This is a genomic window from Bacteroidales bacterium, assembly GCA_013141385.1.
Taxonomy (GTDB): domain Bacteria; phylum Bacteroidota; class Bacteroidia; order Bacteroidales; family Tenuifilaceae; genus UBA8529.
This window is the reverse complement of sequence record JABFRB010000018.1, coordinates 1-57,671: the sequence shown is the minus strand read 5'-3', so window position 1 is coordinate 57,671 and position 57,671 is coordinate 1. Positions and strand designations below refer to the sequence as shown.

Annotated in this window: 48 protein-coding genes, 2 tRNA genes and 1 other RNA gene (1 of these 51 running past the window's edge); 27 read left to right on the top strand and 24 right to left on the bottom strand. The window is 35.3% G+C overall.

Going from position 1 to position 57,671, the window contains the following annotated elements:
- The 5 genes from HOO91_10450 to HOO91_10430 form a co-directional block, all read right to left on the bottom strand.
- Positions 1 to 435, bottom strand: the 5' portion of a protein-coding gene (locus HOO91_10450) for a DUF4252 domain-containing protein (GenBank protein ID NOU17961.1). 78 nt of this gene lie to the left of the window's left edge; 435 of the gene's 513 nt are visible here — the first part of the coding sequence; its start codon is at positions 433 to 435; its stop codon lies off the left edge, out of view.
- 25 nt (positions 436 to 460) lie between these two features.
- The gene (locus tag HOO91_10445; protein ID NOU17960.1) at positions 461 to 1,069 is read right to left on the bottom strand and encodes a hypothetical protein; all 609 of its coding nucleotides are present in this window, start codon (positions 1,067 to 1,069) and stop codon (positions 461 to 463) included.
- 8 nt (positions 1,070 to 1,077) lie between these two features.
- The gene (locus HOO91_10440; protein NOU17959.1) at positions 1,078 to 1,584 is read right to left on the bottom strand and encodes an RNA polymerase sigma factor; all 507 of its coding nucleotides are present in this window, start codon (positions 1,582 to 1,584) and stop codon (positions 1,078 to 1,080) included.
- 38 nt (positions 1,585 to 1,622) lie between these two features.
- Positions 1,623 to 2,129 carry a DUF4252 domain-containing protein gene (locus HOO91_10435; protein NOU17958.1) on the bottom strand — a complete coding sequence of 169 codons (507 nt, stop codon included), beginning with the start codon at positions 2,127 to 2,129 and terminating at the stop codon, positions 1,623 to 1,625.
- Positions 2,130 to 2,225: 96 nt separating this feature from the next.
- Positions 2,226 to 2,744 carry a DUF4252 domain-containing protein gene (locus HOO91_10430; protein NOU17957.1) on the bottom strand — a complete coding sequence of 173 codons (519 nt, stop codon included), beginning with the start codon at positions 2,742 to 2,744 and terminating at the stop codon, positions 2,226 to 2,228.
- A gap of 356 nt (positions 2,745 to 3,100) precedes the next feature.
- Here HOO91_10430 and HOO91_10425 point away from each other — a divergent pair.
- Together HOO91_10425 and HOO91_10420 are read left to right on the top strand one after the other, a co-directional pair.
- Positions 3,101 to 3,173, top strand: a tRNA-Lys gene (locus HOO91_10425).
- A 22-nt stretch (positions 3,174 to 3,195) separates the two neighbouring features.
- Positions 3,196 to 3,268, top strand: a tRNA-Lys gene (locus HOO91_10420).
- 49 nt (positions 3,269 to 3,317) lie between these two features.
- Here the strand turns inward: HOO91_10420 and HOO91_10415 are convergent.
- The 8 genes from HOO91_10415 to HOO91_10380 form a co-directional block, all read right to left on the bottom strand.
- A complete protein-coding gene (locus HOO91_10415) occupies positions 3,318 to 3,719 on the bottom strand; it encodes a DUF1987 domain-containing protein (protein NOU17956.1) in 402 nt (133 codons plus the stop codon).
- A gap of 61 nt (positions 3,720 to 3,780) precedes the next feature.
- Positions 3,781 to 4,158 carry a DUF1987 domain-containing protein gene (locus HOO91_10410; GenBank protein ID NOU17955.1) on the bottom strand — a complete coding sequence of 126 codons (378 nt, stop codon included), beginning with the start codon at positions 4,156 to 4,158 and terminating at the stop codon, positions 3,781 to 3,783.
- Positions 4,159 to 4,213: 55 nt separating this feature from the next.
- Positions 4,214 to 4,600 (bottom strand): DUF1987 domain-containing protein, encoded by a 387-nt coding sequence (locus HOO91_10405; GenBank protein ID NOU17954.1) that lies wholly within the window; start codon positions 4,598 to 4,600, stop codon positions 4,214 to 4,216.
- A 289-nt stretch (positions 4,601 to 4,889) separates the two neighbouring features.
- Positions 4,890 to 6,236, bottom strand: a complete 1,347-nt coding sequence (locus HOO91_10400) for a dimethyl sulfoxide reductase anchor subunit (GenBank protein NOU17953.1) — start codon at positions 6,234 to 6,236, stop codon at positions 4,890 to 4,892.
- Between the two features lie 12 nt (positions 6,237 to 6,248).
- Entirely contained in the window at positions 6,249 to 8,297 is a 2,049-nt protein-coding gene (locus HOO91_10395) for a molybdopterin-dependent oxidoreductase (GenBank protein ID NOU17952.1), read from the bottom strand.
- A 21-nt stretch (positions 8,298 to 8,318) separates the two neighbouring features.
- Entirely contained in the window at positions 8,319 to 9,743 is a 1,425-nt protein-coding gene (locus HOO91_10390; GenBank protein ID NOU17951.1) for a hypothetical protein, read from the bottom strand.
- A gap of 655 nt (positions 9,744 to 10,398) precedes the next feature.
- Positions 10,399 to 10,796, bottom strand: an RNA gene (rnpB, locus tag HOO91_10385) — RNase P RNA component class A.
- Positions 10,797 to 10,820: 24 nt separating this feature from the next.
- Positions 10,821 to 11,900 (bottom strand): DUF2027 domain-containing protein, encoded by a 1,080-nt coding sequence (locus tag HOO91_10380; GenBank protein NOU17950.1) that lies wholly within the window; start codon positions 11,898 to 11,900, stop codon positions 10,821 to 10,823.
- Between the two features lie 111 nt (positions 11,901 to 12,011).
- Here HOO91_10380 and HOO91_10375 point away from each other — a divergent pair, with 111 nt between their 5' ends.
- Together HOO91_10375 and HOO91_10370 are read left to right on the top strand one after the other, a co-directional pair.
- The gene (locus HOO91_10375; GenBank protein ID NOU17949.1) at positions 12,012 to 13,214 is read left to right on the top strand and encodes an S-adenosylmethionine:tRNA ribosyltransferase-isomerase; all 1,203 of its coding nucleotides are present in this window, start codon (positions 12,012 to 12,014) and stop codon (positions 13,212 to 13,214) included.
- Positions 13,215 to 13,392: 178 nt separating this feature from the next.
- Complete coding sequence (locus HOO91_10370) at positions 13,393 to 15,168, top strand: YgiQ family radical SAM protein (protein NOU17948.1); 1,776 nt, start codon at positions 13,393 to 13,395, stop codon at positions 15,166 to 15,168.
- 12 nt (positions 15,169 to 15,180) lie between these two features.
- Here HOO91_10370 and HOO91_10365 read toward each other — a convergent pair whose 3' ends face one another.
- Positions 15,181 to 16,356 (bottom strand): PLP-dependent transferase, encoded by a 1,176-nt coding sequence (locus HOO91_10365; protein ID NOU17947.1) that lies wholly within the window; start codon positions 16,354 to 16,356, stop codon positions 15,181 to 15,183.
- A 220-nt stretch (positions 16,357 to 16,576) separates the two neighbouring features.
- Between HOO91_10365 and HOO91_10360 the strand changes: the two genes are divergently transcribed.
- Positions 16,577 to 17,965, top strand: a complete 1,389-nt coding sequence (locus HOO91_10360) for a 2Fe-2S iron-sulfur cluster binding domain-containing protein (protein NOU17946.1) — start codon at positions 16,577 to 16,579, stop codon at positions 17,963 to 17,965.
- A 60-nt stretch (positions 17,966 to 18,025) separates the two neighbouring features.
- Positions 18,026 to 20,284: a molybdopterin-dependent oxidoreductase gene (locus tag HOO91_10355; protein ID NOU17945.1), complete on the top strand. Its 2,259-nt coding sequence runs from the start codon at positions 18,026 to 18,028 to the stop codon at positions 20,282 to 20,284.
- Between the two features lie 53 nt (positions 20,285 to 20,337).
- Here the strand turns inward: HOO91_10355 and HOO91_10350 are convergent, their stop codons facing one another.
- The 3 genes from HOO91_10350 to HOO91_10340 form a co-directional block, all read right to left on the bottom strand.
- Entirely contained in the window at positions 20,338 to 23,046 is a 2,709-nt protein-coding gene (locus HOO91_10350) for a tetratricopeptide repeat protein (GenBank protein ID NOU17944.1), read from the bottom strand.
- Position 23,047: 1 nt separating this feature from the next.
- Positions 23,048 to 24,226 carry an ATP-binding protein gene (locus HOO91_10345; protein ID NOU17943.1) on the bottom strand — a complete coding sequence of 393 codons (1,179 nt, stop codon included), beginning with the start codon at positions 24,224 to 24,226 and terminating at the stop codon, positions 23,048 to 23,050.
- A gap of 127 nt (positions 24,227 to 24,353) precedes the next feature.
- Positions 24,354 to 24,944 carry an NTP transferase domain-containing protein gene (locus HOO91_10340; GenBank protein NOU17942.1) on the bottom strand — a complete coding sequence of 197 codons (591 nt, stop codon included), beginning with the start codon at positions 24,942 to 24,944 and terminating at the stop codon, positions 24,354 to 24,356.
- A gap of 96 nt (positions 24,945 to 25,040) precedes the next feature.
- On the opposite strand from HOO91_10340, the gene ygfK reads away from it, so the two are divergent.
- On the top strand, positions 25,041 to 28,322 hold the full coding sequence (ygfK, locus tag HOO91_10335; protein ID NOU17941.1) for a putative selenate reductase subunit YgfK: 3,282 nt from the start codon (positions 25,041 to 25,043) through the stop codon (positions 28,320 to 28,322).
- Positions 28,323 to 28,398: 76 nt separating this feature from the next.
- Here ygfK and HOO91_10330 read toward each other — a convergent pair whose 3' ends face one another.
- Entirely contained in the window at positions 28,399 to 28,860 is a 462-nt protein-coding gene (locus HOO91_10330; protein ID NOU17940.1) for an Lrp/AsnC family transcriptional regulator, read from the bottom strand.
- A gap of 164 nt (positions 28,861 to 29,024) precedes the next feature.
- On the opposite strand from HOO91_10330, the gene HOO91_10325 reads away from it, so the two are divergent.
- From HOO91_10325 to HOO91_10285, 9 genes are all read left to right on the top strand, one after another.
- Positions 29,025 to 30,506, top strand: coding sequence for a pyridoxal-phosphate dependent enzyme (locus HOO91_10325; protein ID NOU17939.1), 1,482 nt, complete (start codon positions 29,025 to 29,027; stop codon positions 30,504 to 30,506).
- A 157-nt stretch (positions 30,507 to 30,663) separates the two neighbouring features.
- Positions 30,664 to 31,902 (top strand): threonine synthase, encoded by a 1,239-nt coding sequence (gene thrC, locus HOO91_10320; protein ID NOU17938.1) that lies wholly within the window; start codon positions 30,664 to 30,666, stop codon positions 31,900 to 31,902.
- Complete coding sequence (gene xdh / locus HOO91_10315; protein NOU17937.1) at positions 31,899 to 34,448, top strand: selenium-dependent xanthine dehydrogenase; 2,550 nt, start codon at positions 31,899 to 31,901, stop codon at positions 34,446 to 34,448. Before thrC ends, xdh begins: the two co-directional genes overlap by 4 nt.
- Before the next feature lie 86 nt (positions 34,449 to 34,534).
- Positions 34,535 to 35,809 (top strand): amidohydrolase family protein, encoded by a 1,275-nt coding sequence (locus HOO91_10310; GenBank protein ID NOU17936.1) that lies wholly within the window; start codon positions 34,535 to 34,537, stop codon positions 35,807 to 35,809.
- 1,237 nt (positions 35,810 to 37,046) lie between these two features.
- A complete protein-coding gene (locus HOO91_10305) occupies positions 37,047 to 38,936 on the top strand; it encodes a tetratricopeptide repeat protein (GenBank protein NOU17935.1) in 1,890 nt (629 codons plus the stop codon).
- 17 nt (positions 38,937 to 38,953) lie between these two features.
- A complete protein-coding gene (locus HOO91_10300; GenBank protein ID NOU17934.1) occupies positions 38,954 to 39,151 on the top strand; it encodes a hypothetical protein in 198 nt (65 codons plus the stop codon).
- Positions 39,152 to 39,626: 475 nt separating this feature from the next.
- Entirely contained in the window at positions 39,627 to 40,253 is a 627-nt protein-coding gene (locus HOO91_10295; protein NOU17933.1) for a hypothetical protein, read from the top strand.
- A 195-nt stretch (positions 40,254 to 40,448) separates the two neighbouring features.
- Complete coding sequence (gene hydA, locus HOO91_10290) at positions 40,449 to 41,882, top strand: dihydropyrimidinase (GenBank protein NOU17932.1); 1,434 nt, start codon at positions 40,449 to 40,451, stop codon at positions 41,880 to 41,882.
- Positions 41,883 to 41,987: 105 nt separating this feature from the next.
- Positions 41,988 to 42,134, top strand: coding sequence for a hypothetical protein (locus tag HOO91_10285; GenBank protein NOU17931.1), 147 nt, complete (start codon positions 41,988 to 41,990; stop codon positions 42,132 to 42,134).
- Between the two features lie 132 nt (positions 42,135 to 42,266).
- Here the strand turns inward: HOO91_10285 and HOO91_10280 are convergent, their stop codons facing one another.
- The 3 genes from HOO91_10280 to HOO91_10270 form a co-directional block, all read right to left on the bottom strand.
- Positions 42,267 to 42,569 (bottom strand): GIY-YIG nuclease family protein, encoded by a 303-nt coding sequence (locus tag HOO91_10280; GenBank protein NOU17930.1) that lies wholly within the window; start codon positions 42,567 to 42,569, stop codon positions 42,267 to 42,269.
- A 456-nt stretch (positions 42,570 to 43,025) separates the two neighbouring features.
- Entirely contained in the window at positions 43,026 to 44,213 is a 1,188-nt protein-coding gene (gene ygeW, locus HOO91_10275) for a knotted carbamoyltransferase YgeW (GenBank protein ID NOU17929.1), read from the bottom strand.
- A gap of 29 nt (positions 44,214 to 44,242) precedes the next feature.
- Positions 44,243 to 45,436, bottom strand: coding sequence for a YgeY family selenium metabolism-linked hydrolase (locus tag HOO91_10270; protein NOU17928.1), 1,194 nt, complete (start codon positions 45,434 to 45,436; stop codon positions 44,243 to 44,245).
- Positions 45,437 to 45,701: 265 nt separating this feature from the next.
- On the opposite strand from HOO91_10270, the gene HOO91_10265 reads away from it, so the two are divergent.
- The 5 genes from HOO91_10265 (at position 45,702) to HOO91_10245 (ending at position 49,264) form a co-directional block, all read left to right on the top strand.
- On the top strand, positions 45,702 to 46,661 hold the full coding sequence (locus HOO91_10265) for an XdhC/CoxI family protein (GenBank protein ID NOU17927.1): 960 nt from the start codon (positions 45,702 to 45,704) through the stop codon (positions 46,659 to 46,661).
- A gap of 107 nt (positions 46,662 to 46,768) precedes the next feature.
- Positions 46,769 to 47,185: an aminoacyl-tRNA hydrolase gene (gene arfB / locus HOO91_10260; protein ID NOU17926.1), complete on the top strand. Its 417-nt coding sequence runs from the start codon at positions 46,769 to 46,771 to the stop codon at positions 47,183 to 47,185.
- 60 nt (positions 47,186 to 47,245) lie between these two features.
- Positions 47,246 to 47,545, top strand: a complete 300-nt coding sequence (locus HOO91_10255; protein ID NOU17925.1) for a GTP cyclohydrolase — start codon at positions 47,246 to 47,248, stop codon at positions 47,543 to 47,545.
- Positions 47,546 to 47,669: 124 nt separating this feature from the next.
- The gene (locus HOO91_10250) at positions 47,670 to 48,716 is read left to right on the top strand and encodes an NADH:flavin oxidoreductase (GenBank protein ID NOU17924.1); all 1,047 of its coding nucleotides are present in this window, start codon (positions 47,670 to 47,672) and stop codon (positions 48,714 to 48,716) included.
- 119 nt (positions 48,717 to 48,835) lie between these two features.
- The gene (locus HOO91_10245) at positions 48,836 to 49,264 is read left to right on the top strand and encodes a hypothetical protein (GenBank protein ID NOU17923.1); all 429 of its coding nucleotides are present in this window, start codon (positions 48,836 to 48,838) and stop codon (positions 49,262 to 49,264) included.
- 44 nt (positions 49,265 to 49,308) lie between these two features.
- On the opposite strand, the gene HOO91_10240 is transcribed toward HOO91_10245, so the two are convergent.
- Positions 49,309 to 49,719 carry an Rrf2 family transcriptional regulator gene (locus HOO91_10240; protein NOU17922.1) on the bottom strand — a complete coding sequence of 137 codons (411 nt, stop codon included), beginning with the start codon at positions 49,717 to 49,719 and terminating at the stop codon, positions 49,309 to 49,311.
- A 5-nt stretch (positions 49,720 to 49,724) separates the two neighbouring features.
- Positions 49,725 to 50,423 carry a Crp/Fnr family transcriptional regulator gene (locus HOO91_10235; protein ID NOU17921.1) on the bottom strand — a complete coding sequence of 233 codons (699 nt, stop codon included), beginning with the start codon at positions 50,421 to 50,423 and terminating at the stop codon, positions 49,725 to 49,727.
- A gap of 220 nt (positions 50,424 to 50,643) precedes the next feature.
- Here HOO91_10235 and HOO91_10230 point away from each other — a divergent pair, with 220 nt between their 5' ends.
- Genes HOO91_10230 through HOO91_10210 form a run of 5 tightly spaced genes read left to right on the top strand, consistent with a single transcriptional unit; the run spans position 50,644 to position 55,277 of the window.
- Positions 50,644 to 51,756 carry a hypothetical protein gene (locus HOO91_10230; GenBank protein NOU17920.1) on the top strand — a complete coding sequence of 371 codons (1,113 nt, stop codon included), beginning with the start codon at positions 50,644 to 50,646 and terminating at the stop codon, positions 51,754 to 51,756.
- A gap of 12 nt (positions 51,757 to 51,768) precedes the next feature.
- Entirely contained in the window at positions 51,769 to 52,707 is a 939-nt protein-coding gene (locus HOO91_10225; protein ID NOU17919.1) for a PstS family phosphate ABC transporter substrate-binding protein, read from the top strand.
- A gap of 1 nt (position 52,708) precedes the next feature.
- Positions 52,709 to 53,605 carry a phosphate ABC transporter permease subunit PstC gene (pstC, locus tag HOO91_10220; GenBank protein NOU17918.1) on the top strand — a complete coding sequence of 299 codons (897 nt, stop codon included), beginning with the start codon at positions 52,709 to 52,711 and terminating at the stop codon, positions 53,603 to 53,605.
- Positions 53,602 to 54,441: a phosphate ABC transporter permease PstA gene (gene pstA, locus HOO91_10215; protein ID NOU17917.1), complete on the top strand. Its 840-nt coding sequence runs from the start codon at positions 53,602 to 53,604 to the stop codon at positions 54,439 to 54,441. Before pstC ends, pstA begins: the two co-directional genes overlap by 4 nt.
- Positions 54,442 to 54,443: 2 nt before the next feature.
- Entirely contained in the window at positions 54,444 to 55,277 is an 834-nt protein-coding gene (locus tag HOO91_10210; protein NOU17916.1) for a phosphate ABC transporter ATP-binding protein, read from the top strand.
- Between the two features lie 42 nt (positions 55,278 to 55,319).
- Here the strand turns inward: HOO91_10210 and HOO91_10205 are convergent, their stop codons facing one another.
- Positions 55,320 to 56,573 (bottom strand): hypothetical protein, encoded by a 1,254-nt coding sequence (locus HOO91_10205; GenBank protein NOU17915.1) that lies wholly within the window; start codon positions 56,571 to 56,573, stop codon positions 55,320 to 55,322.
- Between the two features lie 548 nt (positions 56,574 to 57,121).
- On the opposite strand from HOO91_10205, the gene HOO91_10200 reads away from it, so the two are divergent.
- Positions 57,122 to 57,361 carry a DUF3820 family protein gene (locus HOO91_10200; protein ID NOU17914.1) on the top strand — a complete coding sequence of 80 codons (240 nt, stop codon included), beginning with the start codon at positions 57,122 to 57,124 and terminating at the stop codon, positions 57,359 to 57,361.
- Positions 57,362 to 57,671 lie beyond the last annotated feature (310 nt).

Sequence of the window (57,671 nt, the reverse complement as noted above, 5' to 3'; positions counted from 1 at the left end):
ATTTTCGCCTTGAATACAAATTAAAACATTATCGGATTTTCCGCCAACAACCAGAAGCAACTCAACAATTACCCCATTTATATCCTTTACTAAAAACTTTATATCCTGATCTTTATCCTTTACAACCATTAACTCTTTATAATCTTTTGCTGGAAGTTCTTTCATTATTTCATTATAAAAATTTATCCCAACATTATTAGAACTACTATCGCTTACAAGAATTTTAATACTAGTGAGTTTACTTACCAAGTCATTAAACTCTTTGTTTTCAGGGTTAACATCAGAAAACATGCTAAACATGTATTTTGAAATTAAAATTGATGTATACCCCTCTTTGCCAGAATACTTATCGAAAAGTTTATCAACCGCAGAGTTCTGACCGTTGGCTACGATAAGTGACATTGCAAAGAACATTAAAACGCAAATCCTTTTCATAATCTATAATTTTATGTTATTGTACTTAATTTTTATCAACGATAACTATATCCGAAATAATCGAAAAACGTTCTAATTCATGAGCCGAAGCACCTAATTTATCAAATTGCTGTAAACGTTTAACATTTTTATCAATAGTTGAAAAAGCCTGCATTGCATCGCATGGAATTGTCAATTTCTCAATTGGTTTAATTTCATTATAAGCGTATGAAAGTTTGGTTGAAACTAAACCTAAATATTTTTGCACTGCATTGTATGCATCATGAGGATTAGAATAAGAATCAGTTAAAATTTCAACACGCTTTGTAGGATAGAATAACCAAATACTGAGTGAGATTAAAATAAGAACGGAGGCTGCAATTGATGATAAAATCCGAATTGTTTTCCTTTGCTTATTCACTTTCTTCTCTGTTACTAATATTTTATTCCAAATTTCATTTTCAGGGAAGATAGATAACTCATTATCATTTACAAATGAAAGCAAAGCCTTATCAGAAATATTTGAATAAGGAATTTGATTTTGAGCAAAATACTTTTTAAGCAATAGCTCCTCTTCTATCGTTGTACAACCATCATAGTATTTTAATAAAATACTCTTAATTTCCTCGGGCAATATTTGATTTTTGTTATTCATATCAGTGATTATCTGGAAGTTTCTATCAACTCACGAATTTTTTTTCTTGCTCTTGAAAGCATAACCCTTAAATTTTCTTCGGATATGCCTAATTCATTGGAAATGGTATCATATTCTTTTTCTTCAAAATCTCTCATTAAAAAAATCTTTTGTTGCATTTCGGGAAGTTTTTTAAGAACCCTCCTTACCAAATCAATTTTAACATCTACTTCTTCTACATCATCTTCATTATTGTTGCTTTCGGTAACTAAAGATAATTTTACAAGACAACCCGAATCTAAAACCGTACTTTTTATTTTCTTTAGACGATCAATGCAAAGATTTCTAACTATTGTTGTTGCAAAAGCCTCAATATTACTAATGCTATTCAAATTTTTTCTAATCGTCCATAACTTTACATACAAATCTTGAACCGTATCGTGAGCATCCTCCTTATTGCCGAGTATCTTATAGCTGTATCTGTAAAATTTACCGCTATAAACCATAACCTTTTGGCTAAATTCTTGCTCGTTCATTGTCTTTCTTTCAAGGCAATCAATATATAAAGAAATGCCTAAATATTATCAGGTTTTGGTTTATTAAGTTTGTTTATTGATTCAACAATATTTTTAGGATTTATTTTCCCTGTCATTGATATTGCTACTAGAGTATCTTCATCATATATTATTATTACAACCTCTCGAATATACTCGTTATCAAACAATGCTTTAATGGTGATTTTTGATTTTGAATCAACAACACTAATTAGATTTTGGTAAGTAGATAAATCTAAATTATTACATATTCTATTATATATCAACTTATTATCTTTATCACCATTATTACTAGCAGCAAATTTTATGGAATGAGTTCCTTGTAAAAGCGGAATTATTTCCCTTGTATCGCTAAAACTTAATACATATCTAACTAGAAATGTTGGTATTCTGTAAGATTCAAGACCTTCGTTCTCTAAGAGTTTTGAAAAAACAGGTTTTGCTTTATAAGTTTTAAGAGAGTTTTCGCTTAAACCAACGGATGTTATTGTAAAGCAAGTTATTGCTATAATGAGATACTTTTTCATATTCCAGTGTTTATTAATGAATTTTAGATAGTCTTGATGAAATTAAAGTTATTTGCTAAGTCATTTAATTATTTTGACCAGATAGCATTTGATTTTTTATTCATCAAGATGTGTTAAGTATGAGAGATGATGAAAACTTCCCTGATGATTCGAATCTTTTCCCATCTCAATCAATTCCTTCATAGTAAATTGACCTTTTAATGAGAGCAGAACTTCTTCGTTATTTTCTGATGCAATAAGAATAAGGTGTATTATTTTATCGTTATCCTTTTTAACATAAAAATTGACCTTATTCTTACCATCTAAAATTTCAATCAAGCACTGATAGTTGTTTTTAGTAATGCTATTCTTAATCTCATCTTTAAAAGTTGAGTTATTTCCTTGTTGATGTTCATCGGAAATAAGAATCCTCAGATCTGATATTTTCCCTTTCAACTTATCAATATCCTTATCATTATTGATTATAAATGCAAAATCTAGTAGGTCTTTGTTTATTACGATACTCGTAAAACCGTCATTTCCAGAATATTTACGAAATAAATCGTCAATAAAATCCTGTGCTCCAGCCAAAATGGGAAGCATTGAAAAAGATAGAATAATAATAATTCGTTTCATGGCAGTGTGATTTTTAAGTTTTAATAAAATGCTTTATAGTTAACCTTTACTACCAAGACGATCGTACCTTAATAATGTAACATATTTTTATTACATTCTAAAAGAACATAATGCATTTTGCTGTAAATGAACATTTAACAACACTAAATAATAGTAACGTTTATGTAATACTGAATGTATGTTCTGTATGAAGTAACCTAGCCTAAAGTGCCTCTTAAAAAGAGGTCAATTTTTTATTAAAATTATTTGGTGACATGAATTTTATTCGTACTTTTGCCGCACCTTTTAAAAAAGGAAATTGATCTGAGAATGATCATTGGGACGCGAGGATAGTCCTTTTTTTTTGTTGATAAATTGATTCAGTAGCTCAGTTGGTAGAGCACATCCCTTTTAAGGATGGGGTCCTGGGTTCGAATCCCAGCTGGATCACAAAAAATTAGGAATCCCTTTCGATTCAGTAGCTCAGTTGGTAGAGCACATCCCTTTTAAGGATGGGGTCCTGGGTTCGAATCCCAGCTGGATCACAAAAAGCAGCCTTGGCTGCTTTTTGTGTTTTATAGAATTGTGAATAGTCTAATCAGTTTTAACCTTGCATATATAAGGTAATTTAACGCCAGAAAAATCGAAAAGTTCAATCCCAGCTTCTTTCATATCAATATCTTCGGGTTCGTAGTACCAGATTACTTCTACAGGTACTCCAATATGAGTAAATCCTTCAACGAGTTGGAGAAATGTAAGTAAGTATTTATATGAAGCAGAGTTTATATATTTAAAAAAAATTGATAGTTGAATAGGCTTTGTTAATTTCGTTTCCTTAATTTCTTCTTTATACCTTTCAATCCAGTCAATAATTGGGTCATAAAATTTAGTAACATTTTCAGGATGGCATACACCTGAAATACTAAAAATATTGGTTTTAGTGTCGAATTGTACAAAAGGAGAATCCTTAGTTTCAGCAATTAATAATTTTTCCATACTCAAAATTATAAAAACTAAACTATAAATTTAATAATAATTACAATATTTATTTTAAAATTTAACTTTTTGAAATAAATTGAAACGGAATATTAAGTAACTCTGCAAACTCCTCTCCAGATTCTTCTATTTCAACATCATGTGGAGGGTATGACCAAATAACAAGCACTTGATATCCGTTTTTTTGAATATCACGTATTTTATTCAGTATAATGAGTATCATCTTTGATGAAGAGGTATTGAAGTACTCTAAATCAATAAAAAGATTTGTTGTTGGATTTGGATCCAACTTGTATTGATCAAACCATTGAATAAGAGGGAGGTAGAAATTTTTCACGTCTTCTGGGAGTGATTTTCCCTCGATTCTAAAGATATTTTCATGCTTGCTGAACTCAACACGAGGAGTTATACTTGTTGCGTCAACAAATAAATTATTCATTATTAACAATTATGAAATATTGAAAAAATACAATCAAAATATGTGGTAAAAATATCTATTTAATAGATTGATAGCTAATGAGTTTAAATGGCATTTCGATTAAGTCTGAATAATCCTGACCAGCATCCTGCATATCCTCATCATCCGCTTGATAATACCACTCAATAACTGTTTCTTTTCCGCTAGAATGAACTTTTTTCACTACTTCAAAAAGTTCTAGTATCATTTTTGAAGATGCAGTATTGAAATAATCCATCTTGATCTTAAGAACAGTTTGATTATTAGGGTTTTTTGCATATTCATCAAACCATCTCAAAAGTGGATTATAGAATTCCTTTACGTCCTCAGGTAGCGATTTACCAGATATATCAAAAATACCTTTACTACTATCAAGCAGTACCTCAGGTGTCTCCTGTGTTCCCTTAATACTAATTACTTCCATGTTTATCCTGATTTTTTACTTTTGACATTAATCAAAATCTAAAAAAACAAATTTACAAATATTGAATTGATAATCAAATATCATTTACAATCCTTTTGGTGAGTGATTCAAAAATTGATGTTAATATCAAGTAAAAATATAGTAAGGTGTCAACTGATTTGATTTAATAAATAATTCATTACCATTTAATTCGTTCAACATATCCCTTTTTATTCATCTTCTTTATTCGTTTCTGAATTTTTTTTATAATTTTTCAGTTGTTGATCAAAAATAAATGGGAAATTGGAATTTAATCTTTATTGAGCCATTTCATTACGGCATCATTATCTAATTTTTCAAGAATTTTTAAGGGGGTATCTACGTAAATATCATTATAGAATTCATACCTATCTATTACTTCACTAGTAATTAAAGAAAAAAGTAGAAGAAGGGAATTATCATTAGTCAAACTAATAATTCCTATTGATAATATCAGCCCGAATACCCGGATAAATACTAATATAATCGATAAAGTAAGGATAGGTTGTGTCCCTTTGCGAACGATATAAAGCAAGGCTTTTATTACAATTAATGCTACAAGTAGCTTCAACAAGCCATTATATAATAATGCAAACATTAAAGCAGTTAAAATTGTATTAGAACTGTGTAATGGAGTTGTATAATTTTTTTTAGGGACTGAATATACCATTTCAATCGATATCAGCAGCAATAAGTTTAGTACCGATGTGGTCACTAGCATAAACTTAGAATGAAATAGAAACAGGTAAAGAATAGACGAAAAAAAGAAGAGTACACAAAAAAGTATTTCACGACTTAGCCAGCTTGTTCTTAAATTAGTAATTGAATGCCATGCTCTGAAGGGTTTTCCGAGGTGAAATGTGCTGAGTAAAATGCCCAAAACTCCTGTGGCTACGAATATACTTTTCAATACTATACTACCTTCTAAATCAAAGGCATATATCCAACCCGAAAGGAAAGCAAATATGAGGGTGAAGAATACCAAAGGCCATTCATTTTTAGCTTGGATTTTTGCACTTGATGTTATCTTTTGGCTTTCATACTCAATTTTTTCAAATCCAGTGATGCTAATATCCAACTGTGGAATTGCTTCTATAATTTCGGATCTTAAAGTCTTTATTCTAGGCTGATAATTAGTAGCAGGAATCCCTACAGGATATGAGTTTTGAATTTTATCTAATGAGCTAAATGATAATGCTCCTGTTGGACATTGTTTTGCACAAGAAGGTTTTAACCCTTTACTAACAAGATGATTGCATAAATTGCACTTTTCAACAATTCCATGATTCTCATTATATTTAGGTGCATCAAATGGGCAAGCCCAAGTACAATATCTACAGCCAATGCATTTTTCAGGTTGGTGAATTATTGCACCTGTATGTTCATCTTTTATATATGCTTTAGCAGGACAGGCTTTTAGGCAAGGTGCTTCAACGCAGTGGTTACAAGCTAATGAGAGGTTAAGAAACCCTGCTAAAGGTATTCTTTTAGAATTGATGGTATTAACTTGACGCCAAGCAATTGAAGGTTCTATTTTATTTTCGACATAACATGCCACCATGCAGGCGTGACAACCGACACATTTAGCATAATCGAAAATAAATCCTTCAGTTGACATGACTAAAATCTATTACTTAATTTTTTCTATTTGAACTTTGTTATCATGAAAAGCGGAACCAAAACCCATATCGGTTTCACGTCCTTTTGATAAAATATTTATAGCTCCTCCTTGGCTTCTCCACCACCCATTAGGAATAACAACACAACCTGAACTTACCTGAAATGTTAATTCGGCTTTAATTACCAACTCTCCCCTTTCGTTAAAAACCTTGACTAAATCGCCATCTAAAATATTCCTTTCCTTAGCATCTTTTGGATTAATTTGGATAGTTGGTTCACCGCTAATCATTTTAATAATTTTTAGGTTATTAAATTGGGAATGAATACGATTTTTGGTGTTTGGGCTCATCAAATAGAACGGATACTTTTTATTAAAATTGATATCGGCTTCTTCTGATTTCTCATAAGTTGGCAAGGTATTTACCCCCCATCTATTCTGAGCCTCAATAGATTTAATCTCTATTTTACCCGATGGTGTCCTAAAATTGTAATCTGAAAAAGCGATTTCCTGAAGATTTGGTGCAAGTATTGGCCCTTCTTTTAATTTCTCTATGCTTAAAGAAGGAAAAGATTCCATCTTTTTGCTAAGAAATTTATTAATAGCTTCATCATCAAGGGGTAAAAGAATATTATCGATTTGCTCCCTCGTAAAGCCCAATTTAAGAGCCAATAGGTAGTATATTTCTGTTTCTGGTTTTACTTCGCCAGCTGGCTCAACAACTTTTTGACGAAGTTGAACATAAGGATTCCAGTAAGAACCAATAATATCTGTTTGTTCAAACATATTTTTGGCAGGTAAAACTATATCCGCCTCAAGTGCAGTATCTGTAAAGAATTGCTCAACTACAACCCTAAAATCTAAAGATTTGAAGGCTTTTAGTACAGTATTAGTATCTGGGTTTTGAGAAATTGGATTACCTCTTTCAACCCAAATCATCTTCAATGGAGGGTTGGATTGTAAAAGCATACCCTCCCCTAATTTTGCTGTTGAAATAGATCGTCGAATTATTCCATCGGTTTTTTGTGGAGGGTAGTAGCATAATGGCTCTAGAACATCATCAAATACATAACTTTGAAGGTTTGCATAATGCCAACAAGCACCTAGTTTTCCAATATTTCCTGTCAAAATAGACAATGTAAGTAGGCATCTAATGGTTTGCCCACTATTGGTATAACGCTGCATTCCATAGCCTGGAATTAAGGTCATGGGTTTAATATTCCCAATCATCCAAGCCATTTTTTCAATAAAATCCTTAGGAACTCCTGTTATTGTTGATGCCCATTCTGTAGTACAACGTTGAATACTAATCTTGAAATCATCAAAACCATATACATGTTTAGATATAAAATCATGATCGATCCAATCATTCACAATAAGAAGATTTGCAATTGATAACGCTAAAGCACCATCGGTAGCAGGTATTGGTTGAACAAGTAATTCGGCTCTCTGAGTTGATTCAGTTCTCCGAGAATCAACAACAATGAGTTTACCCCCATTATCAAGTGATTTCCCAATGGGTATCATTTCCTGAATATTACTTTCGGCAGTATTTTTACCCCAAAGGACAATTAGTTTTGCATTTTCAAGATCCCAAGGAACGTTATGTTTATTTTCGCCAAGAGTTAATCGTGTAGCTTCGAGACCAGCAGGCCAGCAAAGGTTTCCATAAACTGTTGTAGCCCCACCATATATTTCTCTCCAAAATTTTAAACTTAAATCATTAAGTAATCCAGACATTCCGCTCGCAGCATAGAATAGAACGCTTTGTTGTCCAAATTCCTTTTTAAAATATTGTAATTTGCTAGCAATAGTGCTCAAGGCTTCATCCCATGTGATTCGGGAGAAAATTCCATCTGAGTTTCTTTTGTTTGGATAAATGATTCTTTCAGGAGAGTTGGCTCTTTCAACGTAACTTAATCCTTTTAAACAGATACCTTCTGGAGTTGCCCTAAAATTAGGGTTGGGTTCTACATTGATAACTTTCCCATTTTCGGTATAAACATAAAAACTACAAGTACTATAGCAATTTCGAGGGCATGCAGTTACATATCGTTCCATAAAATATTAAGAAATAAATGGCTACTTCGTTTCGCTATTATACTGCCATTCAGAAATATCAACGGCATCCTTGAAATAGTAAACTCCGCCATAAACGTGCTCTACCCTAGTATAGAAAGTAAGGACATTATTTCGATTAAAAACAGTTCTTGTTATTGTAAGCCTTTTCAACTTTGTTGTTTCATCTGTTCTCTCGTTGGAATAATTTTTCGCAATTTCTTCAGTGGGAATCTCCTTAACAACCTCTTTTACTTCTTCATATTTCTTTTTATCATTAAGGATTTTCTCATTTATTAACTTCATTTTTCTTTCTTCGTCCTCTTTTAATCTCTTTCCTTTTTCCAACTTCTCTGCATCTTCAATCGCTTTTAAACGAGCTTCTTCCGCAATCTTTCTCTCTTCTTTTTCCTTTTGTAATCGATCCTGTTCTAATTTCTTTTGTTCAGCAATTTTATTGGCTTCTTCTTCGGCTTTAGCTTTTGCTAACTCTACAGCTTTTTTTCTACTTTCTTCTAGTTGTTTTTGAGTTTCTTCCTTAAGTTTTTGCACAGCAATTAAGCGCTCCTCAGCCTCTTTATTAAGTTTTTCTTGCTCTTTAATTTTGTTTTCTTCCTCAAGTTTTTTCTTTACTTCTTGCTCTTGCTTAATCTTAATGTTTTCTGCGTTTATTCGTTCTTCATCTATTCTCTTCTTTTCAGCGATTTGTTTTAATTCCTCAGCGGCTTTCAATTTTGCATCCTCTTCAGCCTTTTTTCTTAACTCGTTTTCTTTTTTAAGGATTTCCTCTTTGAGTTTAGCCTCGTTTTCAGTTTTAATTCGAGCATCATCTTCTGCCTTTTTCTTTAGTTCAAGTTCCTTCTGTTTGGCTTCTTCCTTTTGTTTGGCCTCGAGAGCTAAGCGTTCTTCAAGTTCCTTTTTGAGTTTTTCCTGTTCCTTTTGTTTTTGTTCCTCTTCAATTCTCTTTTTTTCTTGCTCAGCAAGTAATCTCTTTTCGTTTTCTTCTTTTATCCTTAATTCTTCTTTTTTTCTTAATTCTTCCTTAATACGGGCATCATCTTCAGTTTTCTTTTTAGCATCTTCTAATGCCTTTTGTTTTAATTCGAGTTCCTTCTTTTTCTGTTCCTCTTTTTGTTTGGCTTCTGCAATCATTTTTGCATCAGCTTCTGATTTTTGGCGTGCTAACTCCTTTTCTAAGGCTTCTTTTTCTGCTTTTAATTTGGATTCTAACTCTGTTTTTCTTTTCTCGGCTTCTGCTATGAGTTTTTGCTTTTGTTCCTCGTCAACTTTTTTCTGTGCTTCTTTGGCCTTATTCCTTTGTTGCTGCTCAAACTCTTTCTCTGCTTCTTCAATTTGTTTTTTTATAGTAGCGGAGTAATCTACATCATAACCAAAATCATTTATCGATTCATCGAATCTTATTTTCCCAACAGGATTATTGTAAATCATAAGATTCATGCCATCTTTCTGTGGGAAAAGTTCAACGTCAAAACCTGTTTTATTTACTTGATCTCTGGAATAGTTTTTAGGAGCTACCGTATTGAAGTTTATTTTCTTTGACACATAGCCATTTTTCTCGAACGAAAACATATAATCGCTATCATAATCGAGCATAACCTCTATTCTACCATCGCTACTAATGAGATTTTCGCTAACTTGACTCCCATTTTTAAATAAAACTACTTTAGAGCCATTTATTTCACCTTTTTTTATTACAAGCTTAACTTTACATATTAGACTATTCTGAGCAAAGGAGTATTCATTTTGGAGTAGTAAAAATGCGAATAGTATAGAAATCAACACTATATTAGCACAACAACTTCTATTCTTAGAAAAAATAATATTACCCATACCGTTTAAAAAATCTTAATATCCAAAAATAGTCAATAATAAATTTAAACAAATCTAATCTTAAAAATAGATTTGTACATTTTTTCAACTTCCAATTATACGGCAAACTTAACAAATGTGGTAAATTTTCAAGTAATTATTTAGTCGTCCCTTAAGAAATATTTATAATGTTAATAATCAGAGGTTAATGTTGATAAATATTTCTAAGGGACGACTAATTAAAAGAGAATGCTGGGGTAGAAAAAGGAAGAAATAAAACAGTAAACCTGTAAGCCGGGTTCTGTGCGATAAATAAATTTAAGGCCTCTATCATTTATCTAGGATTATAGTCACCTATAACCTCGAGCGACCTACCCCTTACGACTTTAGGTTTCCCTAAAACAATGCGGGCAGCTCTGCTCCTTCTGCTAGACAGAAAGAATCGTAATATACATGGTCTTACAACCCATTAGGCGTACGGCATTCCGTATTGCTACAGAATCCGGTGGGCTCTTACCCCACCTTTTCACCCTTATCCCAATAAATTGAGACGGTTATTTTCTGTTACGCTACTATACCCTCGCGAATATCTTCCTGTTAGGAAGAATGGTGCCCTGAGTTGCCCGGACTTTCCTCCCCTATATTTCAAGGAGCGATAGAGCGGTTTACTGTTTATTTCAAATAACGCGGAAAGGACTAGTGAATATATACCATTGTTGCACCAAATCCGTACTCTTTGAACGATGCATCCTGATACTTAAACTTTGCATATTTTGTTTCAAGGATCTTGCGAATTTCGAGCTTTAGCTTGCCATTCCCGAGGCCATGAATAAATACCATCTTCTTGGTGCTGCTGCTTCGAATTCCCCCCTCTAATGCGGTCTCAAAGCGCGCTAATTGGGTTTGTATTATCTCCGATGCTGAAAGATTCTGGTAGTTTTCGATTAGCTCATGGATATGTAAGTCAACCTCCTCGATATCAGATTTCACCTCTTTAGGAGGTTTTGGCTTAGCCACTGTATCCTTCTGACTAATAGACTCTTTTATGGCTTCATCGGTGACTGATTTCATAAGTTCCTTCTTACGTGAATCGGCAATTGAGATAATGTAAGCCTTCTCATCGAAGAAGTCGTTTTCAGTGAATGAGCTATCCTTACACAGTTTTAGTGGGTTGATGCTAATATCCATGTACTCAGGTTGCTGAATCACATACTGAGTATTCTTAAAGAAAACCGCCTGAACATTGATAATGAAATTATTATTCAACTCACTGTTCGCATATGTTTTTATAAACTCCTTTGAATCAGGTAGTAATATTCCACTTTTGAGCGGAACTACATTCTTTTGATTCCAGACTGACAGCGAGTAGAAAACCCTATAATCGCTATCATTTATGATATGAAGAATCTGGTTACTACCAGTCAACTTGGATGAATCCTCTGGGACAAAAGCCAGGTATAAGCCAATTGTGTTACCTTGCGGATCGTTAACCTCTTTCCGAACGATTACTGGCTCAGAATGCTTCTTTATCTCAGAGTTAGCCGCATTTAGAGGCTTTTTGCTAACCGTTTTCGTACCACTAGTCTCCTTATCGGGAATGATCGAAAGCAACTTTTCGTCACCCTGACCAATTATAACAAGTTCATTATCAAGGGCTGGAACTTCAAAACCGTCATCGGTTAGGACAGCAACAGTCGTCTTGTTGATAATCTTAATTACAGTTCCTCCACCCACGTCGTTAAGGAATCTTACCTTATCTCCTATCCCACACTTCATAGTATTATTATATTGAATATCAATTAAATAAACAAATAGAATATTATTACAAAAATAGCTAATTTTGCGGAGTTTTATTGATTTAATAATAATCGCGTGGCAAATCAGCTAATTGGCAACATCCATATATCAGATTTTGACTACCCTTTACCGGATGATAGGATCGCTAAACATCCTCTGGATGAGCGTGATAAATCTAAATTATTACTTTATAAAGATTCATCGATAAAGGAGGATATTTTTTTAAACTTAGCCGACTATCTCCCCGAAAATAGCCTTGTGCTTTTCAATAATACTAAGGTGGTTCAGGCTCGTTTGCTGTTCAGACGCACCACCGGTGCTCAGATTGAGGTGTTTTTACTAGAGCCCATCACCCCTTTCGACTACGTCCTTTCGTTTGCAAGCCATACAAAGGTTATTTGGAAGTGTATCGTTGGCAATCTCAAGAAGTGGAAGGAAGATGAACTTACGATGCCTATTCCTAACAGTAAATCAACGCTTTGCGCTAGAAAAATACGTAACCTAACTGAAGGTATTGAGGTTGAACTATCGTGGGATGATACATCGCTTAGCTTTGCTAGGATTGTTGAACTTTGTGGGAATATACCAATTCCGCCATACTTAAATAGGGATGCTGATTCGGACGATAAGGATAGGTATCAGACTATATATGCCAAGCCTGAGGGCTCGGTAGCGGCTCCAACTGCGGGTTTGCACTTTACCGATAAGGTTTTCGAATCGCTCAAGGGGAAAAATATTGATATTGAATATGTTACTCTACATGTGGGTGCTGGAACATTTAAACCGGTAAAGGCTGAGAATATTAGTGACCACGAGATGCATACAGAGCATTTCATAGTGAAGAAAAGTACAATTCATAACTTACTGAATCATAAAGGGAAACGAGTTGTTGTTGGAACCACTTCGCTAAGAACATTAGAGAGTATCTATTGGCTTGGAGTTAAGGCTTTTGTAGGTAAACTAAATGAGACCTTAACTGTTTCACAATGGGAACCCTATGAGCTACCAAACAATGTAGGAATCGTAGATGCATTAAAAGCTTTGGAATCTTTAATGATCAACAAGAATACTGATTATTTAGCTGCATCAACTCAAATACTAATTGTTCCAGGGTATAAGGTAAGGATGGCGGATGCACTGATTACCAACTATCATCAACCAAAATCAACACTGCTGCTGCTTGTGGCGGCTTTTATTGGGGAGGATTGGAAGAGAGTTTATAAATATGCCATGGATAATGGGTTTAGATTTTTGAGCTATGGGGATAGTTCGTTGTTAATGCGAAATGAATAATTAGCTGCAGTTGCAGAATATCAAAAGAATTGATTTAAGAACAGGGAATAACGAACTATGATTTATGAAGTTTATAACATTAACAATCATAATATCAATATCATACAGCCTTTCACTTCCAAAATCTAAATTTGTTAATCGTTATTCATTTTTACAAGAAGTATAGATTTTGACAAAAATGATACAGAAAAAAGATAACTATAGTAGGTTCTTGCCCACCTCTAAAAAAGAGATGGAGGCGTTAGGCTGGGAACAGGCTGATGTTATCCTATTTACTGGCGATGCTTACGTTGATCATCCATCGTTTGGGGCTGCGGTTATTGGTAGAGTGCTCGAGAATATCGGTTTGCGGGTAGCCATTGTCCCCCAGCCCAACTGGCGTGACGATCTACGTGATTTCAGGAAACTTGGCCCACCTCGGCTATTCTTTGGGGTTACTGCTGGATCAATGGATTCAATGGTTAACCACTATACAGCAAACAAGCGGCTTAGAAGCGACGATGCTTATACACCCGATGATAAATCGGGTTACCGTCCCGACTATGCGGTTACTGTCTACTCCAAAATACTAAAGAAGCTATATCCCGAAACCCCTTTAATAATAGGCGGCATTGAAGCCTCGCTACGACGCTTAACCCACTACGATTACTGGAGCGATAGCCTTAAACCTAGCGTACTTATTGATTCTGGAGCCGATATACTGGTTTACGGGATGGGTGAAAAAACTATTGTTGAAATTGCCAAAAGGTTGGCCGATGGCCAATCGGTATTTGAACTTTACGATATCCCCCAAATCTCATTTATCGATTCAGATGCTAGTATATATACATCTGATAAAGAAACAATTATACTTAACTCATTTGAGAACTGCTTGAGTTCGAAGGAGATGTTTGGGGAAAATTTCAAGATAATTGAGACTGAGTCGAATAGAGTTAGCCCCAAAAGGCTTGTAGAGCCTACAAACGGTAAGTTTGTAGTGGTTAATTCACCCTATCCACTGCCTACAACGGATGAAATTGATAGCTGGTACGATTTACCGTACTCACGAATGCCACACCCTAGGTATAAAGGGAAGTTCCTACCTGCTTGGGAGATGATAAAATTCTCGGTAAATATCCACCGTGGATGCTTTGGAGGATGCAGTTTCTGCACTATTTCGGCACATCAGGGGAAGTTTATCGCTTCGCGATCGCAAAAATCGATACTCGACGAGGTGGATAAAGTAGTTGCAATGGAAGGGTTCAAGGGATATTTGAGCGATTTAGGCGGTCCATCGGCAAATATGTTTACAATGAAGGGGCGAGATCTGAAAAAGTGTGATGCTTGTAAACGGCCTTCGTGCATATTCCCTAACATCTGTAACAATCTGAATACTAGCCACGAGAACCTTCTGTCGCTGTACAGAGAAGTCAGAAAAAGATCCGGAGTTAAGAAAGCGTTTATTGGCAGCGGTGTTCGCTACGATTTATCGATGAATGAGAATGACGAGTACATCACTGAGCTCATACGCCATCACGTTTCTGGAAGGTTGAAGGTTGCCCCCGAACATACATCGGACGAGGTACTTAGGAATATGCGAAAGCCACCTTTTGAGTCGTTTAAAAAGTTTAACCAAAAGTTTAACGATATCAATAGTAAGTACTCACTAAATCAAAAGCTTATCCCCTACTTTATTTCGAGTCATCCGGGTTCAACTGAGGTTGATATGCAGGAGTTAGCAAATGAAACCAAAAAGTTACACTTTAAACTAGAGCAAATCCAAGACTTTACGCCTACTCCAATGACATTGGCATCGACAATCTACTATACAGGATTTGACCCATACACAAAAAATAAGGTATTTGTTGCTAAAACGCAAGAACAGAAACTAAAGCAAAGGAGCTATTTTTTCTGGTACCAGAAACCTAATGAAAAGTCAAAAGACAAATTTCAAAAATCAAAAATCAAAAAATAGCAATCAACAGCTTTATTTTAGAATATCCAAGGCGTTTCCAATCACTTTTATTAGCTCTTTTTGATCCTCAATACCTACCGAAAGTCTTATCATCCCTGGAAATGGGTATTTATCGCCCCAAACAGGTTCTACAGGCATTAGAATAGTATCAGCATCTCCTAAAGTTGGAACTAAGGCAATAGAATTGGCTACTTGATGAATGAACAGATCACAACGTTGAGCCTTTTCCTTTGGATTTGAACCTTTTATATCAAATGTAACCATACCTCCAAATCCTTTCCCTTTAAATAGTCTATTGGCCTCATTATGTGTTGGATGAGATTCCAGTCCAGGGTATAAAACCTTTTCTATAATTGGATGATTATTAAGGTAATTGGCAATAGCAAATGCATTTTGGCAATGCCTTGAGAACCGTAACTCAAAGGTTTTAAGCATGTCTATTAAACGATAAGAATCATCGGGAGATAACATATGCCCAACCCATTTACGATACTCAATCGCGAGTTTCAACAATTCAGGGTCATTCCCCATAACAGCACCCGCTGATAGATTTCCATGTCCAGACAGATATTTAGTTACACTCTGAAAAACTAAGTCGGCACCCGATGCAAGGGGTTTCCAAAGCAGAGGGGTAGCAAAGGTATTATCCACAATAACTATTGCACCATGCTTCTTTGCAATTCGAATCACGGCATCACCATCAAGAGCAATAAGCATGGGGTTTGAGAGTGCTTCAAAAAAGACTATTTCTGGTTTTGATTCAATTAAAGCTTTTTCAAAAGCATCCAATGAATATGAATCTCCATTGGGGGCAAAACGTATTGCTTCGATTCCTCTTCTTTCAACTAAAACTTTATCGATAAAGGAGTTTGTTCCACCATAAATTTCGGTGAAGAAAAGCCATCTATTGGGTTTATTGCTTTTTTGAAATATAGAAAGTGCAACATCTAAAGCAGCTTGACCCGATTGTGTGAGTAGTGTCCACTTTGCTCCTTCAGTCTTTGATAAGTGCTCTTCTGCTTCTACAACATTTGGGTTACGATAGCGCGAATAAATGTAGAGATCAGGACTATGGGGGTGGTTTATCTCATCTACAAAGGCTTTTTTCATTGTTGGAATATCCTCTAGTAAAAAACCAGCATCTCTATAAATAGGTGTTCTAGTGCTCTTTACATTTTTTGCTTTCATAATCCATTCTTCTAAATTTTTGCTAAAAATAGTTTTTATTCAACCTATGTGAAAATAATTGGTTACTACAGTTAGGTTTTTATTCTAAAATCACCGTTAAGACTTTTTAAAATAAGAAGAAATAGATGTTTTTTAAAAACCTAAATAACAATGTTAACGTAAATTTGATTCACTAATTTATAAATTTGCGATACTTTGAAAATGAATTACTAATCAGTTTATGATATCATTTATTCTAAATAACCAACTAATCACAACCGATAGGGCTTTTGGAGTGTCGCTACTCGATTTTATCAGGTATGATGAGGATCTTCCGGGAACCAAGATTGGATGTCGCGAAGGCGATTGTGGCGCTTGCACTGTACTTGAGGGTACTTTGGTTGATGGCAAGATGCAGTATAAAAGCATTGTTTCGTGCCTCACTCCTCTCGGAAATGCCCATGGTAAGCACATTGTGACAATTGAAGGGATAAACATGGGCCATCTATCGCCCGTTCAGAAAGCCTTCGTAGATAATGCTGCCACCCAATGCGGGTTTTGTACTCCTGGATTTGTGATGTCACTTACTGCTCATAGCCTTTCGAAGGAAAAATCAACCAAAAAAAGTGCAATTGCATCGGTTAGTGGCAATATATGTAGGTGTACAGGCTATAAATCGATTGAAAAAGCTGCAGAGGAGATTACCACAATTCTAAAAGATAAAGATATTAAAGACCCTATTGGTTGGCTTGTTGAGAATAATCATCTGCCTGCTTATTTTCTGGGCATTGGAACTCGTCTTAATAAGATTGATGCTGCAAAATCGACAAACAACCTGAATAACACAATTATAGCCGGAGGAACCGATTTGATGGCTCAAAGACCTGAAGAACTTGCAGAATCAGAGGTTGAACTGTTTCAGCATCGAGCAGAATTAAAAGGAATTAGGGTTGAAAATGGGAAGTGTATTATTGGAGCGGCAACTACTGCCAGTGATTTAATGCAATCTTCAATAATACAGGAGGTTATTCCTGATATGGCAACATATTTCAAGTTAGTATCATCGGAACCTATACGAAATATGGGGACTATAGCAGGGAATATTGTGAATGCCTCGCCAATTGGTGATTTATCGATTATGTTCCTTGCTTTAAATGCTGAAGTTATTTTAAACGATAGAATTGTTCCTTTAAAAGATTTCTTTATTGGATATAAGAAGTTGAATATCAATAAGGGAGAGTATGTTAAGAGTATCTGTTTTGCAATACCTACAAAAATAAGTCTTTTCAACTTTGAAAAGGTAAGCAAAAGGACTCATCTTGATATTGCTAGCGTTAATAGTGCAATTCAAATACGATTGGATGGTGACAAGATTCTGGAATGCAGTTTATCTATAGGAGGTGTTAGTCCAATCCCACTATATCTTGCAAAAACTAGCGAGTATCTCAAAGGAAAGACTGTATCAAAGACAACAATACTTGAGACTAATAGGATACTGCAAGAAGAAATATCACCAATCAGTGATGTTCGTGGAAGTGAGGATTATAAAAGACTTTTGGCAAGGCAACTATTCTTTGGGCATTTTATTAAACTATTTTCAAATCGAATTAACTTGAGTGATTTATTATAAGATTTTAAACACGGAGTTACACAGAGTTAGGCACGGAGTTTCACGGAGAAAATGAATATTATGAACAATATAGATTCCATCAATCATGTAACGGGCAAGTCGGTATACCTTGATGACATTCCAGTTCAGAAAGGAACACTGCATGCGGTTATTCTAGGTTCACCTGTTACCCATGGGAAGATACTTCACCTAGATATTTCTAAAGCCGAGGCTTTACAAGGAGTTGTGAAGGTATTTACACCTAAAGATATTACTGGCAGAAACCAGATTGGTGGAATAATTGATGATGAACCGCTTTTTGCAGATGGTGAGGTACATTTCAACGGACAAGCTGTTGCTCTAGTTGTTGCAAAGGATGAGCACACAGCCAGAAAAGCACTAAAACTTATCGATTTAAAAATTGAAGAACACGAAGCAGTTATTGATCCTCGCATTGCTAAAGAGAAAGGATTACTACTAATTCCACCAAGAACATTTAGATTAGGTGATGTTGAATCTGCTTGGGCAAAATGTGATTATATCTTCGAAGGGCAAGTAGAGAGCGGCGGCCAAGAGCATCTATATATTGAAACACAGGGAGCATACGCCTACCCTGTCGACAATGGTAGTTTAAAGGTTCATTCATCTACTCAAGGGCCTACAGCTGTACAAAAAACAATCTCAAAGGTTTTGGGTATTCCGATGAACCGGATTGAAGTTGATGTAGCCCGTTTAGGTGGCGGATTCGGCGGAAAAGAGGATCAAGCATCAGGGTTTGCGGCAATGGTGGCACTTACGTCTTTTGTACTGCAAAAACCTGTTAAACTATCACTTCATAGGTTAGACGATATGCGGATGACAGGTAAGCGTCACCCATACAGTTCTGATTTTAAGATCGGTCTTTCAAAAGACCTAAAGATATTGGCATACCAAACAACACTTTACCAAAATGGCGGTGCGGCTGCGGATTTATCGCCTGCAATCATGGAAAGGACACTATTTCATTCAACAAACTGCTATTTTATTCCAAACACTGAGGTTACTACCTATAGTTGCAAAACGAATCTTCCACCTAATACTGCATTTAGAGGATTTGGTGGTCCACAAGGGATGTTTGTAATCGAATCGGCGATTGCTAAAGCGGCTAATGAGCTCAATATTCCCACAAGAAAAATTCAAGAACGGAATTTTTTGAAGGATAACGATGAATTCCCCTACGGACAGATCGCGAAAAACGTAAATATTAGCAATTGCCTAAATTCTGCCGACAAGTTGTTTAAGATTGAAAAGATAGAAAAAGAAGTTGCGGAGTTTAATAGTAAAAACGATCTGTTCAAAAAAGGAATGGCGCTAATGCCTATCTGCTTTGGGATTTCGTTTACTAATACATCTATGAACCAGGCACGAGCGTTGGTTCATATTTATCAGGATGGTAGCATTGGAGTTAGCACCGGTGCTATTGAGATGGGTCAAGGTGTAAACACCAAGATGGCTCAAATTGCATCAAAGGTTTTCTCTGTTGATATCAAAAGGGTAAAGTTGGAAACGACCAATACGTCTAGGGTAGCCAATACGTCACCCACAGCAGCAAGTTCTGGAGCCGATTTAAACGGTAATGCAGTTCTTATTGCCTGCAACGAACTACTTAAGAGACTTAAATCATCTGCAGCAAAAATGCTTAATTGCAGTGCTGATGAGATTAGTTTGAAGGATGAATTAGTACTAAAGAATGGTCAAGCAACCGATATTGGTTGGGAAAAACTAATAATGACAACCCATTTAAGCAGAATTAGCCTAACCGAAAATGGACATTACTCCACTCCTACAATATTCTTCGATAAAACTAAGGAAAAGGGACATCCTTTCGCCTACCATGTTTATGGAACAGCAATTGTAACCGTTACACTCGATTGTTTAAGAGGAGTTTATGAGGTTGATGATGTGCTAATTGTTCATGATTTTGGGAATAGTATCAACCCTACCATTGACAAGGGACAGGTTGAAGGCGCCGTTGTACAAGGGATTGGCTGGATGACTATGGAAGAGATAGCATTTAATAAAGAAGGAAAACTTCTCTCGAATAGTCTTTCTACCTACAAAGTGCCAGATATCTACTCTGCACCAAAGGTTTTAGATTGTCAACCACTGGAAACTGAAGGACCTGATTTTGCTATACTGAAATCTAAAGCGGTTGGTGAGCCACCATTTATGTATGGTATAGGAGCATTCTTTGCAATTCAGAATGCTATCAAAGCATTTAATCCAAACTACAATGTTGATTTTGATGCACCGCTTACACCTGAAAAGGTGTTAATGAGGTTGTATGGGAAGAATGTATAAACAAAAAGGAGCACAATGAGAGTGCTCCTTAATAATTCAGATACGTTATAAACCTAATACTTTTTCATAATCTCTATTAGTTTCCTAACGGGCTCCCTTATTTCGACTGCCTTGCTATTTAAATAACCTTCAGTATCCTTTTCATTCATTGCTTTTACGGCAACATAGTATGGCGAAAGAATAATATCGTAACCAGTCTTTTCAAAAATTGAAACCAACCAGCTGTTATATCCCAATTTGTTAACAACTGCACCAAACCGCCACCAGTCGTCTTGTGTGCTTATTGGTAAATTGTTATCTATTATTTCTAATGCTTTTATGAAATAGTTTTTAGCTAACCCTTCATTCCGTTTATACAATTCAAATAGAGTTTTATTCAACCAATGACTATCTTCAACTGCTTCATCTATTTCTATAGAATTGAACAATTCTTCCGCTTCCTTAAGCCGGTTCATTTTATCTCTTAATAGAAAAACTAAATTATATCTAATACTAGGATTATTATCAAACTCAACTGCTTTAAAATATGCCTTTTCAGCCTCATCGTATTTTTGAAAATAGTCTTGATATAAATTTCCGAGTCCATTCCATGGTGATGCAAACTTCTCATCCAGTTCAATCGCTTTTAGGTAAACTCTCTCAGCCTCAGCGTACTTCCTTAGATGGGTTTGGTAAAGATTCCCAAGTCCATTCAATGGTTCAGTATACTTCTCATCCAGTTCAATTGCTTTTAGGTAAGCCTTTTCTGCTTCATCATACTTCTTTAAATGGGTTTGGTAAAGATTTCCAAGGCCATTCCATGGGTAAGCAAGCTTACCATCCAATTCAATTGCATTTAAGTAAGCCTTTTCTGCTTCATCATACTTTTTTAAATGGGCTTGGTAAAGATTTCCAAGGCCATTCCATGGGTAAGCAAACTTACCATCCACTTCAATTGCATTTAAATAAGCCTTCTCTGCTTCATCGTACTTCTTTAAATGGACTTGGTAAAGATTCCCGAGACTATTCCATGAATAAGCAAACTTTTCATCCAATTCTGCTGCTTTCAGATGAGCTTTTTCTGCCTCATTGTATTTCAGTAATTTGAATTGATATAAATAACCTAAGTTATACCACGTAATAGCATCCTTTTCATTAAATTCAATCGCTTTCTGGTATGCCTTTTCTGCCTCGTCGTATTTTTGTAGATGGTTTTGATATAAATTCCCAATTTCATTATAGGTTGAAGCCCCAATAACTTTATCTGAATAAGCTAATTCAACTGTTTTTAATAACAGTTTTTCAGCAAGTAAATAATTTTCTTTTCCTATTTCTTTAAAATACAATTCGAATAATTCAGATACACTTGGTTCTTGAACTAAATCAAATTGATCTAAAATTTCAGGATTAGTCTTGGCAAAATCTCTCAATTCTTCATACGATTTTTCCAGTAGTTGTGATTTGAGATTTGAATCTTGAATAACTTCTGCCAATGCTAAACCATAGGTAACATGATTAAGATTGCATGCTTTACACAGCAAATGGTTTGCTGCAACTAAATTTATTTCTTCACCGTAGAAACTCTCCAGAAATTTGGATAAACAGTACAATTCTTTTTTCTGTCGCCGGCTACTGCGACGCATCAAAAACCAGATATTAAAGAAACGTTCACTTACCTGATAAGCACTTCCCTTTGCTTTGTAGGCATCTATTTTTTCAATCCAACCTACTTCAACAAGTCTTTTAAGTTGTGGGGATAGTTGATTGTTTTCGTAACTTGTTTCCTCACGTAACTGCTCAATATTTATTGGATCCCAATGTAAAGCAATAGCATCAACAATAACTTGCATCTGTAAGGACAACTCCTCGAATCGAGCCTTGTAAAGCGGTGTAATTTCATCTAAAAGTGCCTCTAAATCATCGTTTATATCTTTCGAAAAACCTTTTATTATAAGTTTAAATAGCATTGTTGCCGTTCGAGGATTTCCGCCAGTTAACTGGTGGAGTGTCTTTATTCGTGCTGTTTGATTATTTATCAAAGGTATAATATCCTCTGATTGTGTTAGTTTTGCTAAGTTTATAAGAATGTCTAATAATTCTTCGAAACTTAATTTTTGCAGATATTCTATTTGGAATGCATCATAGAAAGGAGCATCATAGTCATAAGTATTTTCAATTGCCACAGCACTTGCCCCAATAACAATTGGCGCCCCATTTTGCATTAACCAAGCCCTAAGTGTGTGTTGTTCGGTTTTATCTAATCGATCAAAAATGTAGCTCATATTGTCAATTAGCATGACAGGTCTTCTATTAAAAGATTGGGTAAACGTTTTTAAAAACTGAAAGGCTTCTTTTGCTAAATCCTCACCATTTTTAATTTTAAGTAACTCCTTAACCGCTAAATCAATATTTTTCGCTTCAACCATTTTCTTTTCCACCTCTAAGGTATCAGCTAAAGCATCAAGGCTATTAAGCCAAAACTCAGCAAGATTTTTAAGGTTATACTGTTCTTCGGGAAATAACAAGGGGATAAAAGCTTGTTCATACTGTTGCTTGCGTAACTCAACCTCAATACGTTTGAGGAGGGTTGTCTTACCCATTCCGCGTTGAGCAATGATAAGGTAGTGTTGTGGAATGCTCTTGGGTTTCTCCTTGTTCAATTTTTCCATTAAAAATTGGAAAAACTTATAACGAACCACAAATAGTCTTTCAACAACATCGTCACTCAGTCTTTGCGGATTATACAAGCCAATTTGACTCAATGTAATTATCTTACTTTCCATACTATCTTGAAAATCGATTATACCAGAAATCTCTTAGTAAGGGCGATCGGAACGTATACCTAGAATCCTCGGTATCTATTAAATATCCATCATTTTTTAACATATAAAGCAACTTATTTAGGACAATTTCCGTTTTTTCGCCATCATTAATTTTCGCATAAAGCATATTATATAGGTTATCTCTGCTTTCGCCTTCTTTTGTTTTGGACAAATTCTTTAATAGCAAACGAGTATAAGATTCAAATTCACCATACTCATTAAGACGCTCATCCCATGTATTTAAATGTTTTTCGCTTATGAGAGTCTGATAAGCCTCATTAATTGTCTGCTCTGAAATAGTTTTGCCATGAATTTTAACCAACTTATCAATATTTAAGAAGAGTATTTGAATAAAATATGGCAAATTCCAAACTAACTTATCTAGCATATAGGTAATATGCACATCCTCTATTTTCAAATTTTCTGAAATAGCCAATTCTTTTATAAAATTAGTTGCCTGCTCCTTTGTAAATTCTGATAATTGTAATGAAGAAACATCATTTAGTGTATAACTGAGATTATGACGACTTGTAAAGTTTTCTATACCAATTGAACTACAGAATATCCAATGTATTTTTGTTCCAGTAACTTGTCTAAAACTTCTTAACCAGTTAAGGAAAAAAACCACATCATTAATTCCGTTCTCTTTATCAATCTTAATAAAACTGTTTAGCAGTATGGTTACCTCATCAACCATTATCAGGGTTTCTTCCTTATGATCAATTAGAGTCTTGAGTTTATTATATATATCTGCTTTTTGAATCTTCCATTCAACAGAGGACTCAACATCACCTATTTTAAATGTTGGTTTGATACTTTCCAAAATATTAGCGATGGTATTGTTTGTTTTCTCTTTCGCCTTTAACCACCAGCATTCCTCCTGTATTTTTTCGATAAAGAGTTTCACAAAACCCTCTTCAGTTTTAACCTCCTCTAAGTTTAATTCCAATGTATTCCAATTATCTTCTCTTGCATATTCGAGAAGTTTTTTTGCAAAAGAAGACTTTCCAACTCTCCTTGGAGCTGAAAGAAGTAATGAGTTTCCCTTTTTAATATGCCCCCAAGCGAATTCTAATTCTTTTTCACGACCAAAAAAATCGTCACCTTCAACAGGAGGCCCAGTTATATTATTTATTCCCATATAAATGATTTTTGAAATACAAATATATATACAAAATCGCATACATACAAATTTGTATATATAAAATTACGAACGTTTGAAGTTTTTTTTACTTTAGAATCATTTCATTAAATCATGAAGTGTTTAGTTAATGAAAAAGTCTTTTATATTCCTCTTCTGTGTTGACATTCAAAAGAACCTTTTCATCATCAACATCAATAGCACTTTTGGAATATCTACCTAAAAACTCCTTAAGATGGATCTCGTCTTTGGGTTCAGAGGCCAGGTCTGCAATTACGTTTTTGGAAATTAGAAATGGATGTCCACCCCGTCCGTTAAAGACTGGATAGGAATATTCAGTGTCAGATTTTGCAAGCGATTCAAGAACTTTTAGGTCAACAAATGGATTATCGATATTACTTACAAAGGTTGACTGGAACTTACAGAACCCATTAGCCGCCAATTTTAAAGAGTAAAACCGCTCCCACTCTGGATGTTCGTTGATAACAACCTTTACAATCGATGGGAGGTTTAGATTTAATTGCTCGAGAAATGTCTTCCCATCAGGGTTTAGCACAACTATAATCTCCTCACAGCCATATGCATTGTATTGATTAATTAAATCCTCGAGGAATGTTGTAGTTGCATTGTACTTAAGTGAAAACTTATGCACTCCCATCCTCGATGATTTTCCAGCAGAAAGGATTATTGCAGAATATTTTTTGTTGTTATCAGCCATTTCTATTTGATTTTCCCAAAGCAGTTATAAAAGTAAGATTTTTATGATTTTGTTGTCTCTTTTCCTTAGCTTTGTTTCGATAAAAAGAACCAAACTATGAGTACTTCCGACAAATTTCACACAATTTCTTTAAAGCAGCTACTTAAGCTTATTCTAAATGAGTACGATAACAATGGTAGTGTTTTCGGCATTCCTAAAGAGCTTTTCTTTACCCCAAATCATAATAAATCGTTTTCAACAGAAATTTTCAACCAAAAACTCCATACACCATTAGGAATTGCAGCTGGTCCACACTCTCAGATGGCACAGAATATAATTGGTGCATGGTTAATGGGAGCCCGCTACATTGAACTTAAAACAGTTCAAACCCTTGATGAACTTAAGGTTTCGAAGCCCTGTATTGATATGCAAGATGAGGGCTATAACTGCGAATGGTCGCAAGAATTGAAAATTCATGAGAGTTTTAATGAATACTTAAACGCTTGGATTATAATCCATATACTGAATCATAAATTTGGTTGGGGAAAAGAGATTGGTACAATCTTCAATATGAGCGTTGGTTACAACCTACAAGGAATCATGAACGAGAACGTTCAGTGGTTTTTCGAAAAGATGAGCAACTGTAAGGAAGAACTAATCGAGGCCATTGAGGATATTGAAGGTACTTACCCACAAGTTAATGAGATTGAGATTCCATCTACACTATCAAATAATATCACTTTATCTACAATGCACGGATGTCCTGCAAATGAGATTGAGGACATCGCAAAATATCTACTCGAAAAGAAAAACCTTCACACATACGTTAAACTAAACCCAACACTTCTTGGCCCAGAGATGTTAAGGGATATCCTTAATAATAAGTTGAACTTTAAAACCAACGTGCCAGATATCGCATTTGAGCACGATCTTAAATACCCAGATGCTTTAAGAATCATAAAATCATTACAGAAAACGGCAAAAGAGAAAAATCTGCAATTTGGGCTTAAGCTAACAAATACGCTTGAATCGATTAACAGCAAAGATATCTTTGGAAGCAGCGTGGATATGATGTATATGAGCGGTCGTGCTCTACATCCTATTTCTATAAATGTAGCAAAGAAGCTGCAAAACGAGTTTAACGGAGAATTGCAGCTATCTTTCTCTGCTGGCGCAAGTGCCTTCAATATTTCAGATATTCTATCATGCGGATTCAAAACCGTAACCGTTTGCTCAGATATATTGAGACCTGGTGGATATATGAGGTTAAACCAATATTTTGAAAAGTTAGAAGAGAGTTTCAAAACAAAGAGTTCATTGGGTATAGATGAATTTGTTGTTAAATCATCGGATAAGCAAAATTTAAAAGATTCAGCACTATCTAACTTAAATTTATATGCTGATAAGGTTTTAGAATCAGGTGATTATAAGCGTGAGTATATTAAAACACCAGATATTAAAGGAAAAAGAGAACTTGGTTACTTTGATTGTATCTCCGCTCCTTGTCGAGACACTTGCTCTACAAATCAAGATATACCCGATTACTTATATTACACATCAACAAATCAGTTCGATAAGGCTTACGAAGTAATTCTGAGAACAAACCCTTTCCCTTCGATTACTGGGATGGTTTGCGATCACCTTTGCCAGAACAAGTGTACAAGGATTAACTACGATAATTCATTACAAATCAGAGAGGTTAAGCGATTTATATCGGAGCAAGATGAAGTAAAACTCAAGCCAGTCGCTAATAATGGCATTAAGGTTGCCATTATTGGTGCTGGTCCCTCGGGATTGTCTAGTGCATACTACTTGGCGTTAGCAGGGTTTTCAGTAGATGTATTTGAAGCCAAATCAAAATCAGGAGGAATGGTGCAGTTCGCAATCCCCGGGTTTAGGCTAACCGATGAGGCTATTGCAAAGGATTTCAAACGGGTAACTGACCTTGGAGTAAATATTCATTTCAACTCAAAGGTCGATAGCAATAAATTCCTATCGTTAAAAAAAGAGTCCAACCATATATATATTGGTGCAGGAGCTCAACTATCTGCTGAATTAAAGATCGAAGGTTCAGAGAGTAAAGATGTAATTGACCCTTTAACATTCCTTTTCAATGTAAAGCAAGGGAAAGAGTCTGGGCTAGGAAAAAATATAGTAATCATTGGTGGCGGAAACACCGCTATGGATGCAGCTCGTACTGCATATCGCTTGGTTGGTAAGGATGGTAAAGTGACTATAGTTTACCGTCGCACAATTAACGAGATGCCAGCAGATCAAGGTGAAATCAAAGCAGTACTTGAAGAAGGCGTTGATATCATCGAACTTGTTGCCCCAGAAAAGGTTATACAAAAAGATGGAAATGTGAAAGCCCTTCTTTGCAGCAAGATGGAGCTAAAAGGAGTTGATGCAAAGGGTAGGCTACAATCTCAAAAAATTGAAGGTTCGGAGTTTGAAATTGCTTGTGATACCATAATACCTGCAATTGGGCAGAACCTAGATATTGATTTTGCCACTAACGACCTACTATCCGCCGATACCAAGACTTACAAAACCAAACTTGGCAACGTTTATATTGGGGGTGATGCTCTGCGCGGCGCATCAACAGCAATCAATGCAATTGGCGATGGACGTAAAGCTGCCGAACAGATAATGAAGGAATCAAAAATTGATTTTAGCATTCAAAAACCAAATAGCAAGAATTTCTCTAGGAAAGATCTGATGATTAAACGTTCCAAACGAATATTTGGAGCTGAACTAAAAGAATTACCACTAAACGACAGGAGAAGTTTTAAACTTGCTAGCGAGACACTTTCAAAACAAACAATTGTTGAAGAATCGAATCGTTGCCTATACTGCGATGAGATTTGTAATATCTGCACAACTGTTTGTCCAAACTTTGCAAATTTCTCATACGAGATTGAACCTATTAAGTATAACCTTCAAAAGGCAATTCAAATCGAGAAAGGAAAGTTTGAAATTCAAAGCGATAAGGTTTTTGAGGTTAAACAGAAATATCAGATTCTCAATATTGCAAATTTTTGCAATGAGTGTGGAAATTGTAATACCTTCTGCCCTACTAATAGCGCACCATACAAGGGGAAACCAAAAATATACTTAACACTTAGTGCATTTAAAGAAGTTCAAAATGGATACTACCTATCGATTAAAGATGATAAACGTATTCTAATTGCGAAAGAAGGCTCAGGGTTCAAGACTCTTACTGAGGTAAACGGTGAGTATGTTTACGAAACGGATTATGTATTCTCCCGTTTGAACATGGCTGATTTTAGCATACTTGAGGTTAAATGCAAGACTAACTGCGCTAAAGAGTTATATTTTGAGAACGCAGCCATAATGAGTATAATCCTAAAAGGAGCAAAAAAATTGATATTTGCCTAGCATCTAATATTATACAAATGAAAAACCCCTTATGATTTTTACATCCTAAGGGGTTTTAAAATTTTTTCAAAAATATTTACAATTTAAAATGCCGCTTTACCTTTGTCTCAGCCATTACAAATGAACTGTAGAATTGGGTTATGTTTTTAATAACTGAAAATTTATAGGTAATAAAATTATGGAAGTCGTCCATATCAATACAGTGTACCTTCAAAAGAAAATCTGAGTTTCCAGAGATGTAGTAGCACTCCATTACTTCCTCTAATTTTTCCATCTCTCTTTCAAACTCATCTACAGCCTCTTTTGTATGATTATTTAAGGAAACCGAGACATAAACAATTAGTTTTTTACCAAGTAATTTTGGATCTAAAAGAGTTAGGTACTGTTTTACATATCCACTCTTTTCCAGTTTCTTAATCCTTTCATGAATGGGAGTTGTAGATAAATGAAGTTTATCTGAAAGTTCCCGAATGGTAATACGACTATTAAGTTGAAGGATATTCAATAGTTTCCTGTCAATTTCATCTAATGTTTTCATGATAGTCCGATTTTCTTTAAAATAATGAGAATCTCTCTGCAAAGATAATATAATTCTATGATAATTACCAATGACAGCAATATATCCTATTATTAACAGTAATTTAAGAATATATCTATATTATACTTAAATTGCAGAGAAATTTATCCAATAAAATAATAACTATGATTCAGCCAATTGATAAGGTAACTAACGAGAAAGCCTTAGAAAATGCAGTTAAACGCTTCAAAGAAAGAGGTATTATTTTACCAACATTTGAGCAACAAAGAAATCCAGAACTAATTCCACAAAAAATAAAAGACCAACTTAAAAATATAGGTCTTTGGGATATTAATCCACTTAATCTTTTCCGAATAACGTGGAAAAATGAGCCAAAGGAAAAAGGTGGCTTATATGGTAATCCGAATTATATAGAACTACCAAAAGCAATAACCGGCGTTGATGCTAGAATTGTACTACTTATTGGTAAATGGTTTCCTACAGGAGCACATAAAGTTGGTGCTGCTTATGGTTGCCTTGCACCAAGAATAACAACAGGAGAATTCGATCCAACCTTTCATAAAGCGGTATGGCCATCAACAGGAAACTATTGTAGAGGTGGTGCATTCGATTCAAAGGTAATGGGAACTGAGTCAGTTGCCATTCTTCCTGAGGAGATGAGTAAAGAGCGTTTCGCTTGGTTACGTGATGTAATTGGATCTGAGGTGATTGCTACTCATGGTTGTGAATCGAACGTAAAAGAGATTTACGATAAATGTTGGGAGATAAAGAAAACCCGTAAGGATTGCATCATTTTCAATCAATTCGATGAGTTTGGAAACTCGGCATGGCACTATAATACTACAGGAAGAGCAATTGAAGATGTATACAACTTAGTTAAAGGTAAGAATAGCAAGTTGGCTGCATATGTCTCTGCTACTGGCTCAGCTGGAACAATTGCTGCGGGTGATTATCTACGCACTGTTGCTCCACACATTAAGGTTGTTGCTTCTGAAGCATTACAATGCCCTACCTTATTAAATAATGGATTTGGTGGACATAGAATCGAAGGTATTGGCGATAAGCATGTTCCTTGGGTACACAATGTTAAAAACACTGACGTTGTTACAGCTATTGATGATGAGGATTGCATGAGAATTCTTCGTTTATTTAATGAGAAAGACGGTCATGCTTACCTAAAATCGATTGGTATCGATCAGAATTTAATCAACGACCTTCATTTAATAGGTATATCAGGAATTGGCAATATGCTTTCAGCAATTAAAACCGCTAAGCATTTCGAAATGACTGGTGAGGATGTTATTTTCACCATCGCTACCGATTCTGCTGATATGTACAAATCAAGAGTTGAAGAGCTAAGTGTTGAAAAAGGAAAATATAATGATATACAAGCAGTTCGCGATTTCGAGAAATGTATTCTAGGAACGAGAGCTGATACCATGAAAGAACTTACCTATAATGATAGGAAAGCAATTCATAACCTAAAGTACTTTACTTGGTGCGAACAGCAAGGAAAAGAGGTTGAAGATTTGAACCAACTTTGGTATGATAGAGAGATTTGGGATACCCTTTTCCATCAAGTAAATCAGTGGGATAAACTGATAAACGAATTCAACGAACGTACTGGCCTTTTAAAAGGTTTATAAGAAATAGAGACTTACTTTTCCCTCTGTGTATCTCGGTGTATTCGCAGTGCCTCTCTGATTAGATTTCTAACATAGAGTAACTATAAGACACCGAGAATCACAGAGTTTTTTTTAATAGTTATACCTAAAAACAGTAATTTAGCTCTACTTAAAAGTCATGAATTCATCCAAGTTTATATATCGATGCACCGATTGTGGTAAAAAATATACGCCAAATGGTGTTATGTACCTTTGTCCATCATGTAGTAAAGAAAATACACCTACAAATCCACCCAAAGGAGTTCTAAAAGTAGTGTATGATTATCATTCTTTAGGAAAAAAACTATCTGGCTTTTACGAATTACGCCAAAATGAGTTTATTAGCCTTCTACCTATTGAAAATTCTGATAGTTTACCTGTTTTAAGGGTCGGAAAAACACCACTTTACTCATTCGATAAATTGGAGGGTAAACCTTTACCTTTCCAACTTCATCTGAAAGATGATTCGCAAAACCCTACTTTCTCGTTTAAAGACAGGGCATCTGCCTTAGTATCAGCATATGCCAAAGAAAATAGGTTGAATACGATAGTAGCCGCTTCAACTGGGAATGCGGGTTCTTCGCTAGCGGGTATGTGCGCTGCGCAAGCTCAAAAAGCTATAATTATGGTACCTGAAACGGCTCCTCTAGCGAAACTAACTCAGATAATCATGTACGGAGCCACCATAGTTCCTGTTAAAGGCACTTATGATGAGGCTTTTGATCTTAGCGTAAAGGCTACAGAGGAATTTGGATGGTACAATCGCAATACAGCCTTTAACCCATTTACAATTGAGGGGAAAAAAACGGTTTCATTTGAACTAATTGAACAGCTAAAGTTTAAAACTCCACATAGAATTTTCGTCCCAGTTGGCGATGGAGTAATTATATCGGGTGTTTACAAGGGTTTTGAGGACTTGCTATTATTGAATTTAATTGATAGAATGCCTACAATCGTTGCTGTTCAATCTAAGGGCAGCGATAATTTAGTTAGAAATATCAACCAAAAAGAGTTTAAAATTGTGCCAAGCACAACAATGGCAGACTCTATTTCTGTTGATATACCTAGGAATTTCTACATGGCTCAACAGTTCATCCAAAAATATAATGGTGAAATTCTTACCGTTACTGATGAGGAGATAATGAATGCTTCTGCTATTCTATCAAGGAATACAGGAATATTCTCGGAACCTGCTGCTACAACTGCCTTTGCAGGACTGCTATCTTACCAAAAAAGTGGTAAAATTGTAGATGGTTCAAACAATGTTGTTCTTCTTACAGGTAGTGGCTTAAAAGATTTAAAATCAGTAAGTAGCATGCTTAAAATACCTGAATCAATTAACCCATCGATTGATAACCTGAAAAAACTAATATCATGATTTCATATACCCTTAACGGCATAAAACGAACCTTTTCTGGCGATTTGGAAGAAACCCTTCTCGATCATTTAAGGCTCGAACATAAGATTACATCAGCAAAAGATGGTTGCTCTGGTCAAGGAGTTTGCGGTGCTTGCACCGTTGAAATTGATGGAAAACCGAAATTGGCTTGTAGAACCAAGATGAAAGACCTTGAGGGTGCTGTGATTAATACAACCGAAGGGCTTCCCAAAGAATTCCGTTCTACAATCGGCAAAAACTTTGCTGAAAAGGGTGCTGTTCAGTGTGGATTCTGCTCTCCTGGTATGATAATGCGTGCAAAAGGGCTGTATAATGTTAACAAAACCCCTACCCGACCCGAAATTGTTAAAGCTATCACCCCTAATATATGTAGGTGCACTGGCTATGTCAAAATAGTTGATGCAATTGATGAGACCTTTAAGGAGTTAAATGGCAAAGGTTCTGAAAACAAAGCAAAATCAGCACTTATTGGTAAACCCTATCCCAAATATCAAGCAATTGAAACAGCTTTAGGTGATAGAGATTTCGTAGATGATATGCACTTCGATGGTATGGTGCATGGGGTTTTAAAATTCTCAGATCACCCTAGGGCAAAGGTTCTTAAAGTTGATTTCACAGAAGCGCTTAAGGTTGAAGGTGTTATTAGGGTATTTACATCTAAAGATATCCCTGGAAATAAGGTAATTGGCATTGTTTACCACGATTGGCCAATGATGATTGGCGAGGGCGAGATAACCAACTATACTGGCGATGTTGTTGCTAGTGTTGTGGCTAAAACCGAGGCAATTGCCCGCAAAGCGGTAAAACTTATTAATGTAGAATACGAAGTATTAGAGGCAATTACCGATGTTCATGGGGCCGTAAAGCCTAATTGCACTCGAGTTCACGCCGAACATTCAAATATCCTTGAAACTTGCAGCATTCGCTTTGGCGATGTTCATAAAGCATTTAAAGAGGCTGCTTTCGTATCAAGCGGACACTATGAAACTCAACGCATTGAGCATGCTTTCCTTGAAACAGAGACTGCCATTGCTCTTCCAGAGGATGATGGTGTAAGACTCTATTCACAAGGCCAAGGTGCTTATGTTGATAGAAAACTTGTTGCAAAAGTTCTTGGACTTACCGAGGATAAGGTAAAAGTTGTCCAAGTTCAGAATGGCGGCGGGTTTGGAGGTAAGGAAGATACTACTGTTCAGAGCCATGCATCGCTACATGCATATCTACTTAAGGTACCTGTTAGGGTTCACCTAAATAGGGATGAATCAATTATTATGCACCCAAAACGTCATCCTGTTTGGATGGATATTAGCCTTGCATGCGATAAAAATGGAATGTTTACAGGCATTAAACTAAGTGCCATTGGTGATTCAGGTGCTTATGCATCGGTAGGAACTAAGGTAATGGAACGTGTTGTAGGTCATGCTACTGGCGGTTACACAGTGCCTTCTGTTGATATTAAGGCTGATACCGTTTACACCAACAACGTTCCATGCGGTGCAATGCGCGGATTTGGCGTTCCTCAGGCAGTATTTGCTGTGGAGAGTTGTATCGATGAGATTTGCAAAATGGGCGGTTTTGATCGCTGGCAAATTCGCTACAACAATGCCCTTGAAGATGGCAAGAAAACCGCTACGGGTCAGGTATTGCGTGGTGTTGGGTTAAAGAAAACTCTTTTAGCGGTAAAAGATCAATTCCAAAGTGCTAAATATGCTGGAATAGCCTGTGGAATCAAGAATACAGGGGTTGGTAATGGAATGACTGACGATAGTGATGTAATTATCAATATAGTTTCGGATAAAAAGGTGATAATCCATCATGGTTGGACCGAGATGGGTCAAGGTGTTCATACGATGGCAATCCAAACCTTCCATCAGGAAACAGGTATATCTCCCGAAATTATTGAAGTGAAAGTCGAGACCGAAGTGAATATCCCAACGGGAATGACCACTTCATCTAGGGCTACCGCCTTAGTTGCCAACGCAATTATTGATGCATCAAAAAGAATCAAGGAAGATTTAAAGAATTGCACACTAAGTCAACTTGCAGGAAGATCCTACAGAGGAAAATTCGTGTGCGATTGGACATGCAAACCCGGCGCAGATACTGCCGAGCCTGTAATCCACTTTGCCTATGGTTATGCTACACAGGTTGTTATTCTTGATGAAAAGGGTGAAATAACCAAGATTATTGCTGCTCACGATGTAGGTAAAATCATGAACCAGATGCTTTTTGAGGGTCAGATCGAAGGTGCTCTGCACATGGGTCTTGGATATGCACTTACAGAGGATTTACCCTATAAAAATGGAAGACCAGTTAGCCTAAAGTTTAAGGATATCGGTATTCTCAGAGCCAACGAAATGCCTGAAATGGAGATAATTGGTATCGAGGAGAAAGATCCTGTTGGGCCTTACGGTGCAAAAGGAATTGGTGAAATAGGTCTAGTTCCCACTGCTGCCGCGGTTGCAAATGCTTTTTATGCATTTGATGGCATAAAGAGGACAAAACTCCCGATGAAGAGAAAATAATTCATAAATTCCGAACGCTAAGTCGCTGAGACGCTAAGATTATTAACTTTGCGCCTTAGTGACGTTGCGTTTAAAATCTATTAAGAATGTCTATACTACTAAAAAATGCCACCTATATTGACTGGAAAACGCTTGAATTCAGTCAAAAAAATATTCTTGTTGAACAAGATAAAACCACGATTCAGTTCGTTGAAAATATCGACCAAATAGCCGATAAATCAAACCTTGAGGTGCTTGATTGTACTGGCAAATTGGTAACAAAGTCGTTTGGTGTTGGGCATCATCATATATATTCTGCTCTTGCTAGAGGAATGGGTGCTCCCAAGAAAAACCCTGAAAATTTCTACGAAATTCTAAAGTACGTTTGGTGGACTCTGGATAAATGCCTTGATCTTGAAATGGTTGAATCGAGCGCATTGGTAACAGCAATTGCTTGCGCAAAAGCAGGTTCTACCTTCGTTATCGATCATCATGCCTCCCCTTTCGCAGTAAAAGGTTCGCTTGAAACAATTGCTAAAGCTTTTGATAAGGTTGGTGTTTCGCACCTTTTATGCTACGAAATATCGGATCGTGATGGGTTTAAATCCGCCAAAGAGGGAATCGAGGAAACCGAGGAATATCTAGGTAAACGTCAAGGGTTAGTTGGTTTACATGCATCATTTACTGTAAACGATGAAACCATGGAGAAGTCTGTGGAGATGATGAATCGTTTGAATTCTGGTATTCATATTCACGTTGCCGAGGATTTGTACGATCAGGAATTTTGTATCAAGAAGTACGGAAAACGGGTTATTACACGCCTAAACGAATATGGTGCTCTAAAATCATCTAAAACTATACTTGGACATTGCCTTCACTTAGATGAAGATGAAAAAGACATTATCCGCAACTCCCCATGCTGGGTGGTTCAAAACACGGAGAGCAACCTAAATAATAACGTTGGTTATTTTAACGGCGAGTTTCTTGGTTCGAGGATAATGCTTGGCACCGATGGAATGCACAGCGATATGCTTCAAAGCGCAAAATCGGCCTTTTTTGTTGGTCAAGGATTCGATAATATTACCTATCCATCATCGTATCAACGTTTCAGGAATGTTCATAAGTATATCGAGGATAATGGCTTTAAGGGCGATGGTGATAATAATCTTGTAGTGCTTGATTACGCCTCTCCTACCGAGATTAACCAGAATAACTTTTTAGGGCATTTCATCTTCGGTATCAACTCAAACCATGTTTGCGATGTTATTTCGAATGGTAAGCTGATTGTGAAAAACAGGCTAATTCAAACTGTTGATGAGGCCGAAATTCTAAAAGTTTCTAAGGAACGTGCTCTTCGACTTTGGAAGAAGATGCAGGAGTAAACACTTTGATTTAGGAACAAGGATTAACGAATTTAGATTTTAGAAGTTTTCTGAAAACAAGCTGATTACGCAAACATCAGAATTCATAAATCATCATTCCTTGTTCTTAAATCAATATAATATATTTCCCATTTTCACCCCCCTTGTACTTTGCGGTTTGTGATTGTGTACTTACTTTTTTGCGATTAAACTATCGCAAAATGCGATAATTGAGTTGCAGTGGTATTTTATTGTAACGCATTTCCCGATTGTGGCCTCGCAATAGGGTTTTGTGCTTTCACAATTCGCGATTGATGAAGTGCGAAGAGGTTTTGCTACTCTACAAATGGGTTTTGTTGCTCTGCAAAGCAGTTTTGTTACTCTGCAAAGAAATTTTGTTATTCAGCTAAGAGGTTTTGATGCTCTACAAATGGGTTTTGATGATCTGCAACGGTAGTATAAAGAAAATTGTGTAAACAATATTTATTGTCGGCGTTCCTCGAATAAGGTAATAAGGTTGAAATCTTGTATAAATACTAATTTTCTACGAAGGTTAAATATCTGAAAATAAGGTTTTAAAAACCTTCGTAGAAAATTGAACGACCTATGAAATCAACCTTATTTTATTAACTCAGATGTTGTAAGGGTATTATTAACATAACAGTTCCAAAATCTAGGGTTAATATAATTTTGATAAATGAGGTGCATTGCACCGTAATATTAAGTTTGATAAGATTACGGTACTCTGTACCTATTGCTCTTATGGTCTCGATATGTCTACAAATATTAAGGTGCTACGCACCCAAAGCGTGAATCCATTGGTTAAATGCTCTCGTAGCGGCAGAGCCGCATAATATTTGTAGTCCAATTACATAATTATGGCAAATGAGGTGCATCGCACCGTTATATTGAGTTTGATAAGATTACGGTACTCTGTACCTATTGCTCTTATGGTCTCGATATGTCTACAAATATTAAGGTGCTACGCACCCAAAGCGTGAATCCATCGGTTAAATGCTCTTGTAGCGGCAGAGCCGCATAATATTTGTAGTCCAATTAAATAATTCTGGTAAATAAGGTGCATCGCACCGTAATATTAAACTCCACCCACAAAGACCATTACTATAAGTAAAATATATTGGGGTTGATGCGCAAGCAAGCATGTTTTTATATATTTTCGTATTGATATGCTGTTTGATAAGAGGTTAATTAGCAGCTGTTATCATTATAAATAAGATTCTTAATAGGCTCAATTTGCATGAAAGAATTTATTAAAAAACACAAATGGTTACTTGGACTATTTATACCAGTTCTTATACTATTAGGCGTAATTACCTATTTGTATTGCACAAACCGTTTAGGTTATCTGCTTAGCTTCAAATGGAGTTCATTTAAAGGGAGTTTAACTAAGCTGGAGGCATGGCTTTTATCTGGTTCTCTTATCTCCGCTTTTATATCTGGTGTTTTTACAAACATGTTTTCGTCATTTTTATATAATATTCTTTTCCCAAGTAAAGAGAAACAAATACTGAAAAACACCGAAACAATAATTGATGGGCAGGACTCAATTTTAGAAACAGTTACAGAATCAAATAAAAAACTAGATCAACTAATAAAAAACTCAAACATTGATCCTCGTGATATTGAACAATACCTGAAAAATCTACCTATAAAAAATGGCAAAGGGGAAACTAGTGCAAGAATTGATGAGTGGTACCAAGCAAGAAAAATATCAATCGAAATAAAAGAGCTGCTATTGGTGGTAACAAAGGTGGTTTTTGAGCAAAATGAAGATTTGACTAATACAATTACGCTTTTAAAATCAACAGGGAAAACAGATTTTGCTAGAGTATTAGAAAACATTCAGAAGCATTTTCAGGAGGGTGATGCCGAAAAAATAAAACTGGAGTATTTTTCAAGAAAGGAGAAAATAGAGAAAGAGAATATTTTAATCCTAAAACAATCAATTAAAGCAACGAAAGCCCTTTTTGCATTCCAGCAGACATTAGATTTATATAAAGAGTTGATTGTAGTAGAACCTATTTTAGTAAATTATTTCAATACTGCGTATTTTTTGCAAAAACTCAACTGCTTTGATGAGGCTGCAAAATTATATCAAAAGACCTTAACGATTTATAGAGAACACGCTCAGGAGAACCCAAGAACATATCTACCAGCTTTGGCGTTGACTTTGAACAATTTTGCAGTTTTACATTCGGATAAGAATGAATTTTCGCAGGCTCAAGAAAAATATGAGGAGGCTTTGAAGATATATAGAAACTTAGCCCAAGAGAACCCAAAAATGTATCTGTCCGATGCGGCTAAAACCTTGAACAATTTGGCAGTTTTACATTCGGTAAAGAATGAATTTCCACAGGCCCAAGAAAAATACGAGGAAGCCTTGAAGATTTATAGAGACCTCACTCAAGAGAACCCAAGAACTTATTTGCCAGATGTGGTGATGACTCTGATCAATTTAGCTAATTTACAAAAGATAAAGAATGAATTTCCGCAGGCCCAAGAAAAATACGAAATGGCCTTGACGATTTATAGAGAACTCGCTCAAGAGAACTCAGGAACGTATCTGCCCGATGTGGCAAGGACTTTGAACAATTTAGCGGTTTTACATTGGGATAAAAATGAATTTTCGCCTGCAAAAGAAGAATTCGAGGAGGCCCTTAAGATACAGAGAGAGCTAGCACAAGAGAACCCAAAAACTTATCTGCCCGATGTGGCGATGACTCTGAACAATTTGGCGATTTTACAAAAGGATAAGAATGAATTTCCGCAAGCCCAAGAAAAATATGAGGAGGCCTTGAAGATTTATAGAGACCTAGCCCAAGAAAATCCAAAAACGTATTTACCAGATATGGCGATGACTTTGAATAATTTGGCTATTTTATATTCGGAAAAGAATGAATTTCCGCAGGCCAAAGAAAAATACGAAGAGGCTTTGAAGATTTATAGAGATCTATATCAGGAGAATCCACAAGTGTATAAAATTGATTATGCCAGAACATTAATTACGGGCGTCTATTTATTTAAAAAGGATAAAAACTATTTAAAAATAGCAAAGGGTATTTTAGAGAGATACCAAGAGGTTTATAAAGCACAAGAATTATTGGAGCGAATCAGTGATTTGGAGTAATTGCTATCCGATTATATATGAATGGCAGATGTTTGCTGGATAATTATATCCTTGGCTGCGCTCAGGGTGATATTGGAAAGATCCTTCGCTCCGCTCAGGATGACAATGGGATCATATTACAATTTATCATTATTAAGAAATCTGGGTATGAGCAATGGTTGAGATCTTTTGAACATACTGTTTCTTGTCATGCTGAACGGAGTGAAGCATCTTAGATCCTTCGCTGCGCTCAGGATGACAATGGAATCATATTACAATTCATAATTATTAAGAAATCTGGGTTTGAGCAATGGTTGGGATCTTTTGAACATACTGTTTCTTGTCATGCTGAACGGATTGAAATCCGAAGGATTCGCTGAAAGCAACCATCTTAGATCCTTCGCTGCGCTCAGGATGACAAGGGGATCATATTACAATTTATCATTATTAAGGAAAGGGGTTAAGATTTTCTGAACTTACTGTTTCTTGTCATGCTGAACGGAGTGAAGCATCTTAGTTTCTTCGCTGCGCTCAGAATGACAATAGGAAGATCCTTCGCTGCGCGCAGGATGACAAGGGGATCATATTACAATTCATCATTATTAAGGATTATCGTTATTTTTGTAGGGCGGTTGCCTCCGGTAAATTCGCAATCACGGTAAAAGAAGATTAAGGCGTAAAATCTTAAATCAAAATAACAACGATATAGATATGAATTCAGAATTATTGCAGTGGGTGGGCTATGCAGCATCGGCAGTTATTGCTATTTCGCTTGCAATTAGCTCAATAGTTAAGTTCAGGTGGCTTAACCTAGCGGGGGCGTTGGTTTTTTCAATCTATGGGTTCTTAATTGGTGCTATTCCCGTGGGAATTCTTAATGGGATTATTGCAATTGTAGATGTTTACTATTTGGTGATTATATATGGTAAAAAGGAGATATTCGAAATACTCGAAATTCGCCCTGAAAACAAGTATTTAATAAGGTTTATTGAATTTCATAATGAGGAGATTCAGCGATTTTTCCCTGGGTTCACCTATATACCCGATATGAATACGGTCAGCTTCTTTATCCTAAGGAACATGTCGGTTGCGGGGCTTTACCTTGCTCATCGTGAGGATGGTAATGTGCTTAAGGTTGGGCTAGATTATGTGATTCCTGAGTATCGCGACTTTAAAAATGGCAAATATGTTTACCTGAGACTTAAGCATAAATTCATTGAAGCGGGATTTACCAGTGTTATGGCCGAAGGGCGTAGCGTAAAGTACATTAAATATCTTAAAAAATTAGGGTTTAAAGAGGATAGCAATGGTATGTTTGTAAGAGTTCTGGAAAAATAGTGTTTCAATATCACTTAGTTAAGGTTTAGTACCTATTAAGTTAGGGATTCCTGCCTTCGCAGGAATGACAGTAAGAATGGGATACACGCCCCTTGTCATTCCGCACTTGATGCGGAATCTCCTTAACTAAACGACGTTGAATAGTATTTTATATTCCTTTATAGCTAAATTTACTCTTTCATTAAGGAGAAGATCATGAAGATTCTTATCAAAGGCGGAATAATAGTAACATCTACTGAACAGTTCAATTCTGATATTCTTATTGAGGATGAAAAAATCATCAGAATAGATAAGCATATCTCAGAAAATCATGTAGATAGGGTTATTCATGCTGAAAACCAATACGTTTTCCCAGGAGGAATCGATCCCCATGTTCACCTCTTCCTTCCTACGCCTGCCGGTTATTCATCGGATGATTTTTTAAGTGGTGGAATAGCCGCTTTATATGGTGGAACAACAACAATTATCGATTTTGTAACCCCCAAAAAGGGTCAACCACTACCAGATGCGCTGAATATTAGAATTGATGAGGCCAAGAATTGCCCTATTGACTACTCTTTTCATGTAAGTCCCGTTGATTGGAGGCCAAATTCTGAGAAAGAAATTGAACAGTGCATTGATATGGGATTCCCATCTTTCAAGATTTACCTAGCCTACAAGGAGTCCATTGGACTTGATGATGAATCCGCATACCATGTTATGAAAGCAGTTGGTAAGTTATGCGGTATGGTTACTGCCCATTGCGAGCTTGGTGATGAGGTTAGCACCTTTAGGGATTTCTATTTTAACCAAAAGATGGTTTCGCCTCTATATCACATGCTTTCACGTGCTTCTCAACTAGAATCAATTGCAGTAAAACGCATTATTGATATTGCCGATCAAACTAACTGTCCCCTTTACATTGTTCATGTTTCCGCAGGAGACTCCCTAAAGCACATACATCTTGCCCAGCAAAGTGGTCAACCAATTTTTGCTGAGACATGCCCACAATACTTAATGTTGGATGAATCAAAGTACAGTGGAGAGTTTGAACAGACTGTCAAGTATGTTATCAGCCCACCATTACGTAAACCAGAGGATTCGGCGCATCTATGGGAAGGTATTAAAGCAAATATGATTCAAACAGTTGGAACGGATCATTGCCCATTTTCATTCGAACAAAAATCGGTTGGAAAGGATGATTTCCGCAAAATTCCCAATGGTGCAGGTGGCATAGAACATCGTCTTGAACTTCTTTATACTTATGGCGTTTTAAAAGATATTATAAGCCTAAATAGAATGGTTGATATATTCTCGACCCAACCAGCAAAAATCTTCGGGCTATACCCTCAAAAAGGTGAGATTACTGTAGGTTCTGATGCAGATATTGTTATATGGAATCCAGATTCTAAGTCTATTATATCAGCAAAAACACATCTTTCAAAGGCTGACATAAGCATTTATGAGGGATTTAGCGTGAAGGGGAAAGCTCAATATGTTATATCTAAAGGGATTATTGGTATTGATAATGGTAAAATAATATCTGGTTTACCAACAGGGAAACTCCTTCGCAGAAAGGTACAGAAAACCTCTAGCCCATATTATAGTAAATCAAAAGATGTGGGTAATAATAATTGTGGAAGGGTATAAAATTTCCTGAACATACTGTTGGAAGATCCTTCGCTTCGCTCAGGATGACAATGGTTTCATATTACAATTCATCAATTATTTAAAGAATTTTCGAACGAGCAAGGGTTGAAATTTCCTGAAAATACCATTGCTTGTCATGCTGAACGGAGTGAAGCATCTAAGATTCTTCGCTTTGCTCAGAATGACAAATGGAAGATCCTTTGCTTTGCACAGGATGACAATGGGTTCATTTTACAATTCATCATTATTTAAAGAATATCCGAACAAGTAGAGATTGAAATTTCCTGAAAATACCATTGCATGTCATGCTGAACGGAGTGAAGCATCTGTAATGTTTCAATATTTAGAGATCCTTCGCTTCGCTCAGGATGACAATGGATTCAATTACAATTCATCATCATTAAGGAATCTCCACTCTGGGTTAAATTCAGAAATCAAATAATCCTTTTTGCTTCGCTTCCAACCTTTAATTTCTTTCTCCCTTCTTATAGCATCTTGTACGAATTGAAATCGTTCATAATAAACTAGATGATAACAATTATATTTACCTGCAAAGAATAGTTTTTGTCCATGAGAATCCTCTTCGTGCTCAAATAATCTTCTTTTCAAATCATTTGTAACACCTGTATATATAACCGTTTTGCTCTGATTAGTTGTAATATAAGCGAAATAATTATGCTGTTTCATAATTATTGGTTTTAAATTCTTCGATGTATTAAGAAATACAAAATTTTTTATTTCTATACTGAACGAATATAAGCATTTTAGATTCTTCGCTTCGCACTGAATGACAAATAGGAGATCCTTCGCTTCGCTCAGGATGACAATGGGATCATTTTACAATTTATCATTATTTAAGGAATCCCCGAACAAGTAGAGATTGAAATTTCCTAAAAAAACCATTGCTTGTCATGCTGAACGGAGTGAAGCATCTATTATGTTTCAATATTTGGAGATCCTTCGCTTCGCTCAGGATGACAATGAATTCATATTACCATTAGTCATTATTTAAGGAATCCCCGAATGAGAAGCACGCTTAAATTTTCTGAGAATACAGTTTCTTGTCATTCAAAACGAAATGAAGCACCTTAATATCATATAGATTTAAGATGCTTCACTCATTATTATAAAAAAAGTGTATACTTAAAATCCTACTCTTTTTCTATTTCTATCAAGAATTCCTTTTAATGTCTCTGCAGGATTCTCAAATCTATTTGTAAACATCATAGCTGCAATGATATAAGGTTTAAAACCAGCTTCTTGGTAGGTTTTAATCCTGTAATGCTCAAACGCTGCGGCACTTACTTCACCATGTTTGCAGGAAACATCGCTAATATCGGCTGGTAAACAATGCATGTAAAGGGCATTTCCGTTCTTGGTTGTTTTCATCTTAGCTTCATCGTACTCCCAATCCATGAACTTAGCGTTATTTGCAAGGCAAACTTGCTCTAGCTCCTTTAAACCTGCTTTATCAGCATTTTGTAGAAGTTTAGTTCTCTGCTGCATAATATGGAATGGTGCCCAACTCTTTGGGTAAACAATATCTGCACCCTTCATAGCTTCTGACATGGAATGGCTAACATTCAATGAACCACCACTTTGCTGAGCATTCTTCTTAGCAATATCAACAATCTCAGGGATTAAGCCATATCCTTCTGGGTAAGCTAATTCGATGTTCATCCCAAAGCGTGACATCAATCCGATAATACCTTGTGGAACTGAAAGTGGTTTACCGTAACTTGGTGAGTAAGCCCAACTCATTACGATTTTTTTACCTCTTAGATTTTCAAGTGATCCGTATACATCTTGTAGGTGCATCAGATCTGCCATCGATTGGGTTGGGTGATCCATGTCGCACTGTAGGTTCACAATACCTGGACGTGATGGAAGAACTCCTTTTGCAAAACCTTCATCGAGAGATGAACCAACCTCGCGCATGTACTTATTGCCTTCGCCTAAGAACATATCATCACGAATACCAATAAAATCGGACATGAAAGAGATCATATTGGCTGTTTCACGTACTGTTTCACCGTGTGCAATCTGCGATTTTTCCTCATCTAAATCGGCAACTGCTAACCCAAGGAGGTTGCTAGCTGAAGCGAATGAGAAGCGTGTGCGGGTTGAATTATCGCGGAAGTTAGAAATTGCTAATCCTGAGTCGAATACTCTTGGTGAGATATTCTGAGCGCGCATCTCCTTAAGAATTGCGGCAACTTCAAAAACAATCTTTAAATCCTGCTCTTTTTTCTCCCATGTTAGAAGAAAATCTTTCTTGTACAACTCCGACTTAACTTTGCTAAGTCCTTCAATTCTATCTTTTAGATTCATGGTATTTTTCACTTTTAATTTTTCACTTTTCATTTACATAATTCATAAGCAAAAGCTGCATAAAACGACGCCGCAATAACAAGATCATTAACTGGTACTTTCTCATTTGGAGCATGTGCCAAAACCTCATTACCAGGACCAAACCCAATAGTTGGAATGCCATAAGTACCACAAGTCATAATACCGTTGGTTGAGAATGTCCATTTATCAACCTTAACATCCTTACCAAAAAGGTTCTTGTAGGCTTTTACACCTGTTTGAACAACTTGATGATCTTCAGCCATTTTCCATGTTGGGTAGTACTTCTCCATTCCGTACTCTAAGCCAGTATAGGCTTTTTCAGAATAGTTAAGAACTTCAACCTTAGCGTTCATGCCTTTTACAACCTCTTCAACCTCCTTAACAGCAGATTCCTTGGTTTCGCCCCAAGTTAACCTTCTATCAAGGTGTACTCTTGCATAATCAGCAACAGCGCAAAGCGAAGGACTACCAGAAATTATCTCAGAAATGGTAACACTACCTTTACCTAAAAACTCATCGAATTTTAGTCTTTCGTTTAATTTCTCGATTTCAAGTGCTGCACGTGATGCCATATAGATAGCGTTCTTTCCACGTTCAGGAGCTGAACCATGCGATGATACGCCGTGGAAATGAACATGCATCTCCATCCTACCCCTATGACCCCTATATATATTAAGGTTAGTTGGTTCGGTACTAATTACAAAATCAGGTTTAATCTTATCTTCTTCAACAATATACTTCCAGCAAAGACCATCGCAATCCTCTTCCATCACACTTCCTACGAAGTAAATGGTCAAGTCTTTATCAAATCCTAACTCTTTTAAAATTCTTCCAGATGTAACAAAAGCAGCAGAGCCCCCCTCTTGGTCAACTGTTCCACGACCATGCACAAAACCATCCTTAATTTCTCCACCAAGTGGATTAAAACTCCAGTTGTCCATATTGCCCATATCAACGGTATCCATGTGACCATCAATAGCCAAAATCTTCTTACCGTTTCCAATACGACCAATAACATTTCCTAAACCATCAATTTTAACCTCATCAAAACCAGCCTCTTCCATTTGACGTTTTAACTCTAGCTGAACATCCTTTTCCTGTGTGCTCAACGATTTAATTTTCACTAATTTCGAAAGGTTCTCGGCTGTGTAGTTGCGATACTTCTCTGATAATTCATTAATTTGTTGAAAAATACTTTCCATGGCTTAAATGTCAATTTAATTTCGATGCCAAAGTTAAAATTATTAACAATTAGTATCAAATTATAGAACATAAATATACAATCCGTTTACTAATATAGCATAATAAATCAGTAAATATATTATTTATAGAATAATATTCTTTATGAGGAATAATTACTACAATAGGAAAGATAATATTATTCCTAACTATACTGCTCAATAAATATCTTTTATACTTTTACAATTCATATTTAATCCCTATCACAAGTCAATAATCTTAATAATTATGGAACTTTGGAATTTTATTTACAATCAACTTTCGGAAAAGAGAAGGGTAATACTACTAACCGTTATTGAATGCAAGGGCAGCAGTCCGGGTCGAGTTGGTTTTAAAATGGCTGTTTCGCAAAATGGTGAAATTTCAGGCTCCATAGGTGGCGGTGTGATGGAATACAACATGGTTGAACTGGCTCGTAAACGGGTTTCAAGTGATACGTTGGAATCCCTAATTAAAAGGCAGATTCATGATTCTGAAGCAGAATATGATAAGTCGGGCATGATCTGCTCAGGTGAGCAAACCCATGTTTTTTTACCTCTTACATCATCGGATTTAGAGACTATAAGTACCATTAAAGAGTGTATTAATAATGGAGAGAAAGGCATTCTTACCATTAGTCCTAATAATATTCATTTTATAAAAGATGATTCTTCTGATTTTCAAGTAAGCGCTTTTATAAATAGTCCAAAAGATTGGGAATATAAAGAGTTTATTGGTCTAAAGGATACAGTTTATATTTTTGGTGCAGGACATATTAGCGTTCCTTTAAGCCAAATATTAAGAATGCTTGAGTTCAGGGTGGTTGTATTCGACAATAGGAAAGAACTATCAACTTTTACTGCTAATAGTTTTGCTCATCAGAAGCATATAATTGATTACAATAAGGTTGAAGATCTTGTCCCAGAGGGTCAAAATAGCTACGTAGCTATAATGAGTTTTGGTCATAAATTCGATCAAATTATTCTTAAACAGTTACTGGGTAAGAAATTGAAATACCTCGGTATGATTGGTAGTAAAAACAAAGTGCAGAGCATTTACGATTCACTAAAGGCATTTGGTTTTACCGATAATGATTTTAATCGTGTTGATTCTCCTATCGGTTTATCAATAAATAGCCAAACTCCTGCTGAGATTGCTATTAGCATTGCTGGTAAAATAATACATACAAGAAATGGGGAGAAAAAGTAATATCTCCCCTCCCAAACTTTAAAATTGTTGATATTAAGATATCTTTTTTGAAAATATTATAGATTCTCCTCTGGTTCGCAAACAAAATACACTAGTCATCAATTTAAATGGATATAGATATTATTCAAAGTCGAGATTTCTATTCAGAATTTAAATTCAATTCATCTAGGAGTAGTGGCCCCGGAGGGCAAAATGTAAATAAGGTTAGCTCCAAAATTGAATTAAGGTTTAATATTTTGGAATCCGTTTTATTAACAAAAGATGAGCAAGAAATAATACTAGTTAAACTTGCAAATAAGATAAATAAAGAGGGAGAACTTATCCTAGTCTCACAATCAGAACGATCGCAATTAGCAAATAAAGAGAAAGTTATCGATAAATTCTATGCTTTAATTCGCAAAGCACTAGAACCCAAGAAAAATCGAAAAGTCACAAAACCGTCTAGAAAAGCAAAAGAAAAGCGGTTAGAGGGAAAACGATTAAACTCAGAAAAGAAAATACTTAGAAAAGATATTGATTATTAATTAGGTTGATAAAACTAAAATATTTTCAAAGTTTGTAATCACATACAATACTGTTTTCATATGTACCTTGTTCATGTAACCTATATTAAAGCAATCTCAGTGGTTGATGCCCATCTGGACGATCACAGAGCATTTCTCGATAAATACTATGCAACTGGCAATTTAATTTGCTCTGGACCTCGCAATCCGCGTACAGGTGGAATTATTATTTGCAATGCGAAAGATATTGAAGAGGTTTGGAGTATTATTCAACAAGATCCTTTCTTTATTAATAAAATTGCAAAGCATGAGGTAATTGAGTTTAATCCTGTGAAGTATGCCAAGGATTTTGCACCATTCATACAACAACATGAAGGTTAAAAAATCAGTAGATTAGAAATTGTCTCTTGATTTATAACTAATCATTTTTGTAATTTAAGAAAACACTTTCAAATTGTATCATCTTCAAATTTTCAAACAACATCACCCTAATTAACAATTCATTATGGCTAATTTATTCTCAAACTTTACAATAAAATCATATAACATTAAGAACCGAGTAGTTCTTCCCCCTATTGTTAACTTCGGTTGGGCCGATAAAAATGGGTTTGTTAGCGAAAAGCATATTAAACACTATGAAAATATTGCTAAAGGGGGTGTTGGAATCATCATTGTAGAGGCAACTTGTGTGCTCAAGGATGGCAAAATATTCAGCTATCAACCAGGAATATGGAATAATATGCATATGGAGGGGTTAAAGAAAATTACTGATGCCTGTCATAGACATGGAGCACTTATATTACTTCAAATACAACATTCTGGTTTAAGAACCTATAAGGGAGTTTCTGATATAGCAGTAGGTCCATCAATAGATCCTGAAAATGAACGTTCCGCCGCTTTAACAATTGAAGGGATTAAAGTGATAGAAGCAGCGTTTATTGAAGCCGCAACTAGAGCTCTATTAGCGGGGTTTGATGGGATTGAACTTCATGGAGCCCATGGATATCTGCTTAACCAGTTCGCCAACTCAGCAATAAACAAACGTACTGATGAGTACGGTAATTCATTATCTGGTCGGTTAAAGTTGGCTACAGATATTATTAAAGGGATTAAGCAATCCTGTCATGCCAACTTTATAATTGGATATCGGATGGGAGCAAACTCCCCTACTCTCCTTGATGGTATTGAAATTGGAAAGCATCTAGAGAAAAATGGTATTGATATTTTGCACGTATCTCATGGTGGAGACAAAGGAATAACTCCAGAAATTCCAGCAAACTTTCCAAATAACTGGATTGTATATTGCGGCACTGAGGTGAAAAAGCATGTTAAGATTCCAATTATTGTTGTTAATGAAATTAGAACACCTGAGAGAGCCTCGTGGTTGTTGGAAAACGGAATGACCGATTTTGTTGCTATTGGAAGAGATCTTCTTACCGACAATTTATGGCTACAAAAAGCTCAAACCAACAAAAAAATCAACTATTGTATTCACTGCCTACCTCTATGCAAGAGATATGCTAAGCCTGAATCCTGCCCTGTAACAAAGTAAATATTACATTCCTTTTAACATTAGGAGGTAATTGATAGTTCATCATTCTTGACCTATTAAACGTTTTGGTCAACTGGAACAATTCTTGTTTATTTCTACTTTAAAAGAAAATCTATAAAATGATACCAATTTTTGGCAGCAACAACAATCAAGAAAAAACAAAATTGATTATTGAGGCAGCCCAAAAGCGTTTTGTTGTATGGGTTAATGAAGACAACTATGCACTCGGTTGCTACGGATTAAATATGTCTAAAGAGCTTCTTTACTACTACTTTCCAGATAAGGAACATTTATATAAAGCAGTGGTAGAAAAAGAACAGAATGAATTCCTGAAAATACTTAAAGAAGATATCGATAGGAATCCTGATCCTGAGCAAAATATGAGGAAATACGTCAACTTGCGAATATCATACTTTAAGTCTCTATTTAACCTCAATCGTTTAATCTTCGATTTTTCTAAAAAAATAAACTACTTCACAGCAGCGTTGACGAAGTATTACTTGAAAATTTTTTTCCTATCGAAGCAGAACTTCGAGGAATTAACCTAAAGAGATTAAAAATCTAAAATTTAAAAAAATATACTAAAATGTATCTAATCAATCAGTTGATCCAAAGTGCTTCTTTGCAGAATCGATAGAGTATTATCTCTTACTTCTTTAAAAACTTTACGGATTTTGCAGTTTTTTTCGTCCTTACAAAACTCGCAGGGTTGATATGCTTTTTCAGAAATACAATATATCATTGCTATGGTTCCTTCAAATTGTCTTACAATATCACCAAGGCTAACCTCTTCGGGTTTTTTTATAAGGTAATACCCTCCTGCTTTTCCCAATCGGCTTCCCAAAATTCCCATCTTCTTTATCTCAAGAAGAATATTTTCCAAAAATCTTTGGGGTATTCTTTCGCTAGTGGCAATTTCGCTAATTGGAATAGGCCCTTTTCCATATTCTTTCGCCAACTTGGTTAAGGCAAGCATCGCATATTGGGTTTTTTTTGATATCATTTGCATTAACCTCGTTTACTTATTTCTTTAAGTTTATTTAAATCGTTGATTATGATTTTCTTTCCTACAAGAGTTATTGTACCTTCCTTATTAAGCCTCGATAGAGTTGTAATCACATTTTCATGAGAACAAGCCGCAAATTCCGCAATTTCCTTTCTTGAAAGGGTAAACTCATATTCCTGATTTTTGTAAACCTCCTCTGATAGGTAAATTAATATATCTGCAATCCTACCGTTAACCTGCTGATGAGCAAGGCTAATAAAATTGAAGATTGAGGATTGAAACATTTCAATTGTCTTTTCGAAAAGGGTAAGCAAATAATTACCGTGATTTACAAGAGTGTTTTTAAAAGCATTTTCATCAATAAGACAAATATCGCATTTTTCTATAGCTACAAGTGAAAAAATATTTGTGTTTTTAAAGAAAAGGTTAGCACCTCCTAAGAGTTTAGGTCCTGCAACAACTGTCATTATAAAATTTTTTCCAGATTGATTTTGGTACGTAAACTTCAAAATACCTTTATGAAGAAATATTAAGTGCGTAGATTTACTACCCTGTTTTACTATGGTCTCCCCTTTTTCAAAGTGAAGTTGAACAGAGAGTCGTCTAATAACCTCAAACTCATCATTGCCAATGTAATGGCAACTTATGGTCTTAAATACACAACTATTACAGTCAAATAAATGTAAATCATCCTCTATCATTACTTAAATAATTAATGATTAAATATGAAATATTTAATATTAAAGGATTAATTATCCGATACAAATGTACACTAATTCGATGAATATAATGTATATGTTTGTAAAAAATACTCAATCGATTTTTTCGAGTTAAATTTTTTAAAAAATGGCTATTATTACGTCATAAATACCGCATAATGAGTTGCTTTAGAACATTATATTTATCTAATTTTAATTATTTATGAATAAATCTTTTACTTTAATCCTAATTTTAATTGTTGTTACTTTAAAATCATACGCTCAATCTACGAATGATATCTTAAATTTACTAATAGTTAATAAAAATATCACACAGGAGCAAGCTGATTCTTTAAGAGCAGAAGCCGCAATAAAACAACAAGAAACAGATGCTAACAAAAAATCTTTTTTAGTTAATGCATCTAAACAAGTTCAACTTTCAGGTTATGCCCAAGTTCGATATCAAAATCTTGATGAAATGGGTAAAATTGATGGTTTCGATATTCGTCGTGCTCGAATTGACCTAAAGGGCTCAATTTCTCCATATTGGAATATACGATTTCAAGCGGATTTGGCTGGTACACCTAAACTAATCGATGCGTATGGTGAATGTAAAATTGCTGACTACGTTAATCTAACTATTGGTCAGTTTAAGATTCCCTTCTCCATGGAAAACTTAGCCTCTTCAAATAAATTAGAGATGATTGATCGCTCGCAAGTTGTAGAGGCTCTTGTTGCAAGAGGCAAGGATGTAATAGGCAATCAAAATGGTAGGGATATTGGCGTCCAAGTATTCGGAAACTTTTTAAAAATCAACAATCGTTCTTTAATTGATTACTCATTAGGCATTTTCAATGGTTCAGGCATTAATATTAGCGATAAAAATGAAAACAAATCAATTGCAGGACGATCTGTTGTTCATCCTATAAAAGGGTTAGATCTTGGTTGCTCATTTTATACTGGAGTTGATGTTTTTGGAGCACCTTCTTCAAATCATAAACGTAATAGATGGGGTGTTGAGTTAAAATATGAATTAAAACAGCTTTCTTTACGCAGTGAATATATTCAAGGTTATGATAGCGATATTATTCGCAAAGGCTGGTATGTTCAGTCTGGGTATTATATTATCCCACAGAAATTGCAACTTCTTCTAAAATATGATACTTATGATCCGAATGCATCTAATGATAATGATATTTATACTAATTATACAATTGTTGTAAACTATGCATTTAACAATTGGTCTAAAGTTCAAATAGGGTATACTCTCCGTGAAGAACAGGGATCAAGCGTTAATAATAATATGGGAGTAATTCAATATCAAATTGGGTTTTAAATAATTAAAGATATGAAAAAGAGAAGTTTATTATTCATGATTTGCAGTTTACTTATAGTTATAAAAGTAAATGCTCAAAATAACATGGAGGGTGAAATAAGCATTTCTGGTGCATTTGCCCTTTACCCAATGACAGTAAAATGGGTGGATGAGTTTAAAAAAACTCATCCTAATGTTCGAGTTGATATATCTGCCGGTGGTGCTGGTAAAGGTATTGCCGACGCTTTAAGCGAAATGGTTGATATCGGCATGGTTTCTCGCGAAATATATCCCGAAGAATTCAACAAAGGAGCCTTTGCAATTTCAGTTACAAAAGATGCTGTTGTGCCTGTTATTTGCGCAAACAATCCGCTTTTAAAAGAATTACTTTCTAAAGGAATAAAAAAAGATGTTGCCTTTAACATCTGGGTTTCTGGTAAATATAAAACATGGGCTGAAGCTTTTGGGATAAAATCAAAAACACCAATTCATATTTATTCCCGCTCCGATGCGTGTGGGGCTGCTGAGATGTGGGCTAAATATATGGGTAAGAAACAAGAAGATCTTTTAGGTGTTGGTGTATTTGGTGATCCAGGGCTAGCACAAGCGGTTAAAAGAGATCCACTTGGAATTGGTTTTAATAATATTGGTTACGCCTACGATGCAAAAACCAAAAAGCAAATACCTGGGATAAGAATTTTGCCTATCGATTTAAATAATAATGGTAAAATTGATGCCGATGAAAATTTTTACGATTCAATAAATGACCTAATAGTAGCAATATCGTCAGGGAAATACCCTTCACCCCCAGCAAGGGAATTGTATTTCGTAACAAAAGGCAAACCACACAAAAAAGAAGTTGTAGAGTTCATTAATTGGGTATTAACCGAAGGGCAAAAATTTGTACACGAGGCAGGTTACATAGAACTGCCAAAGGATAAACTAAATACAGAGATGAAAAAGTTAGATTGATATGATTCGATTTCGATTATTCAAAGATAAAACAGCCCGGCTAACCATGCTGGGCATTACAATTTTCTCCCTTTTCTTCCTACTTCTTATTGGAAGTGGTCTGTTTTACATGTCTTTACCCATTCTTAAAGAAAAAAATATTTGGGTTTTATTAACTTCAGCTAACTGGAAACCCTTCAAGGGAGAATTTGGATTTCTACCATACATTATTAGTACTTTACATGTAACTTTCATAGCAATTGTAATTGCTCTCCCCTTTTCATTGCTTACAAGTATCTATCTTATAGAATACGCTTCAAAAAAGGTAAATAATTTTTTCTCCCCAATCGTTGATTTATTGTCTGGAATCCCACCTGTTATATATGGAGTGTGGGGTACATTAACTATTGTTCCATTTATATCCGAAAAAATTGCACCTCATTTTGTTGAGTTTTCAACTGGTTATAGCGTATTAGCTGGAGGAATTGTGCTTTCGGTAATGATAATCCCTCTTTTAATAAGTATTTTCTGCGAAGTATTCAGCGCAATACCCAATGAAATGCGAGAGGCATCATTATCACTAGGGGCAACAAAATGGCAAACAGTAAAAAAGATTGTAATTCGAAAATCTATGCCTGGAATCGTTGCAGCCATTGCCTTATCAATATCTCGTGCATTCGGCGAAACCATTGCTGTGCTAATGGTTTGCGGTAACATACCAATAATTCCATCATCAATATTCGATGCTTGTTACCCTCTTCCGGCATTAATTGCTAACAATTATGGTGAGATGCTATCTATTCCTAGCTATGAATCTGCCTTGATGATGGCTGCATTTCTACTATTCATTATTATTGTTTTTTTTAATGCAATTTCGAGATTAATACTTAATCGGATCGAAAGGAGGTATCAAGCATGAAACTACTAGAGGAGAAAATATTTAAATCATTAATGCTTTTATCAGCTTTCGCAATTATAAGCATTTTAGGTTTTATACTATATACAATTGTTTCAAAGGGACTACCTTCTCTTTCGTGGGAAATGGTTAGTAAGCTCCCTGGAGGAGGTTTTTACCTAGGTAAGGAAGGCGGAATTTTGAATGCTATTTTAGGATCTTTTTATATAGTTATAGGTGCTGTTCTCTTAGCTCTAGTTCTAAGTATACCTGTAACAATGTATATTAATTTTTATTTACCCAAAAGATCTTTCTTTGCTGATACCGTCAGGTTTTCATTTGATATTCTCTTTGGAATACCTTCAATTGTTTATGGGGCATTTGGTTTTGCCGTGATGATCTATTTTGGACTTAAAGCCTCACTCTTCGGTGGAATTGTTGTTGTTGGCATGCTTATAACTCCCATCATTATGCGTTCATTAGATGAGGTTGCTCGGCTTGTTCCAAAAGAACTTACGGAGGCATCTCTATCATTGGGTGCCACAAAATACGAAGTGATAAAAGTAATCATTCGTCAATTATTGCCTGGCATAACCACTGCTGTTCTGCTTGCAATTGGACGGGGTATTGGTGATGCAGCAACAGTGCTTTTCACAGCTGGTTATACCGATAATATTCCTACTTCACTAAGCCACCCTGCAGCTACACTTCCTCTAGCAATCTTCTTTCAATTAGGTAGTCCTTCCGAGGAAGTGCAGAATAGAGCTTACGCTGCTGCGTTAATTTTGACAATTATAATACTAGTTCTTAGTTTATCGGCAAGATATTTTTCAAGGAAACTTTCAAAAAATAAAATTTAAACATGCAATCAATAAATTCACTACAGATTGAGGATAAAGACGAGAATGTCATCGCGGATAGTACTCTGGATAGTTATGTGGTTGACCCTCATATTAGAGTAACTAATCTTAACTTAAGCATTGGGGATAATCATATCCTTAAAGATATAAATCTAAATATCCCATCAAAAAAAATAACCTGTATTATTGGTCCGTCAGGATGTGGGAAAACAACCCTTCTTCGCTCGTTTAACCGCATGCACGATGATTCTCCCAAAGTAAAAATTACAGGTAAAATTTTTGTTGATGATGAGAATATTTATGGTGAAAATATTCAAGTAATAGCCATTCGCAAGAAAATGGGACTGCTTGCACAACGACCTTGCCCTCTTCCAATGTCAATTTATGATAATGTTACCTATGGCCCAAAACTACATGGTGCATGGCAACGAAGAAAACTATATGCCAATACAAAGCATTATCTTACTGAGGTTGGTTTGTGGGAAGAAGTAAAGGATCGTTTAAAGACTCCTGCTAATCAACTATCAATTGGACAACAGCAACGCTTATGTCTTGCACGAGGATTGGCAGTTGAACCTGAAATAATTCTGGGTGATGAGGCAACATCTGCACTTGATCCAATTTCTACCAAGAAAATTGAAGAACTCTTTGTTACACTTAAAAAAGATTATACTATAATTCTGGTCACTCACACACTTCGTCAGGCCAAAAGGATTGCCGATTATATTGCATTCATGTATTTGGGCAAATTAATTGAATTTGGAACAACCGAACAAATCTTTAACCATCCTCAAAAGCAATTAACAAAGGACTACATAAGTGGTTATTTTAGCTAGATGAAGTGTATTTCTTCCAAGAATATCATCAGGTAAGTGAGGTTATTGAACTAAAGGTTTAGACTCTTGCGTTACTATAATTGTCCATTTTTTCGAAGAAAGTCCATTCTCTGCAACAATTTTCAATACTACTGGTTGTGAGAAATTGATTGGTTCTAAACCCGAAACTTGTTTTCTATTGCCAATCCAAGCATTTGCTTTTTTTGATACTATGAAATTTGCATGAAGAGAACTCAAATTAGTTCCATAAGGCACTTTTATAGTAATGGTTGAATTCACAGAATTAATAATTGATTTCTTTTGACTGAATACATTAAATGAGGTAATTTCGGATAAATTTGAGCCTTTTGCATAATAGTAGCAAGGATGCATAAGTATTTGTATCCTATCACCAGGTTTTAGCATGTTTAAGTTTAATTTCCCAATATGCCACCTTTGTCCATTAATAAATGATGCATCCGAATAATACTTATTGAAACTTAGAAAATATGCTTCATAATCAAGATTAAAATCTTTTAACAAAGCTTTTTTGAAACAAATTGACTCCCCGTTTACAATCACCTTATCATAATAATTAAATGCAGGATTATTGTAATTTTTAAAATCTTTCCAAAAATATAAATTTAAAAATTTATAGGTGCAGCAATATTTGGAACCATGTGAAGAAGTTCCATAAATTAAAAGTCCATTTTTTCTCAACCAATCAAGTTCTTGATATAAATAATTTATTGGGTCTATCTTATAGATCAATTGTAGAGTTATTAAATCGTTATGCCATCCTATTTCATGGTTATACTTGTCCTGCATTACCATTAGGGGGAAAATGATTTTCTTATTATGAGTAGACATTCTATTTGGTTTAGCCAAATAATAGTTTGCCGCATGTAAAACAAAATATGAAGATCTAACTCCAATATTATTCTCTACGATTGACAACTGATATGCCTTATTTAGGTCTAAATCAATGTCATGTCTTAAACCTATAACAATTTTTTGGGGGTTAAACGTATTCCTAAATTCATTTAATGGTAAAACAATGTATTTATTCGTATCGCTAATAGAAACGAAAAAATCAATATATTTTCCATACGTGAAATTTGTATCATAGGGTGTATTAATATACTTATTTTGAATAGTATCTGCATAGTTAATATTTATCAAACATTTAATTGATGGATCCTGTTTCTGCTTATTATATAAAAGATTTAATAATTCAATTTTATTATTTTTATTGAATTCACTGCAAAATATTATTGTTAATTCCGAAAAGAGAATCAATAAAATTACAACTAACATAATCAGTTTTTTTGGACAAAGTAGTTTTATATATAAATATACGATAATTGGAAAGTATAACAAAATGTAAACTATATTATTAACAGGAAAATTCAAGAAAAGGATTTCTTATATTTGATTTTATCCGAAGTTGTGGTTAGTTTGCTAAATACCAGTTTATAATAAACTACTTTACAATTAGAATTATTGACTATTTCTTTTGTATTTTCATAACGATTATTGTCCTGAAAATTATTGTTCCTGCTATTCTTAATAATATTGTAAAACATTTTTGTGTGATATTATACCATATATTGTTCTGCTTACTTTCTGTGTAGGGGAATGTTATTATTTATATTCCCAATAGCATAAACATTTACACAGAAATATGAATGCACATATTTTATTATATTTTTGTCATAAAGACAATTTTCGATAAATAAAAATGTACGTTTTAAAAAAATCTTAAATGAACAGTAATTCTGCTTTATCAAATCTGTAAACTTTATAGAATTATCTCAATTAAAAACACATAATAAAAATCGAACAATCTATTATTCCCCATTTCTATGCAAGATCTTCCTCTACCCTCCCACAACCCAAAACTCCTAACTGATTTGGTAACGATGGAAATGCCCTACGGAAAATACAAGGGATACAAACTGTGTGAAATTCCTGAGTACTACCTTGTTTGGATGCACAGCAAAGGGTTTCCTAAAGGAAAACTAGGAATGCTACTTTCAACACTTTATGAAATCAAACTAAATGGGCTAGAATACTTACTAAAAAACCTAAAAGTTAAGAGGTGAATCACCTCATTCCATTTTATTTATATCAGTTTAAACAATTATATTATATGAATTAAACCCCTTACAAGATTAGTTCTTGAAAAGAAATTAAATAGGATTTATATCACTTTAAAGGAATAATAAAATTTATTTGAACTTAAACAATAAATTCGGGTTTATAGGTGATATAATGATTATTGATATTAAGAGCCTGTTTAAATTTAATTTACTAGAAATAAGGCTATTGATTAGCTAATCCGATCAATTTTCCTGAGCTTGCACAAACTCCAATTTGAACAAGCGATGATAAAATACCAAACCAGCCTAACCA

Coding starts and splice junctions, on each gene's coding strand:
- HOO91_10445 (NOU17960.1), bottom strand. CDS start 1,069: ATGAATAACAAAAATCAAATATTGCCCGAGGAAATTAAGAGTATTTTA.
- HOO91_10440 (NOU17959.1), bottom strand. CDS start 1,584: ATGAACGAGCAAGAATTTAGCCAAAAGGTTATGGTTTATAGCGGTAAA.
- HOO91_10435 (NOU17958.1), bottom strand. CDS start 2,129: ATGAAAAAGTATCTCATTATAGCAATAACTTGCTTTACAATAACATCC.
- HOO91_10430 (NOU17957.1), bottom strand. CDS start 2,744: ATGAAACGAATTATTATTATTCTATCTTTTTCAATGCTTCCCATTTTG.
- HOO91_10415 (NOU17956.1), bottom strand. CDS start 3,719: ATGGAAAAATTATTAATTGCTGAAACTAAGGATTCTCCTTTTGTACAA.
- HOO91_10410 (NOU17955.1), bottom strand. CDS start 4,158: ATGAATAATTTATTTGTTGACGCAACAAGTATAACTCCTCGTGTTGAG.
- HOO91_10405 (NOU17954.1), bottom strand. CDS start 4,600: ATGGAAGTAATTAGTATTAAGGGAACACAGGAGACACCTGAGGTACTG.
- HOO91_10400 (NOU17953.1), bottom strand. CDS start 6,236: ATGTCAACTGAAGGATTTATTTTCGATTATGCTAAATGTGTCGGTTGT.
- HOO91_10395 (NOU17952.1), bottom strand. CDS start 8,297: ATGGAACGATATGTAACTGCATGCCCTCGAAATTGCTATAGTACTTGT.
- HOO91_10390 (NOU17951.1), bottom strand. CDS start 9,743: ATGATTTACAATAATCCTGTTGGGAAAATAAGATTCGATGAATCGATA.
- HOO91_10380 (NOU17950.1), bottom strand. CDS start 11,900: ATGAAGTGTGGGATAGGAGATAAGGTAAGATTCCTTAACGACGTGGGT.
- HOO91_10370 (NOU17948.1), top strand. CDS start 13,393: ATGATACAGAAAAAAGATAACTATAGTAGGTTCTTGCCCACCTCTAAA.
- HOO91_10365 (NOU17947.1), bottom strand. CDS start 16,356: ATGAAAGCAAAAAATGTAAAGAGCACTAGAACACCTATTTATAGAGAT.
- HOO91_10360 (NOU17946.1), top strand. CDS start 16,577: ATGATATCATTTATTCTAAATAACCAACTAATCACAACCGATAGGGCT.
- HOO91_10355 (NOU17945.1), top strand. CDS start 18,026: ATGAACAATATAGATTCCATCAATCATGTAACGGGCAAGTCGGTATAC.
- HOO91_10350 (NOU17944.1), bottom strand. CDS start 23,046: ATGGAAAGTAAGATAATTACATTGAGTCAAATTGGCTTGTATAATCCG.
- HOO91_10345 (NOU17943.1), bottom strand. CDS start 24,226: ATGGGAATAAATAATATAACTGGGCCTCCTGTTGAAGGTGACGATTTT.
- HOO91_10340 (NOU17942.1), bottom strand. CDS start 24,944: ATGGCTGATAACAACAAAAAATATTCTGCAATAATCCTTTCTGCTGGA.
- ygfK (NOU17941.1), top strand. CDS start 25,041: ATGAGTACTTCCGACAAATTTCACACAATTTCTTTAAAGCAGCTACTT.
- HOO91_10330 (NOU17940.1), bottom strand. CDS start 28,860: ATGAAAACATTAGATGAAATTGACAGGAAACTATTGAATATCCTTCAA.
- HOO91_10325 (NOU17939.1), top strand. CDS start 29,025: ATGATTCAGCCAATTGATAAGGTAACTAACGAGAAAGCCTTAGAAAAT.
- thrC (NOU17938.1), top strand. CDS start 30,664: ATGAATTCATCCAAGTTTATATATCGATGCACCGATTGTGGTAAAAAA.
- xdh (NOU17937.1), top strand. CDS start 31,899: ATGATTTCATATACCCTTAACGGCATAAAACGAACCTTTTCTGGCGAT.
- HOO91_10310 (NOU17936.1), top strand. CDS start 34,535: ATGTCTATACTACTAAAAAATGCCACCTATATTGACTGGAAAACGCTT.
- HOO91_10305 (NOU17935.1), top strand. CDS start 37,047: ATGAAAGAATTTATTAAAAAACACAAATGGTTACTTGGACTATTTATA.
- HOO91_10300 (NOU17934.1), top strand. CDS start 38,954: ATGAATGGCAGATGTTTGCTGGATAATTATATCCTTGGCTGCGCTCAG.
- HOO91_10295 (NOU17933.1), top strand. CDS start 39,627: ATGAATTCAGAATTATTGCAGTGGGTGGGCTATGCAGCATCGGCAGTT.
- hydA (NOU17932.1), top strand. CDS start 40,449: ATGAAGATTCTTATCAAAGGCGGAATAATAGTAACATCTACTGAACAG.
- HOO91_10280 (NOU17930.1), bottom strand. CDS start 42,569: ATGAAACAGCATAATTATTTCGCTTATATTACAACTAATCAGAGCAAA.
- ygeW (NOU17929.1), bottom strand. CDS start 44,213: ATGAATCTAAAAGATAGAATTGAAGGACTTAGCAAAGTTAAGTCGGAG.
- HOO91_10270 (NOU17928.1), bottom strand. CDS start 45,436: ATGGAAAGTATTTTTCAACAAATTAATGAATTATCAGAGAAGTATCGC.
- HOO91_10265 (NOU17927.1), top strand. CDS start 45,702: ATGGAACTTTGGAATTTTATTTACAATCAACTTTCGGAAAAGAGAAGG.
- arfB (NOU17926.1), top strand. CDS start 46,769: ATGGATATAGATATTATTCAAAGTCGAGATTTCTATTCAGAATTTAAA.
- HOO91_10255 (NOU17925.1), top strand. CDS start 47,246: ATGTACCTTGTTCATGTAACCTATATTAAAGCAATCTCAGTGGTTGAT.
- HOO91_10250 (NOU17924.1), top strand. CDS start 47,670: ATGGCTAATTTATTCTCAAACTTTACAATAAAATCATATAACATTAAG.
- HOO91_10245 (NOU17923.1), top strand. CDS start 48,836: ATGATACCAATTTTTGGCAGCAACAACAATCAAGAAAAAACAAAATTG.
- HOO91_10240 (NOU17922.1), bottom strand. CDS start 49,719: ATGATATCAAAAAAAACCCAATATGCGATGCTTGCCTTAACCAAGTTG.
- HOO91_10235 (NOU17921.1), bottom strand. CDS start 50,423: ATGATAGAGGATGATTTACATTTATTTGACTGTAATAGTTGTGTATTT.
- HOO91_10230 (NOU17920.1), top strand. CDS start 50,644: ATGAATAAATCTTTTACTTTAATCCTAATTTTAATTGTTGTTACTTTA.
- HOO91_10225 (NOU17919.1), top strand. CDS start 51,769: ATGAAAAAGAGAAGTTTATTATTCATGATTTGCAGTTTACTTATAGTT.
- pstC (NOU17918.1), top strand. CDS start 52,709: ATGATTCGATTTCGATTATTCAAAGATAAAACAGCCCGGCTAACCATG.
- pstA (NOU17917.1), top strand. CDS start 53,602: ATGAAACTACTAGAGGAGAAAATATTTAAATCATTAATGCTTTTATCA.
- HOO91_10210 (NOU17916.1), top strand. CDS start 54,444: ATGCAATCAATAAATTCACTACAGATTGAGGATAAAGACGAGAATGTC.
- HOO91_10205 (NOU17915.1), bottom strand. CDS start 56,573: ATGTTAGTTGTAATTTTATTGATTCTCTTTTCGGAATTAACAATAATA.
- HOO91_10200 (NOU17914.1), top strand. CDS start 57,122: ATGCAAGATCTTCCTCTACCCTCCCACAACCCAAAACTCCTAACTGAT.